General features: G+C 64.4%; 56 protein-coding genes and 1 pseudogene (2 of these 57 only partly in view). 18 read left to right on the plus strand and 39 right to left on the minus strand.

Annotated elements, in window-relative coordinates; all coding sequences use genetic code 11:
• The 13 genes and pseudogenes from QRN59_RS24645 to QRN59_RS11715 form a co-directional block, all read right to left on the minus strand.
• A pseudogene (locus tag QRN59_RS24645) lies at positions 1–168 on the minus strand (mycothiol transferase) (its annotated part extends 93 nt beyond the left edge of the window); the annotation flags it as partial.
• A gap of 124 nt (positions 169–292) precedes the next feature.
• Positions 293–1114, minus strand: coding sequence for an IclR family transcriptional regulator domain-containing protein (locus QRN59_RS11660; RefSeq protein ID WP_284982679.1), 822 nt, complete (start codon positions 1112–1114; stop codon positions 293–295).
• Between the two features lie 96 nt (positions 1115–1210).
• A complete protein-coding gene (locus QRN59_RS11665; protein ID WP_284982680.1) occupies positions 1211–1897 on the minus strand; it encodes a 3-oxoacid CoA-transferase subunit B in 687 nt (228 codons plus the stop codon).
• Position 1898: 1 nt separating this feature from the next.
• Positions 1899–2558 carry a 3-oxoacid CoA-transferase subunit A gene (locus QRN59_RS11670; protein ID WP_284982681.1) on the minus strand — a complete coding sequence of 220 codons (660 nt, stop codon included), beginning with the start codon at positions 2556–2558 and terminating at the stop codon, positions 1899–1901.
• Positions 2559–2562: 4 nt separating this feature from the next.
• Entirely contained in the window at positions 2563–3807 is a 1245-nt protein-coding gene (locus QRN59_RS11675) for a thiolase family protein (RefSeq protein WP_284982682.1), read from the minus strand.
• An 81-nt stretch (positions 3808–3888) separates the two neighbouring features.
• On the minus strand, positions 3889–4326 hold the full coding sequence (pcaC, locus tag QRN59_RS11680) for a 4-carboxymuconolactone decarboxylase (RefSeq protein ID WP_284982683.1): 438 nt from the start codon (positions 4324–4326) through the stop codon (positions 3889–3891).
• A complete protein-coding gene (locus QRN59_RS11685; RefSeq protein ID WP_284982684.1) occupies positions 4323–5138 on the minus strand; it encodes an alpha/beta fold hydrolase in 816 nt (271 codons plus the stop codon). Before QRN59_RS11685 ends, pcaC begins: the two co-directional genes overlap by 4 nt.
• A complete protein-coding gene (locus tag QRN59_RS11690) occupies positions 5131–6576 on the minus strand; it encodes a lyase family protein (RefSeq protein ID WP_284982685.1) in 1446 nt (481 codons plus the stop codon). The genes QRN59_RS11685 and QRN59_RS11690 overlap by 8 nt, the downstream gene beginning before the upstream one ends.
• Positions 6573–7148 carry a protocatechuate 3,4-dioxygenase subunit alpha gene (gene pcaG / locus QRN59_RS11695; protein WP_284982686.1) on the minus strand — a complete coding sequence of 192 codons (576 nt, stop codon included), beginning with the start codon at positions 7146–7148 and terminating at the stop codon, positions 6573–6575. The genes QRN59_RS11690 and pcaG overlap by 4 nt, the downstream gene beginning before the upstream one ends.
• 3 nt (positions 7149–7151) lie before the next feature.
• Entirely contained in the window at positions 7152–8027 is an 876-nt protein-coding gene (pcaH, locus tag QRN59_RS11700; protein WP_284982845.1) for a protocatechuate 3,4-dioxygenase subunit beta, read from the minus strand.
• A gap of 54 nt (positions 8028–8081) precedes the next feature.
• Positions 8082–10049 (minus strand): bifunctional sugar phosphate isomerase/epimerase/4-hydroxyphenylpyruvate dioxygenase family protein, encoded by a 1968-nt coding sequence (locus QRN59_RS11705; RefSeq protein WP_284982687.1) that lies wholly within the window; start codon positions 10047–10049, stop codon positions 8082–8084.
• Positions 10049–10972, minus strand: coding sequence for a shikimate dehydrogenase (locus QRN59_RS11710; protein WP_284982688.1), 924 nt, complete (start codon positions 10970–10972; stop codon positions 10049–10051). Before QRN59_RS11710 ends, QRN59_RS11705 begins: the two co-directional genes overlap by 1 nt.
• A 166-nt stretch (positions 10973–11138) precedes the next feature.
• Positions 11139–11909, minus strand: coding sequence for an IclR family transcriptional regulator (locus QRN59_RS11715; RefSeq protein WP_236813786.1), 771 nt, complete (start codon positions 11907–11909; stop codon positions 11139–11141).
• Positions 11910–12116: 207 nt separating this feature from the next.
• Here QRN59_RS11715 and QRN59_RS11720 point away from each other — a divergent pair, with 207 nt between their 5' ends.
• Entirely contained in the window at positions 12117–13433 is a 1317-nt protein-coding gene (locus QRN59_RS11720; RefSeq protein ID WP_284982689.1) for an MFS transporter, read from the plus strand.
• Positions 13434–13602: 169 nt separating this feature from the next.
• Positions 13603–13839, plus strand: coding sequence for a hypothetical protein (locus QRN59_RS11725; protein ID WP_059388807.1), 237 nt, complete (start codon positions 13603–13605; stop codon positions 13837–13839).
• A gap of 16 nt (positions 13840–13855) precedes the next feature.
• On the opposite strand, the gene QRN59_RS11730 is transcribed toward QRN59_RS11725, so the two are convergent.
• The 7 genes from QRN59_RS11730 to QRN59_RS11760 all read right to left on the minus strand — a co-directional run bounded on the left by QRN59_RS11730 (position 13856) and on the right by QRN59_RS11760 (position 20955).
• A complete protein-coding gene (locus QRN59_RS11730; protein WP_284982690.1) occupies positions 13856–14143 on the minus strand; it encodes a MoaD/ThiS family protein in 288 nt (95 codons plus the stop codon).
• An 8-nt stretch (positions 14144–14151) separates the two neighbouring features.
• On the minus strand, positions 14152–15318 hold the full coding sequence (locus tag QRN59_RS11735) for a WD40/YVTN/BNR-like repeat-containing protein (RefSeq protein WP_284982691.1): 1167 nt from the start codon (positions 15316–15318) through the stop codon (positions 14152–14154).
• A 57-nt stretch (positions 15319–15375) separates the two neighbouring features.
• Positions 15376–15576: a hypothetical protein gene (locus tag QRN59_RS11740; RefSeq protein WP_059388808.1), complete on the minus strand. Its 201-nt coding sequence runs from the start codon at positions 15574–15576 to the stop codon at positions 15376–15378.
• Between the two features lie 359 nt (positions 15577–15935).
• Positions 15936–17327 (minus strand): GntP family permease, encoded by a 1392-nt coding sequence (locus QRN59_RS11745; RefSeq protein WP_284982692.1) that lies wholly within the window; start codon positions 17325–17327, stop codon positions 15936–15938.
• Positions 17328–17349: 22 nt separating this feature from the next.
• Positions 17350–17985, minus strand: a complete 636-nt coding sequence (locus QRN59_RS11750) for a bifunctional 4-hydroxy-2-oxoglutarate aldolase/2-dehydro-3-deoxy-phosphogluconate aldolase (RefSeq protein WP_284982693.1) — start codon at positions 17983–17985, stop codon at positions 17350–17352.
• Entirely contained in the window at positions 17982–19634 is a 1653-nt protein-coding gene (locus QRN59_RS11755) for an N-acyl-D-amino-acid deacylase family protein (protein WP_284982694.1), read from the minus strand. Before QRN59_RS11755 ends, QRN59_RS11750 begins: the two co-directional genes overlap by 4 nt.
• A gap of 10 nt (positions 19635–19644) precedes the next feature.
• Positions 19645–20955 carry a type III PLP-dependent enzyme domain-containing protein gene (locus QRN59_RS11760; protein ID WP_284982695.1) on the minus strand — a complete coding sequence of 437 codons (1311 nt, stop codon included), beginning with the start codon at positions 20953–20955 and terminating at the stop codon, positions 19645–19647.
• A 240-nt stretch (positions 20956–21195) separates the two neighbouring features.
• Between QRN59_RS11760 and QRN59_RS11765 the strand changes: the two genes are divergently transcribed.
• The 4 genes from QRN59_RS11765 (at position 21196) to QRN59_RS11780 (ending at position 24904) form a co-directional block, all read left to right on the plus strand.
• On the plus strand, positions 21196–22227 hold the full coding sequence (locus QRN59_RS11765) for a sugar kinase (protein WP_284982696.1): 1032 nt from the start codon (positions 21196–21198) through the stop codon (positions 22225–22227).
• Positions 22224–22985: an IclR family transcriptional regulator gene (locus tag QRN59_RS11770; RefSeq protein WP_284982697.1), complete on the plus strand. Its 762-nt coding sequence runs from the start codon at positions 22224–22226 to the stop codon at positions 22983–22985. Before QRN59_RS11765 ends, QRN59_RS11770 begins: the two co-directional genes overlap by 4 nt.
• A complete protein-coding gene (locus tag QRN59_RS11775) occupies positions 22982–23386 on the plus strand; it encodes a RidA family protein (RefSeq protein WP_284982698.1) in 405 nt (134 codons plus the stop codon). The genes QRN59_RS11770 and QRN59_RS11775 overlap by 4 nt, the downstream gene beginning before the upstream one ends.
• A 225-nt stretch (positions 23387–23611) precedes the next feature.
• Positions 23612–24904: a sensor domain-containing phosphodiesterase gene (locus QRN59_RS11780; protein ID WP_284982699.1), complete on the plus strand. Its 1293-nt coding sequence runs from the start codon at positions 23612–23614 to the stop codon at positions 24902–24904.
• Between the two features lie 9 nt (positions 24905–24913).
• Here the strand turns inward: QRN59_RS11780 and QRN59_RS11785 are convergent, their stop codons facing one another.
• From QRN59_RS11785 to QRN59_RS11810, 6 genes are read right to left on the minus strand one after another with little or no spacing between them, the layout of a single operon-like run.
• On the minus strand, positions 24914–25342 hold the full coding sequence (locus QRN59_RS11785; protein ID WP_284982700.1) for a rhodanese-like domain-containing protein: 429 nt from the start codon (positions 25340–25342) through the stop codon (positions 24914–24916).
• 8 nt (positions 25343–25350) lie between these two features.
• Positions 25351–26166 carry an IclR family transcriptional regulator gene (locus tag QRN59_RS11790; RefSeq protein WP_284982701.1) on the minus strand — a complete coding sequence of 272 codons (816 nt, stop codon included), beginning with the start codon at positions 26164–26166 and terminating at the stop codon, positions 25351–25353.
• 6 nt (positions 26167–26172) lie between these two features.
• Positions 26173–27786 carry a beta-N-acetylhexosaminidase gene (locus QRN59_RS11795; RefSeq protein WP_284982702.1) on the minus strand — a complete coding sequence of 538 codons (1614 nt, stop codon included), beginning with the start codon at positions 27784–27786 and terminating at the stop codon, positions 26173–26175.
• Complete coding sequence (locus QRN59_RS11800) at positions 27783–28691, minus strand: carbohydrate ABC transporter permease (RefSeq protein ID WP_284982703.1); 909 nt, start codon at positions 28689–28691, stop codon at positions 27783–27785. Before QRN59_RS11800 ends, QRN59_RS11795 begins: the two co-directional genes overlap by 4 nt.
• Positions 28688–29683, minus strand: coding sequence for a carbohydrate ABC transporter permease (locus QRN59_RS11805; RefSeq protein ID WP_284982704.1), 996 nt, complete (start codon positions 29681–29683; stop codon positions 28688–28690). Before QRN59_RS11805 ends, QRN59_RS11800 begins: the two co-directional genes overlap by 4 nt.
• Before the next feature lie 43 nt (positions 29684–29726).
• Complete coding sequence (locus QRN59_RS11810) at positions 29727–31019, minus strand: extracellular solute-binding protein (RefSeq protein WP_284982705.1); 1293 nt, start codon at positions 31017–31019, stop codon at positions 29727–29729.
• Between the two features lie 214 nt (positions 31020–31233).
• Here QRN59_RS11810 and QRN59_RS11815 point away from each other — a divergent pair, with 214 nt between their 5' ends.
• From QRN59_RS11815 to QRN59_RS11825, 3 genes are read left to right on the plus strand one after another with little or no spacing between them, the layout of a single operon-like run.
• Positions 31234–31587, plus strand: a complete 354-nt coding sequence (locus QRN59_RS11815) for a metal-sensitive transcriptional regulator (RefSeq protein WP_284982706.1) — start codon at positions 31234–31236, stop codon at positions 31585–31587.
• A 49-nt stretch (positions 31588–31636) separates the two neighbouring features.
• The gene (locus QRN59_RS11820) at positions 31637–31876 is read left to right on the plus strand and encodes a heavy-metal-associated domain-containing protein (RefSeq protein ID WP_059388821.1); all 240 of its coding nucleotides are present in this window, start codon (positions 31637–31639) and stop codon (positions 31874–31876) included.
• Between the two features lie 8 nt (positions 31877–31884).
• Positions 31885–34287 (plus strand): heavy metal translocating P-type ATPase, encoded by a 2403-nt coding sequence (locus QRN59_RS11825; RefSeq protein WP_284982707.1) that lies wholly within the window; start codon positions 31885–31887, stop codon positions 34285–34287.
• Between the two features lie 79 nt (positions 34288–34366).
• On the opposite strand, the gene QRN59_RS11830 is transcribed toward QRN59_RS11825, so the two are convergent.
• Positions 34367–34639, minus strand: coding sequence for a DUF2277 domain-containing protein (locus QRN59_RS11830; protein ID WP_059388822.1), 273 nt, complete (start codon positions 34637–34639; stop codon positions 34367–34369).
• Between the two features lie 41 nt (positions 34640–34680).
• Positions 34681–35712 (minus strand): EamA family transporter, encoded by a 1032-nt coding sequence (locus QRN59_RS11835; RefSeq protein ID WP_284982708.1) that lies wholly within the window; start codon positions 35710–35712, stop codon positions 34681–34683.
• 70 nt (positions 35713–35782) lie between these two features.
• Here QRN59_RS11835 and QRN59_RS11840 point away from each other — a divergent pair, with 70 nt between their 5' ends.
• Positions 35783–36331 (plus strand): CGNR zinc finger domain-containing protein, encoded by a 549-nt coding sequence (locus QRN59_RS11840; RefSeq protein WP_284982709.1) that lies wholly within the window; start codon positions 35783–35785, stop codon positions 36329–36331.
• Positions 36332–36480: 149 nt separating this feature from the next.
• On the opposite strand, the gene QRN59_RS11845 is transcribed toward QRN59_RS11840, so the two are convergent.
• From QRN59_RS11845 to QRN59_RS11855, 3 genes are all read right to left on the minus strand, one after another.
• Complete coding sequence (locus QRN59_RS11845) at positions 36481–36831, minus strand: hypothetical protein (protein WP_284982710.1); 351 nt, start codon at positions 36829–36831, stop codon at positions 36481–36483.
• Positions 36832–36898: 67 nt separating this feature from the next.
• The gene (locus QRN59_RS11850; RefSeq protein ID WP_284982711.1) at positions 36899–37453 is read right to left on the minus strand and encodes a hypothetical protein; all 555 of its coding nucleotides are present in this window, start codon (positions 37451–37453) and stop codon (positions 36899–36901) included.
• A gap of 9 nt (positions 37454–37462) precedes the next feature.
• Complete coding sequence (locus QRN59_RS11855; RefSeq protein ID WP_284982712.1) at positions 37463–38806, minus strand: MATE family efflux transporter; 1344 nt, start codon at positions 38804–38806, stop codon at positions 37463–37465.
• A 40-nt stretch (positions 38807–38846) separates the two neighbouring features.
• Here QRN59_RS11855 and QRN59_RS11860 point away from each other — a divergent pair, with 40 nt between their 5' ends.
• From QRN59_RS11860 to QRN59_RS11870, 3 genes are all read left to right on the plus strand, one after another.
• Positions 38847–39416, plus strand: coding sequence for an antibiotic biosynthesis monooxygenase (locus QRN59_RS11860; RefSeq protein WP_284982713.1), 570 nt, complete (start codon positions 38847–38849; stop codon positions 39414–39416).
• A gap of 154 nt (positions 39417–39570) precedes the next feature.
• Positions 39571–40005 carry a DoxX family protein gene (locus tag QRN59_RS11865; RefSeq protein WP_284982714.1) on the plus strand — a complete coding sequence of 145 codons (435 nt, stop codon included), beginning with the start codon at positions 39571–39573 and terminating at the stop codon, positions 40003–40005.
• A 116-nt stretch (positions 40006–40121) separates the two neighbouring features.
• Positions 40122–41090 (plus strand): acyl-CoA thioesterase, encoded by a 969-nt coding sequence (locus QRN59_RS11870; protein ID WP_284982715.1) that lies wholly within the window; start codon positions 40122–40124, stop codon positions 41088–41090.
• Between the two features lie 63 nt (positions 41091–41153).
• On the opposite strand, the gene QRN59_RS11875 is transcribed toward QRN59_RS11870, so the two are convergent.
• Complete coding sequence (locus QRN59_RS11875) at positions 41154–42161, minus strand: formylglycine-generating enzyme family protein (protein WP_284982716.1); 1008 nt, start codon at positions 42159–42161, stop codon at positions 41154–41156.
• A 170-nt stretch (positions 42162–42331) separates the two neighbouring features.
• Here QRN59_RS11875 and QRN59_RS11880 point away from each other — a divergent pair, with 170 nt between their 5' ends.
• The 5 genes from QRN59_RS11880 to QRN59_RS11900 all read left to right on the plus strand — a co-directional run bounded on the left by QRN59_RS11880 (position 42332) and on the right by QRN59_RS11900 (position 48976).
• Complete coding sequence (locus tag QRN59_RS11880; RefSeq protein ID WP_284982717.1) at positions 42332–42946, plus strand: PadR family transcriptional regulator; 615 nt, start codon at positions 42332–42334, stop codon at positions 42944–42946.
• Positions 42947–42999: 53 nt separating this feature from the next.
• Entirely contained in the window at positions 43000–44766 is a 1767-nt protein-coding gene (locus QRN59_RS11885) for a sulfatase (protein WP_284982718.1), read from the plus strand.
• A 39-nt stretch (positions 44767–44805) separates the two neighbouring features.
• Positions 44806–46164 carry an MFS transporter gene (locus tag QRN59_RS11890; RefSeq protein ID WP_284982719.1) on the plus strand — a complete coding sequence of 453 codons (1359 nt, stop codon included), beginning with the start codon at positions 44806–44808 and terminating at the stop codon, positions 46162–46164.
• Positions 46165–46268: 104 nt separating this feature from the next.
• Positions 46269–48752: a glycoside hydrolase family 3 protein gene (locus tag QRN59_RS11895; protein ID WP_284982720.1), complete on the plus strand. Its 2484-nt coding sequence runs from the start codon at positions 46269–46271 to the stop codon at positions 48750–48752.
• Entirely contained in the window at positions 48749–48976 is a 228-nt protein-coding gene (locus QRN59_RS11900; RefSeq protein WP_284982721.1) for a hypothetical protein, read from the plus strand. Before QRN59_RS11895 ends, QRN59_RS11900 begins: the two co-directional genes overlap by 4 nt.
• A gap of 145 nt (positions 48977–49121) precedes the next feature.
• Here QRN59_RS11900 and QRN59_RS11905 read toward each other — a convergent pair whose 3' ends face one another.
• The 7 genes from QRN59_RS11905 to QRN59_RS11935 all read right to left on the minus strand — a co-directional run.
• Entirely contained in the window at positions 49122–49469 is a 348-nt protein-coding gene (locus QRN59_RS11905; protein ID WP_284982722.1) for a cupin domain-containing protein, read from the minus strand.
• A 36-nt stretch (positions 49470–49505) separates the two neighbouring features.
• Complete coding sequence (locus QRN59_RS11910) at positions 49506–50921, minus strand: NAD(P)/FAD-dependent oxidoreductase (protein WP_284982723.1); 1416 nt, start codon at positions 50919–50921, stop codon at positions 49506–49508.
• 73 nt (positions 50922–50994) lie between these two features.
• Entirely contained in the window at positions 50995–52599 is a 1605-nt protein-coding gene (nikE, locus tag QRN59_RS11915; protein ID WP_284982724.1) for a nickel ABC transporter ATP-binding protein NikE, read from the minus strand.
• Complete coding sequence (locus QRN59_RS11920; protein ID WP_284982725.1) at positions 52596–53453, minus strand: ABC transporter permease; 858 nt, start codon at positions 53451–53453, stop codon at positions 52596–52598. The genes nikE and QRN59_RS11920 overlap by 4 nt, the downstream gene beginning before the upstream one ends.
• Positions 53450–54469 (minus strand): ABC transporter permease, encoded by a 1020-nt coding sequence (locus tag QRN59_RS11925; protein ID WP_284982726.1) that lies wholly within the window; start codon positions 54467–54469, stop codon positions 53450–53452. The genes QRN59_RS11920 and QRN59_RS11925 overlap by 4 nt, the downstream gene beginning before the upstream one ends.
• A gap of 2 nt (positions 54470–54471) precedes the next feature.
• The gene (locus tag QRN59_RS11930; RefSeq protein ID WP_284982727.1) at positions 54472–56121 is read right to left on the minus strand and encodes an ABC transporter substrate-binding protein; all 1650 of its coding nucleotides are present in this window, start codon (positions 56119–56121) and stop codon (positions 54472–54474) included.
• Positions 56122–56158: 37 nt separating this feature from the next.
• Positions 56159–56462, minus strand: the 3' end of a protein-coding gene (locus QRN59_RS11935) for an amidohydrolase (RefSeq protein WP_284982728.1). Its footprint extends 1361 nt past the window's final position; only the last 304 of its 1665 coding nucleotides appear in the window; its start codon lies off the right edge, out of view; it ends in the stop codon at positions 56159–56161.

Here is a 56462-nt window from a genome sequence, read left to right on the forward strand (position 1 = left end):
CAGGCTGGGTGCCCGGCCATCAGACCAGGTGCGCAATGCCAGCCGGCCCATGCCGGCGTCGGCCATTGCCTCCGCGGTCAGCGAGCGGGAGCGGGACACCGTGTCCTGCCAGAGCGCACGGAGCTGCTCGGGTGAGTCCTCGGCGGCCGAGTGCCAGTCCCAGTCAGGGCGCTACCACGCGCCGTGGCAACCACGCCGGGATCCCGCCGTGTGGTGATTCCAAGGCCTCACCGGCGTGACGAGCTTGTGGCTCCAGGTTCGCCCTCCGGGCGCGCCGAAAATACTTGGGTGCTCAGTGCTTGGCAGCAATATCCGCCGAAATCAGCCCTGCAGTGTGCACGATTTCGTCCCGGACCGACCCGATATAGGCTCCCGGATCAGGCTGTACGGCGACGTTTTGAGCCTGGAGCGAGACGTTGACGGCAGCCACCACCTTGCCGGCAGCATTGCGGACGGGCGCTGCAACGGACATGAGCCCGAGTTCCAGCTCTTGGTCCAAAACGCACCAGTCCTGCCTGCGCACGCGGTCCAGCTCGGCCACCAGCTCTTCGCGGGACGTGACGGTCCGTGGCGTCAGGGCTTTGAACTCCACTGAGGACAGGTACTCATCCAGTTTCTGCTGCGTCAGGCCGGCCAGGAGCACCCTTCCCATGGACGTGGCGTAGGCGGGGAAGCGGGTACCCACCGAGATGCCGACCGTCATGATCCGGCGTGTGGTCACGCGCGCCACGTAGAAGATGTCCGCCCCATCCAGCACCGCGGCCGAGGTCGACTCCCCCAATTTCAGCGAGAGTTCTTCAAGGTGCGGCTGCGCGAGCTGGGGCAGTGACAACGCCGACAGGTACGAATAGCCAAGTTGCAGCACCATCGCGGTGAGCGCGAAGGTCTTGCCGTCCGTGCGGACATAGCCCAGCTCCACCAGGGTATGCAGGAACCGACGGGCCGTGGCACGCGTGAGGTTGGTGCGCGCCGCCACCTCGCTAAGCGTCATGACGGGGTTGGCCGCGTCGAAAGCACGGATCACGGACAAGCCACGTGCCAGCGATTGCACGTATTGGTCGCTGGCCTGGGGAGCACCCGCCTGCGGCGCTCCGGCTACTGCTGCGTCGGTCATGGTTACCAATCCTATTGGCGCGAACTGGCAGCAGGTGCCCCTTGGATTGCTTCCAAAGGGCATTTGCTGCCAGTTCGCGCTCGATTTGAGGCGCGTTTAGACCCCGACGACGGCGCCAGCCGCCTTCTCGTCGAACGGCACCAGCGGGACCGGCACCATCGCTTGGAGCTCTTCGAAGGTGCAGCCGAACGTCTCACGCACGGTCACACCGTCGGGCCCTATCAGGAAGACCGCTTTGTCCGTGTACACGCGGGTCACACAGCCCACTCCGGTGAGCGGGTAGCTGCAGTGCTCCACGAGCTTGGACACACCCTCGCGGGTCAGGAGCGTCATCATGACGAAAACGTCCTTCGCGCCGGTGGCCAGGTCCATCGCACCGCCGACGGCCGGAATCGCGTCCGGCGCGCCGGTGTGCCAGTTGGCGAGGTCGCCCGTGGCGGACACTTGGAAAGCGCCGAGCACGCAGATGTCCAGGTGGCCGCCGCGCATGATGGCGAAGGAATCGGCATGGTGGAAATACGAAGCGCCTGGGAGCTCGGTGACAGGGATCTTGCCGGCGTTGATGAGGTCGCCGTCAATCTCGTCGTCCTTGGCCTCCGGGCCCATCCCGAGCATCCCGTTCTCCGTGTGGAGAGTGATGTTCTGCTCTTCCGTGAGGTAGTTGGAGACGAGCGTGGGCTGCCCGATGCCGAGGTTCACGAACGAGCCGGGAACGATGTCCCGCGCGACGAGACGCGCGAGGTCGTCGCGTCCCAGGGGTGTTGTTGAGGTTTGGATGCTCATGTCAGGCCACCTTCACGATGCTGTTGACGTAGATTCCGGGGGTCACCACGTTCTCCGGGTCCAGGGCACCGGTTGGAACGATCTCGGACACCTGGACGATGGTGTGCTTGGCGGCCGCCGCCATGATCGGGCCGAAGTTCCGGGCCGTTTTCCGGTAGACCAGGTTGCCTTTGCCGTCGGCCTTGAGCGCCTTGATGAGCGCGACATCGGCGTGGATGGGCGTCTCGAACACCTGCCACTTACCGTCGAGGAAACGCGTGTGCTTCCCTTCCGCGAGCATGGTGCCGTAGCCGGTGGGCGTGAAGAACCCGCCGATGCCGGCCCCGGCAGCCCGGATGCGCTCGGCCAGGTTGCCTTGCGGCACGAGCTCCAGTTCGATTTCCCCGGCCTTGTACTTGGTGTCGAAGTGCCAGGAATCGGACTGGCGCGGGAAGGAGCAGATCATCTTGCGGACCCGTCCTTCCTTGATGAGCAGCGCAAGGCCCTGGTCCCCCTGGCCCGCGTTGTTGTTCACCACGGTGAGGTCTGTGGCGCCGGAATCGAGCAGCGCGTCGATGAGTTCGAACGGCTGGCCCGCGTTTCCGAAGCCTCCGATCATGACGGTGGAGCCGTCCTTGATGCCGGCGACTGCTTCGCCGACCGTGTCAATGAATGTCAGCATTGCCCTAGCCCTTCACCAATTGTGCCGAAATTCCGGCAGTGACGTTCTCAAGCACCACGGCCAGGCCCTGCCCGACGCCGATGCAGATCGCCGCGACACCCCAACGTTCACCGGAAGCCTGCAGGCTGCGGGCCAACGTGCCCAGGATCCGAGTGCCGGAGGCGCCCAGCGGGTGGCCCATCGCGATCGCGCCCCCGTGCCGGTTCACGATGGACGGGTCGATCCCCCACGCATCGATGCAGGCCAAGGACTGCGCGGCAAAGGCTTCGTTAAGCTCGACGGCGCCCACTTGCTCCCAGCCGATGCCCGCCTTCGCGAGTGCCTTGTTGGCCGCTTCCACCGGCGCGTAGCCGAAGAACTGGGGATCGTTTCCGTGCGCCCCGCGTCCGGCGATGCGGGCGAGCGGCTCGAGCCCGAGCAGCCCGGCGGCGCTTTCGCTGCCGATCCAGGCCGCGGAGGCGCCGTCGGACAGTGGCGAAGCGTTCCCCGCCGTGACCGTGCCACCTGTTGTCTTAGCTGCGGCAGCGCCGCTGGATTCGGGGCGGAAAACGGTTTTGAGCCCTGCGAGCTTCTCCGCCGTCGAGCCCGCCCGGATGCCTTCGTCACGTACCAATTCGGTGCCGGGAACTTGGCTCACCAACTGGTCGTAGAAGCCTTCGTCCCACGCCGCCGCGGCGAGGTTGTGCGAGGCCGCGGCGAACTCGTCTTGCCGCTCCCGGGTGATCCCGTACTTCTCGCGCAGCCGCTCGGTGGCCTCGCCCAGGGAAACGGTCCAGTCCTTGGGCATGGCCGGGTTCACCAGGCGCCAGCCCAGGGTGGTGGAGGCCAGGGTCATGTCCCCGGCCGGGTACGGCTTGGAGGTCTTGGGCAGCACCCACGGGGCCCGGGACATGGACTCGGCGCCGCCCACCAGGATCAGCTCGGCGTCGCCGGCGTTGATCTGGCGGGAGGCGATGATCGCGGCGTCCAGGGAAGAGCCGCAGAGGCGGTTGACCGTAGTGCCGGGGATCGACGTCGGGAGCCCGGCCAGGAGGGTGGCCATGCGGGCGATGTTGCGGTTCTCCTCGCCGGCGCCGTTGGCGTTGCCGAATACGACTTCGTCGATGCGCTCAACGTCCAGGTCCGGCGCGCGTTTCACGGCCTCGCGCACCACGTGGGCCGCGAGGTCATCCGGGCGCACTCCGGCAAGGCCGGAGCCGAATTTTCCGAAAGGGGTGCGTACGGCGTCGTACACATACGCCTGGTTCATGGGGTCTCCTCTAGATTCTGTAGTCCCAACTAGCTCGCAGTTAATGTCGTTATGAGGGCTCAAAACGACATCTAATGCGAGTCAGTTGGGCGGGGTGGGGCTCGTGTCGAGCTCGGCGAAAACGGCTTGCGCGGTCTTGAATGCGGTGTTGGCAGAGGGGACTCCGCAGTAGATGGCGGTCTGCAGCAGGATTTCCTTGATTTCGTCCCTGCTCAGCCCGTTGGTGATGGCCGCGCGGATGTGCATGGCCAGTTCTTCCCAGTGCCCGTGCGCCACCATTGCGGTGATGGTGACGGCGGAACGCATCTGCCGCGTCAGGCCCGGGCGGGTCCAAATGCCGCCCCAGGCGATGCGGGTGATCATGTCCTGGAAGTCACCTGTGAATTCGTCCTTCTTGGCGTTGGCACGGTCCACGTGCGCATCGCCGAGCACTTCACGGCGGACCACCATGCCGGCGTCGTAGATTTCCTGCGAGGTGGCGTCGCGCTGAACGGCACCCTGTGAAGAATCAGTGCTCATTTTCCGGCCTCCGTCATGAAGGTCCGCATGAGGTCCGCGACGACGGCGGGCGCCTCCGCGGGCGCAAGGTGCCCGACGCCGTCGAGCGCAATAGCGATAGCGGTGCCGCCGGCTGTGTTGAATCCGGCGTTGATGCCCGCCGCAATTTCTTCAGCGAACGACGGCGGCGCAACAGTGTCCTCGACGCCCGCCAGTGCCTGGGTGGGGACGGTGATGCTGCCGAGTTCGGCGCGGACGTCGAAACCGGCGAGGGCTTCGCAGCAGAAGGCGTAGCTGAAGCGGTCGGCGTCCCGCAGGGCATGCAGGAGGCGGCTGCTGACCACTGGCTGGCGATCCATGAAACCGGGAGCGAACCAACGCTGCGCGGAACCCTGGATCATCACCGCGGTGCCTTGCGCGCGGACGGTTTCAGCCCGTTCCAGCCATCCCTCCGGCGTACCGAGCTTTGCTCCGGTGCACTGCACAGACAGGGACTTGAGCCGTTCACCGTGTTTGATGCCGAGCTGCAGGCCGGTAGCGCCGCCCAGGGAGTCTCCGGCGTAGTGGAACACAGCGCCAGGCGCGATCGAGTCCACCAGCTCTACTACCGCGTCGGCCAGTTCTGCGACGCTGAACGTTTCCGAAGCCGCGGGCGAGACGCCGTGGCCGGGCAGGTCCCAGCCGATGACGTCGAAGTCGTTGCCGAGCAGAGCTGCCGTCTCGGTCCAAAGCACCGTGGACGTTCCGAGCGAGGGTCCGACCACCAGGAGCGGCTTCTCCCCGAAGGTGCGCTGCGGGGACAGCAACACCGCTTTGACGTTGGGCTTAGCCACGATCGGCTCCGTTCGGGTTGGAGTGGGAAAACTCCGGGTAGGCGGCCAGGATGCGGCGGCTGATTTCGGCAGCCTCTCCGACGTAGTTCGCAGGGTCCAGAACCGCCTGCAGTTCCTCGTCGGACAGCTTGCTGGCCGGCACGGCTTCGCGGAGGAGCTTGGTGTAGATGCGGGCCTGCTCCGCAGCGGGTGCCCGTAGGGTCTCGTCAACCACGGCTTGCAGGCGGGCCTTCCCTTCGCTCCTGTCCGCGCCGAGGAGCGGAGCAACAGAGGATGCAACGGCTTCGCTGAGCAGCAATGGCCCCGAGATTTCCAGGTTGCGGCGCATCGCCTCGGGGAAGATCCGGAGCCCTTCGGCAAGCTCGCGCAGCTGGGTGGCGGCACCCAGGCTCAAGCGGAGCAGCTGACGCAATGCCGGCCATTCGCTATGCCAGGCGCCGTCCGGACGTTCGTCGTTGAAGTTCGCCGCCGCGAGGTGCAACTGCGCGGCCAGCCCGGGAGTCTGGAGCGCCGCGCTGCGGATCAGCACGGACAACACGGGATTCTGCTTTTGCGGCATGGCTGAAGAGACGCCCCGACCCGCGGCAAGGGGCTCACCCAGCTCGGCAACCTCCGGGCGGCTAAGGAACAACAGATCCGAGGCGATCTTGCCGAAGGAGTCCGTCAGTGCCGCGAGGGCGTCGCCGAGTCCGGTGACGGCAAGGCGGTTCGTGTGCCAAGGAGCCGGAACAGGGGCGAGGCCTAGTTTCCCGGCCAAGGCATCGGCCAAGTCAAAGGGGCTCGACGACGAGCCTTCCGTGAGCACGGCACCGGCAGCCAGGGTGCCACCGGCGCCGCCGAACTGCACGGGCAACTCCACGACTTCAAGGCGACGGGCCGCAGCGGCCACTCCATGGAACCACTGCGCCGCCTTGAGCCCGAAGGTGAACGGAAGCGCATGCTGCGTCAGGCTCCTGCCCACGCACAGGGTGTCCGCATGCTGCTCCGCAAGGGCGGCGAGCGCCGTCGTCGTGCCTTTTGCCTCGGCGAGAAGCGCGGAAACCACGCGGTGCGCGAGCAGCATCAGGGCCGAATCCAGGACGTCTTGGCTGGTCAGGGAAGTGTGCACGGCGGTAAGCGCGCCGACGGCCCCGCCGGGATGCCCAGCGTCGAGCTGCCTGACCCTGCCTCGGAGATCGGCCAGCAGCGGAATGACCGGGTTCGCGCCACCTTGTGCGCGTTCGGCGATGGAAGCGGCGTCGTAAGCCCAGGATTCCGCGGCCTCGGCGACGACGCCGGCTGAACCAGCGGGCGCGAAGCCCGCCTCCTCGAGCACGGATGCCCAGGCGGCCTCGACGTCGAGGATGGCGGCGATCACCGAACGGTCACCCGTCAGCGCCACCACGGCGGGTGACGCCGAAACCGGGCTGAGCAGCCCGAAATCGCCGTCGCCACTCACTGGGAGGCGCTTTCGACGCGCTCGAAGTCGAGAAAGACGGTCTCGTTCCCGCCCTGCAGGCGCAGATCCCAGGTGAGTCCGCCATCCGCGTCGCGGCGTGCGATCAGGGTGCTGCGGCGCTCGGGATCGAGGGAGCTGAGCAGCGGATCGGCGGCGAGCGCTTCCTCGTTTTCCGGCAAGTAGATGCGGGTGAAAAGGCGGTTCATGAGGCCGCGGGCAAAAACGGCGACGGAAATGAACGGAGCCGCTCCCGCCTCGGTGGGTCCGGGGTTGACCGTCGTGAAGGTGAAGACACCAGAGTGGCCTACCGCGGCGCGACCCCAGCCGGTAAACGTGTAGCCATCCCGGACCAGGGAGCCCGTGCGCTGGACCACCTTGCCTTCGGCGTCGGGCTGCCAGATCTCCAGGATGGCATCCGGGATGGCGTCTCCGGCGCCGTCGTACACGGTGCCCTGCAGGCGGATGCTTCCGGCGCTGCCGGGGGCGAGGAGCTCGTTGTCCTTATTAAAGGGGAGGGCGTAACCGTAGAAGGGGCCAACGGTCTGGCCGGGTGTGGGGATCAACTTGCTCATGTTCTACTCCTCATCTCCGGCGTCGCCAAAGGCTTCGTTTTCGGTCCAGGTCCGCTTCGACCCGCTCAGGACAATGTCCCAGTTGTAGCCAAGGGCCCATTCGGGGCTCGTCAGCTCGTGGTCGTACTTGGCGACGAGCCGGTCGCGGGCGTCCTGGTCGACGATCGATTGGTAGATGGGGTCCAGCGGGAACAACTGGTCACCGGGGAAGTACATCTGGGTGACGATGCGCTGCGTGAAGTCCGTGCCGAACATCGAGAAGTGGATGTGCGCCGGCCGCCAGGCGTTGAGGTGGTTTTTCCACGGGTAGGCGCCGGGCTTGATGGTGGTGAAGCGGTAGGAGCCGTCCGGTCCGGTGATGCAGCGTCCGACGCCGGTGAAGTTCGGGTCGAGCGGGGCGGGGTGCTGGTCGCGCTTGTGGATGTAGCGGCCGGCGGCGTTGGCCTGCCAGATCTCGACGAGCTGGCCGGCAACCGGGCGGCCGTCGCCGTCGAGCACTTTGCCTTGCACGATGATCCGCTCACCCTGGGGTTCGCCATTGTGCTGGATCGTGAGGTCCGATTCCAGGGCGTGCACGTCCTGGTGCCCGAACGCCGGCGAGTACAGCTCGATGGTCTCCGGATCCGCGTGGTGCAGGCTCTTGGTGGGGTGGCGCAGGATGCTGCTGCGGTATGGAGCGAAATCGAGGCGGGGTTGGGTCTCCGGCGGGGCACCGTCCTTGAGCGCCCGGGCGTACGCTTCGCCGATGGCCTCGATCTCGGCGCTGAGATCCGCCTGGGTTTCGACGGCGGCGTCCGACGGCGCGTGGGCGGCATGCGGTTCGGCCGCCGGTACGAGCTCGTCGTCGTCTTGGTAGTGCCCGGCATTTGCGTCTAGCAGCACGGCCGGCTCCTTTCGGGTGGTTGCTTTCCTGGTTTCTGCTTGCGTTTCGGCTCAGCGGTGCACGTGGTGGGCGTGAAGCGAGTCGTATTGGGCTGCGTCGTATTGGACCGCGTGCCGCACGGGGGCGTTGGGGGCGCCGTAGCCGTCGTAGTTGCCGCGGCGTTCGACCATTTCGAAGAACACGCTGCCCACCGTGGCGGTGTAGAAGTGGAGGAATTCACCGTCGGCGTCCCTGTCGTAGAGGAGGTTCAATTCCTTGAGGGTGGCGAGGAAGGCAGGATCCAGGGCGAAGCGCGCATCCAGGTCCTCGTAGTAATTGGCCGGGATCTGCAGGAAGTCGAGTCCGCGTGCTTGCGCCGCCCGCGCCGTGGCCACGAGGTCGTCCACCGCGAACGCGATGTGTTCCTGGTAGCTCTTGCGGGCGCCGTTGCCTTGCTGGCCGGGTCCTTGCTGGATGACTGGAGCGAGGTTCAAAACCAGGCGCACGGCTCGGTCCGACGTCACCATGACCTGCGAGCGCACCAGGCCGCTAGGGCTTGGCACCTCGGCGAACGGCTGCGGTTCCAGCGCGAGTGCACTCGTGTAGAAGAGGACGGCTTCGTCGAAGTGCTGCCAGGGCTGGGCCAGGTTCACGTGGTCGATGACCGCTTGCGCTGCCGCTGAAGGGTGCTCGAGGCCTTCGCCGAATTCCCGGGACTGCCCGAATTCATGCGTCCATGCCGCGGTGCCGTCCGGGCTGCCTTGGCACAGGAAGATCTCAGTGGAGTCCGGGGCCGCGATACCTTGGAACACTTCCTCGTCGGCCTGGACTTTGCGCGGCACCACGGGAGCCTTGAGTTGCTGGGCCCGGGCCGAGGCAATCACGGGAGAGTCGACGTCGAACCCCAACGCGGCGATGGCGGGTTCACTGTGCGACGGCGCCTGCTCGTTGATGATGACGCGTGCCTGGCCCATGGACCACAACTGCACGTCCTTGGTCCGGTGCCGGCCATCGAATTCGAAGCCGAGCTGGCCCAGGAGCGTTTCGAGCTGCGCGGGCTCATCGGTCTTGACTTCGGCGAAGTTGAACCCGGCCGGTTCGGCCACCTTGGGCAGCGTGGCCAGTTCCATGGGATAACGACGGCGGCTGGCAGCGTTGGCGGGCGAGTCACCGCTGGTGCCTCCCGGCGCTCCTCCCCGCGTAAAGGAAGCTGCGTTCGCGTCGAGCCACTTGGCGCTTTGCTCCTCAAGCCAGATCAGCGAGCGCATCGCGTCGACGGCGGTGCGCTCCACATCGGATTGGCGGAAGACGTCGTTGAAGACCTCCAGCGAGACCGGGCCGGAGTAGCCCGCGCGGGCCACGTGGCCCATGAACTTGGCCAGCTCGAACTGTCCTTCGCCCGGGAATACGCGGTAATGGCGGCTCCAGGACAGGACATCCATGGAGAGCTTCGGGGCGTCGGCCACCTGGACGAAGAAGATCTTTTCGGGCTTGATGGCCTCGATGGGCGCGGTGTCCCAGTCGCGGGAAAGGATGTGGAAGGAGTCCAGGCACGTGCCCAGGTGGGGGTGGTCCACCGCGTCCACCAAGCGGTGCGCGTGCTCGTAGTCGTTGACGTATTTGCCCCAGGCCAGGGCCTCGTACGCTACTTTGACGCCGTGGTCCCCGGCCAATTCCGCCAGGCGGGAGAGCTGCTCGGTCCGGAGGTCGTCGTCGTCGATCGTCGCCGTTCCCACGTTGGTGCACACCAGGATGGTGTCCATGCCGAGGCGCGACATGAGCTTGAACTTGGCGTCGGCCCGGCGAAGATTTTCCTGCAGGATGTCTTCGGAGACGCTGTCGAAGTCTCGGAACGGCTGGTAGAGGTCCAGGCCGAGTCCGAGGTCCGCGGCCATCTTCCGCACATCCTCCGGGCTGAGCGGTGAGGTGACGAGGTCCTGTTCGAAGATCTCGATGCCGTCGAAGCCCGCGATGGCGCAGGCCTGCATCTTTTCCTTGAGCGTGCCTGAGAGGCAGACGGTGGCGATTCCCGTGCGCATCAGTGCCCCGCTCCGGCGAGTGCCTTGCCGGACTTCGACTCTTCGGCTGTGGACTCTTCGGCGCTCACCAGCTCCAGGAAATGTGCCCGCATCCGTTCCGGATCGGCGTCGCGGCCGGTGAAGATGCGGAAAGCGTCGGCGGCCTGGCCCACGGCCATGCGTCCGCCGTCGAGAACACGGCAGCCCTTGGCGCGGGCCTCGAGCACCAATTGGGTCTCGATCGGCCGGTAGACGATGTCAGCCACCCAGTGCCTGGGTTCCACGAGGGACATGTCCAGTGGGAGGCCTGGATGAGCGGCCATGCCCACCGGGGTGCAGTGCACCAAACCGTCGGCGAGCGGCATGAGCTGCGGCAGCTCCGCCGTCGTGCGCGCCGTGACGGTGCTGCCCGGGAACAGGGCGGCGAGTTCCGCCGCCCGTTGGGCGCAGCGCGCGGGGTCCACGTCCACAAGGTCCAGTTTCTTGACGCCGGCGGAAAGTAGGGCGTATGCGACGGCGGAGCCGGCACCCCCGGCGCCCAACTGGACGACGCGGTCCAGGCCGGCGTCGGGAAGCCCGCTGGCCAAAGCGGAACCGAAACCGGAGAAGTCTGTGTTGTGGCCGATGAAGCGGCCGTCCTGGATCAGGACGGTGTTGACAGCGCCGAGCCGCCGGGCGTCCTCGGAAACCTCGTCGAGGAACGGCAGGACCAGTTGCTTGCATGGATGCGTGATGTTGAGGCCGTTGTAGCCAAGCCGGGAAGCTGCGGTCAGCAAATCGCCGACGGCGGAGCCGGGCAAGGAGAGCTCCAGCAGGTCGATGGGCCGGTACAGATAGCGCAGCCCCTGTACATCAGCCTCCCTCTCATGCATGGGCGGCGTCAGCGAAGGCGATACGCCTTCACCGATGAGGCCCACCAGGAAGGATTCGGCTCGGTTGCTCATGCTCATTGCTCCTTTGACAACTGCACCCGCGGATTGGCTCCCTCTGGATTCCTTTGAGTCATCCAGAGTCTGTTGCCCCGCAAGGCGGTATGAATCAGACTACACAAAATGTTCATATATTGCACTAGTGTTCTTATCACGAACAAAAGTAATGGGCGCTGGGCCTCTAGCGCTGCGGCAGGCGGTCCGCGAGCTCGGACGCCGCGCTCTTCAGCAAGGGGACCACGGCCACCAGCTGCTCCACGCTCATCCGGAAAACAGGGACCGCGGTGGCAAGCGATGCGAAGGCAACGCCTTGCGAATTGAGGACGGGGACCGCGACGGCGCGCATGCCCACCTCGTTTTCCTCGTCCATGATCGCGTAGCCCTGGCGCCGGACCTTCTCGATTTCCAAGCGGAAGGCGTCGCGGTCGGTGATGGAGAACTCCGTCAACGGCTCCAACTCGAGCTCTTCCACCAGCTGCTGCCGCTCGCCGTCGTCCGCGAAGGCAACAAGCGCCTTGCCCACAGCCGTGGTGTGGAGCATTCCAAGGTGCCCCGGATCGCTCGTGACCCGGAACATTTGGGGACCATCTACTTTGTTGACCGTGAGGTGGTGGTGGCCGTCCCGGACCGAGAGGATGGTGGCCTCGCCGGTCCCCTCCGTCACGCGCTGCAGGATGGGCCGCGCAGTGCCCGCAAAGCCATGGTGGTTTGATACCCGTTGACCGAGCTGGAAGACGCGAAGTCCCAGATGGTAGCGGCGGCCGTCGGCCTCGTAGTCGACGAATCCATCGCGCGTCAGGGATCCGAGCAGCCGGTAGGTAGTACTGAACGGCAGCTCCGCCTGACGGGCGAGCTCCGAGGCGCTGGCCCCCTTCGGCTCATTGCCCAGCAATACGAGGAGGCCCAGGGCCTTGCCGATCATGTCCGTTTTTGTGTCTTCCTTCACATCCATAACTAAAGATTGCCACATCGTGAGAGCTATATCTAGATGGTGAGTAAATATCTTGACAAGTGACTGTGCTCACAGTCATCATTGCTATATCGCACAAGTAGCTCTCACAATGTGGCTACAGTGTGAGGCCGCTGCCGGACCCACATCGACGTTCCAGGTACGCAAATTTCAGCCAGATGCGACATCGCCGTCACACAAAGGAACACCATGAGTCACACGATCCCGTCTACGACGCCGGGCACTGCCACGGCGGGAACGCCGAAGAAGGCCGCCCTCGCCAGCTTCCTCGGTAGCGCCGTCGAGTACTACGACTTCTTCATTTTCGGTTCGGCCGCGGCCTTGATCTTCCCGCACGTCTTCTTCCCCAGTGCGGACGCCAACGCAGCCATCATGTCCTTCGCGACATTCGGCTTCGCCTACGTGGCAAGGCCAATCGGAGCCATCATCCTGGGGCACTTCGGCGACCGCATCGGCCGCCAACGCGTCCTGATGTTCACCCTGGTGCTCATGGGCGGTGCGACGTTCATCATCGGCTGCCTCCCCGATTTCAAGTCCATCGGATGGTGGGCCCCGGCGCTGCTGGTCTTCGCACGCCTCTGCCAGGGCCTCTCGGCCGCCGGTGAACAAGCCGGAGCTTCGTCCATGACGCTCGAACACGCACCCGACAACCGCCGCTCTTTCTTTACCTCCTGGACCCTCACAGGAACCCAGGGCGGCCAGATCCTCGCAGCATTGGTCTTCATCCCCGTTGTCGCCCTCCCCGACGAAATCAAGTACGGCATCGGCTGGCGCATCCCGTTCTGGCTCAGCGCCGTAGTGGTCCTGGTCGCGTTCTTCATCCGTCGCACCCTGCATGAGCCGCCGGCGTTCGCCGAGGCCAAGAAGAACAACCAGATTGCCAAGCTTCCCGTGGCCGACCTCCTCCGGCTGCACTGGGCCGACGTCCTGCGCGTTATCTGCTGCGCCTTCATCTCGGCCGTGAGCACCGTCTTCGGCACCTTGGCGATTGCCTATGCCAAGGACGTGGCCCACGTCAACAGCACCATCACCTTGTGGCTCGTCGTGGCGGCAAACGTCGTCGCGCTCGGCACCCAGCCGGTCTTCGGCCGGATGGCTGACCGGATTGGCCGCAAGCCCGTCTTCATCTACGGCGCCGTAGCCAGCGCCATCATGACACCGGTATTCCTCTTGACGCTCGAATCCGGAAACGTGCCGCTCATGTTCCTGGTCTCCGTGGTGTACTTCTCTCTCGGATACGCCGCAGCAAACGCGGTGTGGCCCTCCTTCTACGGCGAAATGTTCAGCACCAAGGTCCGTTTCTCCGGCTTGGCCATCGGCACGCAGATCGGCTTCCTCATGGCAGGCTTCGCCCCGACCATCGTCACCGCAATTGGCGGCACCAAGGCCGGCGGCTGGGTACAGATCAGCATCTTCACCGGGGTCATCTGCGTCATCGCAGCTGTCTCCGCGATGACCGCCCGCGAATCCTTCAAGACCCCGACGGCGGAGCTCGGCCTCAAGTAGCCCCTCGCTTGGCCCTATCCAGTGCCCCGCCGCATCCCGGCGGGGCACTGGATTTTCCTTTTCCCTGAAGTCTTACCCACGGCTAACCCGGCCGAAACCACCCCGCAACATTGGCCCGTCACACTGGAATAGCCGGCAAACGCTGGCAGCTCCAGCCAGGGAGGCCATCATGTTGAAGGAAGTATCAACCCACCCCACAAGAATCCGCGCCCTTGACCAGCTGCACCGTGGCGACCAGATCGAAGCCCGCCTATCCGTCGGACCCTCCTATGATGACGTTGTCATCCGCAGGGGCAGCGTCCAGGAAACGGCTCCGGGCATCGGCGTCGTCTGGATCATGGATCAGCTGACGGGCCTGCGCAAGGCCATCAATACCGACGAATGCACAGTCTGGCGAGTGGCCTGACCTGGCCCCGAACCGCTCAGCCGCCAGCCACGGACTGGATGATCAAGACCTCCTGGCCGGCCGCAACCTCAGTATCCAGACCCTTCAGACGCCGGACCTCCTCGCCGTTCACGTAAATATTCACGTAGCGGCGGAGCGAACCGGTTTCATCCCGGAGCCTCCGGGCCAGCACCGGGTAGTCCCCGGTCACAGCATCAAGCAAGCTTTCCACGGTCACAGCTCCGTCGGCGGGCGTAGTCAGGTAGGACTGCCCGCCGGCGAGCGGCTGGAGAACGCTAGGCAAAACCACTGTGATGTCGGGCAAGGTCCGTCCTAAGCCGGAAGACCGGATGGCGCGGAGGCAGCGGCCAATTCGGCAGCCACATCTGTGGATACAACTCCGGAGACAACGGCAGCCCGGACGCACAAAACATCGGGTAGGTGCGAGGCAACTTCGATGAAGGACTCGCCTTCGTCCGCGCTGGCGTAGACCGAACCGCCGCGTGTTCCGAAGTACACCCCGGTAGGTTCAGCAGTATCCACCGCGGCTGCGTCACGGAGCACGGCGTTGTACTCGTGGTCCGGGAGGCCCACATCCAAGCGCTTCCAGGACTCACCGGCGTCGTCCGTGCGGTGCACGGCAAGGCGGCCATCCGGCGGAATCCGCTCACTATCGGCCTTGATCGGAATCACCCAGGCCGTCCCTTCGCGGCGGGGGTGGGTGAGCATCACGAAGCCGAAATCTGCCGGGAGGCCGTCGGCGATGGAGATCCAGTTCTCACCGTTGTCATCCGTGCGGTACACGCCGTGGTGGTTCTGCGCATACAAGCGGCCTTCGACGGCGGCATCGGCGGCGATCTTATGCACGCACTGGCCGAACTCCGGATTGGGGTCAGGCATGAAGTAAGCCGAAATCCCCTTGTTGCGGGCCTCCCAGGAGGCTCCGCCGTCGAGCGATCGGTAAACGCCTCCGGTGCTCATGGCGACGTGGACGTTCTCCCCGGAAGGGTTGACCACGATCGAGTGGGCGGCAGCACCGCCGTAGCCGGCTCCCCACTCGCTGCGGTGCGGGTGGTCCCACAGGCCGCGGTTCAGCTCGAAGTGCTCGCCGCCGTCGGTGGATTTCCAGACGGAGATCGGTTCGCAACCCGCCCAGACAACCCCGGGCCGGGACGCGGAGTCCGGGTAGATCTGCCAGATCCGTTCCAGTGCTGCATCCGTGCCCTCCGGGAATTTGATGGCGCCTTGTTCGGGCTCGGTCCATGTGGCGCCCAGGTCATCGGAGTGGGCCACGGTGGGACCCCAGTGTTCGGAGCGCACCCCCACCATGATCCGGGGGTTGTCCCCGCGCGTATCGATCCCGATGCTGGGGATCTCGCTCATGAGGAAGTACGGACCGGAGAGGGACCATTCCTTGCGGTCTGTGCTGCGTGCCAGCCACAGTCCTTTTTTGGTCCCGATCGCCAAGACATAACTCTCTGCGGTAGCCATGCACCCCATGCAACCATCCCGGCGCGGGAGCCGCAACGGTTTTATGAACCGGTCTAGGAAACCGCCTCAGTCCACGAACTCGGACTGCGTCTCAATGAAGTCCCAGTCGGCGTCGCTCAGCCCGCCAGCCAGCTCCTCAAGGCGCGGGCCGCCGACATCCGCGATGCGCTGCAGAACTTCCAGTGGAAGCTCCGTGGCACGCAGGTTTTCCCGCAGCCATTCCTTGCTCTTGAGGTCTATGTCCAGCCACCACATGAAGATCTCCACATGGACCACCCCTTCCTGTGCAAAGTTAACGCTAGGCCTGCTCATGGTGCTCTACAAGGGGCCGGCGACCTGATCACACGCCGGGTTTCGCCCCGAATTCAGGGTCGGAAAAAGTAAAGTGAAAGTAGTTATTCAGATTGGTGGCGGAGTCCTGTTGGGGCACGTAAGCTAATTGTCAGCAGGAACCCAAAGAACCTGCTCCAAAGTCCGCTCCGGAGTGCGTATCCCCCAATAACGCACTCCGGAGCTCTTTGTTTAAGACCAAAGATGCGCAAAATCCCTGGCGATACCCGGATACGGGTGTCGCCAGGGATTTTCCGTGTCGCTCACCTCTTTACGAGTCGCGGCGCGGAACGAGCCTAGACGAATTGGTACAGCAGGGCAGCCATTCCGAAGCCCACGACGGAGAGCACGGTCTCCAGCACGGTCCACGTCTTCAGGGTGTCCTTGACCGACATGTTGAAGTATTTGGAGATGATCCAGAATCCGCCGTCGTTGACGTGGCTGGCGATGATGGAACCGGAGGAGATGGCCATCACGATCAAGGCCAATTGCGGCTGCGAATAGTGTCCGGCCGTGAGCGCCGGAGCCAGGATGCCGCCGGTCGTCACGATCGCTACCGTGGCCGAGCCCTGGGCAAGCCGCATGCCGCATGCAATCACGTAAGCGGACACGATCACCGGGAGCCCCGCCTTGGCCAAGCTGTCCGCCACGGCGTTGCCGACACCGGTTGCCGAGAGTACGGCACCGAAGAATGCGCCCGCTCCAACCACCAGCAGGATCATGCCGACCGGCTTGAGCGAGGCAGAGCTGAGTTCGGAGAGGTCCTTTGCGCTCATGCCCCGGCGGGTGCCCAGGAGCCACATGGACAATGCGACGGCAACGGTGAGCGCAATGGCCGGGTTACCGAAGAACACCAGCGCATCGCGGAATCCACCGGCGGGCAGGAAGACGTTGCCGAAGGTGGCGCCGAGGATCAGGAGCATCGGCAGCCCGATGGCAAGGGCAACGACGCTCATGGGCGGCTCGTGGCCCACGGCTTCCTCGGCTTCCGGGATCACGCGGTCCTCCGGAACAGCCACCTGCACGCGCTTGCCGATCCACTGGCCCCAGAGAATGCCGGAGGCGAACCAGGCAGGGATGCCACAGGCAAGGCCCATGATGATGATCCAGCCAAGTTCAACGTGGAACAGCCCGGCCGCGGCCACGGGACCCGGGTGCGGCGGCAGGAAGGCGTGGGTCACGGAGAGGCCGGCGAGGAGCGGCAAGGCGTACAAAATCAGGGATTTCCCGCCGCGCACCGCGGCAACGTAGACGAGGGGCGCGAGCACGAAAATGCCGATGTCGAAGAAGACGGGAATCCCCAGGACAAAGCCGGTGACGCCCATGGCCAGCGGCGTGCCCTTTTCGCCGAAGACCTTCACCAGCCTCCCCAGCAGGACCTCCGCGCCCCCGGAGCGTTCCAGGATGGCCCCGAGGACGGTACCCAGGCCGATGATCAGGGTGATGTGTCCCAGGATCCCGGCGAAACCCTTCTCAATGAGGGCATCGCCGCTCTTGATGGGCGAGCCGACAAGGGCGTCGATGCTGACCCCGCCCGCCAACGCCACGAGCACGCTGGTGCCCACCAGGGCAATGAACGGTTCTACCTTGACCTTGATGATCAAAAACAGCAGGAGGGCGATGCCGGCACCTGCAAGGAGAAGCAGGCCGGCCGTATCGTGGCGCAGCCAGTTCAGGAATTCATTCATGGAGGTTACTTTCTGGGTATTCCTACTTGAGGGTGGCGGTGAAAGCGGCTGCCCTGGCCGAAATGTCCGACCAGTCGCCAGACGCCACGGCGGCGGGAGGGACCACGCTGGTTCCACAGCAGACGGCGGCGGCACCGGCGTCGAGATAGCTCTTGGCGTTCGACGCATCGATCCCGCCGGAGGGCAGGAGCCGGATACCGGGGTAGGGCCCCTGGAGATCCTTCAGGTAGGCGGGGCCGAGCTGCCGGGCGGGGAAGATCTTGACTGCCGCTGAGCCGAGGTCGAGGGCCTGCGCAACCTCAGTGGGTGTCATGGCGCCCAAACTGAAGGGAACACCGGCGGCCGCAGCCACCGCCGCAACCTCAGGACGAAGGCCAGGGGTCACCAGGAACTGGGCGCCGGCGTCGATCGCTGCCCTGGCCTGTTCGGCCGTCATCACCGTGCCGATCCCGACGACGGCGCCGTGCTGCTTGGCGGTATCCGCCGCCCGCCGCACATGCTTCAGCACATCCGGGGTGGTGAACGTCAGTTCGACGCTGCGGATGCCGCCGTCGGCCAATGCCCGGCAGAGCTCGGCGGCGTCAGGGATGGACGCAGCGCGAACGACGGCGAGGGTGCGGTCTGCTTCAAGCTGTTCGACAAATTCTTCAGGAGTCATGCGATGTCGGTACTTCCTGCTCGGGTGAGTCCGTCGGGGCTGCGGCGCAGGGCACGGCCGGCACGGGCGCCGGTGGGCTTCCCGCCGTCGATCGCTGCCGTCCCGTTGACGAACACGTAATGGATGCCGGTGGCTGGCTTGCGGGGGTTTTCAAAGGTGGCTTCGTCACGGACGGTGCGCGGATCGAAGAGGACGACGTCGGCCGCGTAACCTTCGCGGACCAGCCCCCGACGATCAAGCTTGAGCCGCCCGGCCGGGCGTCCGCTCAAGTGGTGGACCATGTCTTCCAGGGTCAGCAAGCCCAAGTCACGGCTGTAATGGCCCAAGTAGCGGGGGAACGTTCCCCAGGCACGCGGGTGGGGTTTGGCACCGACCAAGAGCCCGTCGCTACCGCCGGTGTGCGTCCGGTGGACCATGATGGCCTGTACGTTTTCCTCGTGGCCAACGTGCTGCAGGATCCCGGTACCCAGGCGGTCTTCCTGGAGGATTTGCGCGAACACATCGAATGGCTCTGCGTTGGTTTCCTCGGCGATCCGGGCGATGGTCTTGCCCACATGGCCGGCGAGCGCCGGGTTCTGGACGCCGCTGATCTCCAGGGTGTGCCATTCGGCAACCACTCCATGGCAGCCGTCGGAGCCGTAGATCTCAACGCTTTCGCGGATTTTCGCCAGCGTAGCCGGGTCGGCCAGCCGCGCGAGTGTGGCCTCGGTACCGCCGGAGGATGACCAGCTTGGCAGGATGGCCGCAAGCGTGGTGGCGCCGGGGAGGTAGGGGTAAGTGTCGAGCGTGATGTCGGCGCCGTCGTCGAGGGCTGCATCGATGAGCTCAAGCAGTTCGCCTGCCCGGCCCTTGTTTTCGGCGAAGTTCATGGTGGCGTGGGAAAGGTGCAGCGCGCAGCCCGTGTCGCGGCTCAGCCCGATCATCTCCGCATAGGCGCCGAGCGCGCCCTTCCCGTAGGAGCGGTGGTGCGGGGCGTAGAAACCGCCGAGTTCTCCCACGGTCCGGCAAAGTCCTGCCAGTTCCTCAGTCCGGGCATACATGCCGGGAGTGTAGGTCAGCCCGGAGGACATGCCCACGGCACCTTCCTGCATGGCGGTGCGGACTACGTGCTGCATCCGCTTCTGCTGCTCGGGCGTCGGGTCCCCTTCGGCGAAGCCCATCACCATCGCGCGGACGGTTCCTTGCGGTACGAGGTAAGCGGCGTTGGTGGCGATGCGGCCTGCTTTGTCTTCATCGTCGAGGCGGTCCAGGTACTCGCCCACGGTTCGCCAATTCCAGTCGAAGTCCTGCGGGTTGTCATTCCAACCGGCGATCTTTTCGCGGACCCCGGTAAGCGTGGCGTCGTCCACCGGCGCGTAGGACAGGCCGTCCTGGCCCAGCAGTTCGGTGGTGACGCCTTGGCTGAGCTTGGCGTGGTGGTCCTTGTTGACCAAGAGCTGCAGGTCCGAATGGGCGTGCATGTCGATGAAGCCGGGGCTCAGGACGAGGCCGGTGGCATCGATGGTCCGCTCGGCGCCCGTTCCGCTGGCGGTGAGGGATCCGGCGTCGGCGACGACGGCGATCACCTCGCCGTCCAGCAGGACGTCCGCGGGACGACGGTCCGCCCCGGTTCCGTCCACCAAAGCGGCGTTGCTGATGAGGGTCTTCATGGCTTGTGTCCTAGAAGAAGGTATGGATGAGGTCGACGACGGTTTGGTCACCGTCGGTGTCCGCGAGCACGGGGATGAGCGTCCACTTGTCGAAGGCTGTGCACGGATGCGAAAGTCCCAGGCGCACGACGTCGCCCGGCCGCAACGTGGTGGTGCCGGCATCGAACGTCATAAAGCAGTGCTGGTCGTTGACGGCGGTGATCTCGGCACCGACGAGCGGCTGCATGGAACCACCGAGGGCGGGCCCGACCAACTGAGGACGGGGCAGTCCTTCGTCCACGGGCAAATCGCGTTTGCCGGCGTCGAGGATGGCAAGGCCCGGCTCGGGCTGGGACACGACGCGCGCCCAGCCGTGCATTCCTGCCTTGAACGGCCGGCCGCCGTCACGGGAAAACGGCGAGATGCCCCGGTAGAAACCGTCGTCGTGGATGATGTAGGCGCCGCTGCGGATCATGAGTTCCACCCGGGGGCCTGCCTCGGAGCCAGCGGCGACGCACGGCGAAAGGACCTCGACGACGTCGTCGAAGTAGGCGCTGCCGCCTGCGGTGAGGATAACGGCGTCGGATCCGTAGAGACCTTCCTCGAGGAGCCGCTGATGCAGCCCACCCATCCGGCCCAAGTATCCGCGGACGGTGGCGAGGCTGTCCGCGTCGGCCGTGTGGGCCAAGGATCCTTCGTAGCCGCTCACCCCCACCAGCCGCAGGTTCGAGGAGGCAGAGATGGCGCGGGCCACGTCGAGTGCGGCCTCCACGCCCCGTGCTCCGGTGCGGCCACCGATTCCGCCGAGTTCAACGAGGACATCCAGGACGGCGTTGCTTCCTGCGGCTTCCAGCGTGCGGCCGATGACATCGACGGTGACTGTGGAGTCCACCCAGGACAGGATCGGCATCTCCGGCGTCGCGGTGGCGGCAACCCATTCGATGGCATGCGGATCGGTCAGGCTATTGGCCAATTGCAGGCGCCGCACGCCGAATTCGCGGGCAACGCGGAGCTGGGTGAAGTTCGCCACAGTGATCCCCCAGGCGCCGCGGCTCAGCTGTTCGGCCCAAAGCTGCGGTGCCATGGTGGTCTTTCCGTGCGGGGCCAGCAAGACGCCGCGCTCAGCACACCACAAGGCCAGCCGATCCGCGTTATGGCGGAGGGCGCGGGCGTCGAGCGTCAGCAGCGGGGTCTGGAGATCGGCCAGCGCGTGCTTTTCGGCGAGGAAATCGGTGTGGGTGGTCCCATTTGCGGCAGCGGGCACGGCCTTGTGCCGCCAGTCCAGGCGGCGATCTGCCAAGGCGGCCACGGCGGATGCCGAAATGGCTTCGGAAGTGTTCACGCGTTGATTCCCTTCGCGGTGCTGCGTTTTTGAAGCTGCGGGGCTGTTGGGTGGAGTTTTCGCTTGCGTTGCGTATTTTGCAATGCTGGTTGCAATACTGTTGGTGATATGTCTAACATGGTGCAGGATTGGGAGTCAAGGCCGCGGCGCGCCCGGAGGCCTCGGTTCCAGCCACGGAAATCCCTTCTTCATGGGGGTGTCGAGTGCCGCTAAAAGCGGCAGAGGGAGTGCGGGAGTTTCATGCTTTCAGCTGTATGTGTGGGCGAGACGATGGCCATGCTCACCCCGGTGAAGGCTGTCCCGTTGCACCAAGCCACTGAGCTGCATTGCGGCATCGGCGGCGCCGAATCGAACGTTGCGATCGGCCTGGCTGCCATGGGCCTGGACTCGCACTGGGTAGGCCGGGTGGGCCGGGATGGCTTCGGCACGCGGATCCTGGACGAGCTCAGCAGCCACGGCGTGGGGATTTCCGGCGTCGAGGTTGATTCCGGACGGCCCACCGGGCTTTACGTCAAGGTCCCCGCCCAGGAATCAGATCCCGATGGCGGCAGTTCAGTTTTGTACTACCGGCAGGGTTCCGCGGCGTCGGCCATGGGCCCGGGCACCCTGGCGAGTCCAGCCGTCGCGCGCCTGTTGGAAAAAGCCGCGCTCATCCACCTGAGCGGCATCACGGCAGCCCTCTCGGCCGACTGCCTGGAGCTGATGGAAACGATCCTGGCCGCACCGAGGCAGGGCCGCGTCATCAGTTTCGACGTCAATTGGCGCGCCGCGCTCTGGGCAGGGCAGGACCGCTCGGTGCTGCGCCGCCTGGCCAATCTCGCCGACGTCGTGCTGGTGGGCAAGGACGAGGCCGAGCACGCCTTCGGCACCACAGACGAAGCTGAACTCCGGCGCCTCATGCCGGATCCCGCCGTCGTCGTCATCAAGAACGAAGCGATCAGCGCCATTGCCCTGGAACGGGACGGTACGCGATCGGAAGTGCCTGCGTTGTCCGTGGACGTGCTCGAGCCAGTGGGGGCGGGCGATTCTTTTGCTGCCGGCTACCTGAGCGGCGTGCTGTTCGGCCTCGACCAGAAGGCGAGCCTCCGCCGGGGACATGTCGCAGCCGCCTGCACCCTCACCGTCCACGGCGATCGCGGCCCCCTGCCGGGGGCCGAACAGCTCGGGGCCATCCTTGACTCCGCTGACGCCGAATGGACTGCGATCCATGTTGCCGGGGGACACTTCACCAGCCAAAACCGGAGCCTTCAAGATCGGAGTACAGCGCCATGAGCCAAAGCCTGATGCGGGCCATCGACCTGCTTGCCGAACTCGCGGCCAAACCGGCCACCCTGGATGAGCTCGCCTCCAAGGCTTCGGTGCACAAGACCACAGTGATGCGCCTCCTGCATGCCATGGAGGAAAAGCGCTTCGTGGTCCGGGATGAGGACCAGCGATTCATGCTTGGCTCGAAGCTGTTCGAGCTGTCCTCGCTCGCCCTGGAGCAGCGGGATATCCGCAAAGTGGCGCACCCGCACCTGGCCGAGCTGAACGGAAAGACGGGGCACACCGTGCACCTTGCCGCATTCGAGGGCAACGACGTGGTGTACATCGACAAGTTCGAGTCGCACCATCCCGTGCGGATGTACTCCAGGATCGGCCTGACCGCGTCCCTGCATTCCGCCGCCGTCGCAAAAGTCCTCCTGGCCGACATGCCGCGCAGCCGACAGGAACGGATCGCCGCAGGACTGGACTACACAAGAATTACCGACACCACCCTGACCTCACCGGAGGCCCTGCTGGCCGAACTGGAGCAGGTCAGGATCCAGGGCTGGGCCCACGACAATGCCGAGCATGAAGCCTTCGTGCACTGCATCGCGACCCCCATTCGCGACGCGAGCGGCGCCGTCGTGGCCGCAGCCTCTTGTTCGGTACCGGTAGTGATGCTCAGCTATGAAGGACTGCTTGAGCTACTGCCCGACCTCAAAGCCAGCACCGAGGCCATCTCCCGCGACCTCGGCTGGATCAGCCACGAAAGGAACTCAGCATGAGTGAAAAGACGATCGTACGGACCGACAACGCCCCTGCACCGGCGCACACCTTCTCGCAGGGCGTCCGCAAGGGCGGCTTGTTCCAGGTGTCCGGCCAAGGCCCCATGGACCCGGACACCAACCAGTACATCGGCGAGGGCGACGTCCGCGTCCAGACCCGCCGCACCCTGGAGAACGTCAAGGCGATCCTCGAGGCCGGCGGATCCTCCGTGGAGGACGTCATCATGTTCCGCGTCTACCTCACCACCCGCGACGACTTCGCAGCCATGAATGATGTCTACGGCGAATTCATCACCGAAAACGTCGCCAGCGGCCAACTGCCAAGCCGCACCACGGTGTTCGTCGACCTCCCGCATGAAGTGATGCTGGTGGAAATCGACGCGCTGGCGGTTACGGCGTAGGTTCACAGACGGGAAGGGTCGACGGCGGCACTCGGGTGAGTGCCGCCGTCGAACCTTATGGGGGACGCGAGTGCTTCCGGGCCGACGGCGCCCCTTGCCTAATGGCACTATTAGGGGATCGCTTCGATTGCGGCAGGAGGCCCCATGGTTAGAGTTTCGGGGGAACCACGATGGACCCGCCCGTTCAGGAACCGACTAGCTTCAGCCTCGACCGGATGGTGGCTGATGATTGTCGTGTTCGTCGAGGCCGCGGTCGCCTTGTCCATTCGCCTGCCAATGGCTTTCGGATATCCGCCGTGGGGCGGCATCGATGATTCCACCACATTCCCCGGGCTCCTATCGCTGTTGGTTGTGCCCTTGGTGGTGCTGGCAGCATGGCGCCTGATGCGGCAGCAGCAGCGGGAGCGAAGGCAGGCATTCCGGACCTCCCGTTTGATGGACACAGTGCTGCACGCAAGCCCGGACTGGTTGTGGGCCACCGGCCCGGATGGGCGATTCACTTTCTCCAGCCCGGCCTGCAAGGACATCACCGGATACGAACCTTCCGAGCTGCTGGGAAGACATATCACCTACGTCATCGACCCCGCGGATTTGGCGGAGGCACGGGAAGACTGGAAGGCAAGGGAAAGCGGAGACTCCTCGTGGTCCCGGGTGGTGACCGTTTGCCGCCACCGGAATGGCGGCCGCGTCTTGGTTGACGTGTCCGGAAGGCCAATGCGTGATCGGGAAGGCAAGGACTGCGGCTTCGAGGGTACCTGTCGCGTCCTCGACGCAGAGATGGCACGTTCGCGCGCTGAAGTCACTGCCCGCACCCAGGAATTGCTCACCGGCGGCTCGCTCACAACAGCTTTCCAACCGATCAAACTGTTGGAAACTGGCAGCGTCATCGGAGCAGAAGCCCTGACAAGATTCGGCGGGCCGGACGGCGGGTCCCCCGAAGTGCGTTTTGTTGAGGCAGCTTCCGTAGGGCTCGATATCGAGCTTGAAATCCTTGCGCTCCGGGCCGCGCTGACCGCCGCAACAGCGCTCCCGGCGGAACTGTACGTGGGGGCGAATCTCTCGCCCCGCGCATGCCTTGACCCGCGGCTGTCAGCCACGATTGAGGGGTCTGACATCCCTGCACGGCGCATCGTGCTTGAACTGACCGAACGCCACGAAGTTGCCAACTACGGACCGCTCGCTGAAGCACTGGCGCCGCTGCGTCGCGCCGGGCTGCGGATCGCCGTCGACGACGCAGGAGCGGGCTTTGCTTCAATGCGCCACATCCTGCAGCTCAAGCCAGACCTGATCAAACTCGATCGCGAGATCATAGCCGGCATCGATGCAGATCCTGGGCAGCGGGCCCTGGGAGCCGCGATGGTTGGTTTTTCCTCGGAAATCGGAGCAACGCTGGTGGCCGAAGGGATCGAGACCGAAGCTGAATTGGCTGCGGTCACCAAGCTCGGCATGACGTCAGCCCAGGGTTACTTGATCGGCCGTCCCTCGCTCAACCGGGAGGACTGGGCGGGATGGGGGTAGCAGGGGCCGCTACACCTGCGGCTGGTGCGCCGTCACCAGCGCGTCGGGATCACGAACAACAATTCCACCAGCCGTCTCCACTGGAAGCCCGTTCCGCGCCCAATACTCAATGCCGCCGATCATTTCGCGCACCGGGTATCCGAGCTCGGCGAACGCCAGTGCCGCGAAGGTACTGCCGTTGCAGCCCGGCCCCCAGGAATAGACCACCACTGAGCTCCCGGCCGGGATCAGGGCACCAACGCGGGCCTGGATCTCGGCGGTAGGCAAGTGAACGGCACCGGGGATATGTCCGTGGTCCCAGGAAGACTGCCTGCGTGTGTCCACGAGCACAAAACTGCCGGGAGCCGCATCCGCAACGTCCATGACGTCGATCTCGAACTGCAGCTTCGCGCGTAAGTACGCGGCCGCTACATCGGCGTCGTTCATTGGCTTTTCCATCTGCCCTCCTAGGCCAGCTTCGCGAGTTTGGCGTTCGCCCGCCGCGATCCCAGCTTGGCCGAAATGCGCAGGCTGGTTTCGGCGGCCATAGGGCCCACTTCGCGGACGCGCTTGGCGGTCATCCGGGACGACAACGAGGAGACGCTGAGGGCGGCCACGACGTGGTCATCGTGGCCGAAGATCGGAGCGGCGACGCACCGGACCTCGGGTTCGTTCTCGCGGTCGTCGATCGCGTAGCCACGACGGCGGATCGCCGCGAACTCGGCCCGCAACTGCCCCGGATCGGTGATGGTCCGTTCCGTCAGCGGCACCAGTTCGTCAGCCAGGATCGGCGCCACCACTTCCTCCGGACTGAACGCGAGCATGGCCTTGCCTACCGCGGTGCAGTACGCAGGCATGGTCGCGCCAACCCGTGATGCCATGCGAACCGTTGCCTCGTCCTCCACCTTGTCGAGATAGACGACGTCGTGGCCGGACAGAACCACCAGGTGGCACGTGCTTTCCGTGGCCCTCATCAGCAGTCTGAGCTCGGCGTTGGCGACGCTGCGCAAATCGAGCCGATCCAGGTAGGCCTGCCCCAAACGTAGGCACCCATGGCCCAGCCGGAAGCGGCCGCTCTCAGCATCCCGTTCCAGCAGGTTTTCCTCCAACAAGGGCGCGGCCAAGCGCAGCACCGTGCTCTTGTTGAGCCCGGAGACCTTGGTCAGCTCCACCAGCGCGAGTCCGTCCGCGCTCACCGGATGCTCCGCCACGACGGCCAGCAATGCCAGCGCTTTCCGCAACGAGGCCGAGGAGTTCCGGGCCTCCGTACCTTCAGTACCCACGTGTTCCTATCCAGCGACGCTGCGCTGCTCGGCGTCGTAATCGCGTTTCCAGCCAACCACGCCCGGCCTCAACTGCCAGGGATGGGGTCCGGACAGCGGCCGGTATTCCACTCCCATGGCCTCCAGGCGTTCCAGATGTGCTCCTTCGAGCCTGGCCAGGAAACCATCGTAGTCCCGGTTTTCGGGCTGGGACCAGAGCACCTCCGCCACGGCGCTCAGCCGCGGAAACGCGGCGAAGTGGACCCGTCGCGCGGAATCGAGGTGTTCCGTCCAGATGTTGGCCTGCGCCCCGAGGAGCCGGCCGGAGAACGCCTCATCCGCACCCACGGGCAGCGGTTCGAAGCCGTAGACATCCCGCAGGGTGGTGACAAAACCCACGGGCACGGGTTCATTGTCGCCGTCGGCCTGCCGGTGGTCCAGGTACAGCCTGTGCTCGGGGCACATGACCACGTCATAACCGCTTGTGAGCGCGCTCAGACCGCCTTCATAGCCTCGCCAGGAGGCTACCAACGCGCCGTCCGGCAGTTCGCCGTCGCCGATTTCGTCCCACACGGAGGTCGCGCGTCCGTGCCCTTGAAGGTGCTTTGCCAACTGCCCGACAAACCAGCTGTGCAATCCGGAAACGTCCGGCAAGCCGAGTTCGGCGGCTTTGGCCTGTGCCTCCACACTGGACTGCCACTGGGCCAGAGGGACTTCGTCCCCACCCAGGCTGATCCAGCGGGACGAGAAGATCTCCACCACTTCATCGAGTACGTTTCGGTAGAACTCGAGCGAGGCTTCCGAGACTTCCAGGACCGTCTCGTTGATTCCCCAACGGGTCCACACCTCGGGGGCCGGGCCGGTGCCCAGTTCGGGGTAGGCGGCGATGGCGGCCTGGCTGTGCCCGGGGACATCGATTTCGGGGATGACTGTGATGTGCCGCTCGGCAGCGAACGCGACCACTTCGCGGAGATCGTCCTGGCTGTAGAAACCGCCGTGCGGAAGCCCGTCGAAGACCCCTGCCCGCCACGAACCCAGCGAGGACTCACGCCGCCACGCACCGGTATCAGTGAGTTTCGGGTAGCGGTTGATCTGGATCCGCCAGCCTTGGTCGTCCGTGAGGTGCAGGTGCAGGACGTTGAGCTTGTGCATGGCCATCACCTCGATGAACCGCAGCAGGTTGTCCTTGGGCATGAAGTGCCGGGCCACGTCCAACATGGCGCCCCGGTACCCGAAGCGCGGCTGGTCCTGGATGGCTACCTTGGGAACCGGCCACACGCCGTCCGTTTCCGGAACTGGCGCTTGCCGCAGTGCGGCCGGCCCCATCAGCTGCAGGAGCGTCTGCGCGGCATAGAAGGCTCCGGCCGGACCGCCTGCTTGAATCACGACGGCGGCGCCCACCTCCAGGCGGTACGCCTCGGCGTCGAGCTCCGGGTCAAGCCAAAGGCTGATGCGCGCCTCGGCCACGTCGGCCGGGGACAGGTCCCAGCCAGTGGCCGCGCCGAGGGTCCGGGCCAGCCAGCGGCGCGCGCTGTTGAGCTCCGGATCGGCGGCCAAGGTGGTGGCTGCGTCCAGTTCCAGGAAACCGCCGCCGGACTCCACCGAGCACGGAACGGGAACCAGCAGATCTGCGGCGCTCATCCCTTCACCGCCCCGGCCAGGCCGGACACGAGCTTTCGCTGGACGGCAATGAAGAAGATCAGCACCGGAATGGTCATGATCACGGAACCGGCCATGATGGCACCCCAATCGTTCTGGTCGGGCTTGAAGAAAGTCAACAATGCCATGGGCAGAGTCTGGTTCTCCTGGGCGGAAATGATGAACGTCTTGGCGAAGAGGAAGTCATTCCAGGTGGAGATGAACGAGAATACCGAGCACGCCACCACGCCGGGAGCCACCAGCGGGAAGAGCACAGAGCGGACAAAACGGAAGCCGCTTGCCCCGTCCAGGCGCGCTGCTTCCTCGATCTCAACCGGCACGGCCGCCACAAATCCACGGAGCATCCAGATCGCGAACGGAATGCTGAAGCCCACATGGACCAACACCAGGGAGCCGAGCTGGTTCAGGCCGACTATCGGTACCGCCTCCCCTGCATTGCGAAGCAGGAAGAACAGCGGAATCGTCAGCGCCTCCACCGGCACCATCTGGGAGACCAAGACCACGATCAGCAGCTTGGTGCGCATCTTGAATTCGTAACGGGTCAGCGCCACGGACGCCAGGAAAGCCAGCACGGTCGAGATGATGACGACGACGAGCGCCACGATCACGCTGTTGAGGAAGTACCGGCCGAAGTTGTTCACCGACAGGACCCGCATGAAGGAATCGAGGGATGGTTCCAGTGTGAACGGCGCGGCATCGCCGGCGTCGAGCGCTGTCTTCGGCTTGAGGGCCGAAAGGACCATCCAGAACAATGGGAACGCGACGAGAAGCGCGATGGCGAGTGCCGCCGCATCTGCTCCGAACCGGCGTCGTCCGCCTTTGCGGAGCTTTTGCGGCGCGTCCGGCGCGCGCCGGTTCTTGCGGAGTGAAACGTCGACGGCGGTCACAGGACTTCTCCCGTTCTCTTGAGGATGCGGAGGTAGACCAGGGTGACGATCATCAGCAGCGCGGTCATGATGACACCGAGGGCCGAGCCGAGGCCGTAAAGGCTGGCCGCGAAGGCCTGCTGGTAGCCGTAGACGTTCAGCACGAGGTTCTGCCCGGCGATACCGCCACCGTTGGTCATGATGTAGATCTGCGAGAAGATCTTGAAATTCCAGATGATCGACTGGATGGTCACCACCATCACTATGGGACGCAGCATGGGAAGCATGATGCTGCGCGCGATCCGGGGCATCGACGCACCGTCGAGCCGCGCCGCCTCAATCACTTCGGTGGAGATCGCCTGGATCCCGGCGTAGACCGTGACCAGCACGAACGGGAACGAACACCACACCACTTCGCTGGCTACCAGGCCAAAAGCGGACCATTTGTCGTAGGTCCAGGAGTAGCCGTTGAATTGGGTCAGACCGATGGAGACAAGGGCCTTGTTGACCAGCCCCAATGTGGGATCGAAGAGGAACAACCACACCGCGCTGCCGGTGACGGCCGGGGTAGCCCATGCGCCCAGCGAGACCACGAACAGTGCGGTCCGGACCCAAGGCCGGAGCCGCGTGGCCAGCACGGCCAGCGACGTTCCCACCAGCAGGGTCAGGACAACGCAGGCGCCCGCAAACAGCACGGTGTTGCCCAAGACAGACCAGAACTCAGGGTCGGCCACCAGCTTCTGGTAGTTCTCCAGGCCGGTGAACTGCAGGGGTGCCTTGCCGCTGACCTGGGCCTGGCGGTAGTCGTACAACGAAACGTTGATCAGTTGGAAGATCGGGTACCCCAGCAGCGCAATCAAGACAATGAACGCCGGAGCCAGGTAGAACCAAGGTTCCAGGCCGCGCTTGCCTAGCGCACGACGGCGGGACGCGCCCGCCGTCGTCGGCTTGCGGCTCTGCTTGGGGCTCTGCGTTCCGCTTACGTCCGCCTTCGCGGACGTAAGCGCCGTCATGACGCACCGCCCGGCGCGGATCTACCTTGAGTCACGAGCCCGATCATTTGGATCCGAAGACCTTGTTCATGGCGGCTGCCGCGTCCCCAGTAGCCGTGTTGACGTCAGCCTTGCCGGTGACAATCTTCTGGTACATGCCGGTGAAGATGCCTTGGGCGTCGATCGTGGACCAGGTTTCCGTCACCGGGACAAAGTTGGTGCCGGCGGCGAGGGTTTTGATGAAGGGGTCAAGCTGCGGGTTGGAGGCTGCAACGGATTTCTGGACGTCGCTGAACGTCGGCAGGTTGCCCATGGCATCGAACATCTTTTGCTGGTACTTCTTGCCTGCCAGCAGCTCGACGAACTCAGCCGCCAGGGTGTGGTGCTTGCTGCTGTTGAAGACGCCCAGGTTGTTGCCGCCGGCAAATGCGGGGGCGATCGATCCAGCTGTATTGCCGGGAACCGGAACCACTGCGAACTTGTCCTTGACGGCGCTGGCTGCCACGGCCTTGTAGTTGAAGTCGCCACCGATGGTCATGGCCGACTTTCCGGCGATGAACTGCTGCACGCTGGCGTTTCCGCCGAATTCGGCGCACGTCTGGGGTGGGCAGATGTCGTTCTTGAGCAACCGGGCATAAGCGGAGATGCCGTCCCGGGATCCGGCCGAATCCAAGCCCGAGACAAAGGTGCCACCCTTCTTCGTGGCGATGGTGCCGCCGTTGGCCCAGAGGTAGGGCATGGCGGAGAACTGCGCAGCTCCACCGACGGAAATGCCGAGCATGTCCGGGTTGGCTGCGCGGACGGCACGGGCCACGGTTTCGACGTCCGCGAGGGTCTTCGGAGCCTCCAGTCCAAGCTTCTGCAGCAGATCCGTGCGGTAGTAGAGGGCCCGGACGCCCACGTACCACGGCACGCCGTAGTTCTTGCCTCCGACGTCCGTGGTGGCCAGGATTTTGCTGTCCAGGTCCTTTGACTCGTCCCAGGCCTTGATGTCGGCGGTCATGTCGGACAATCCGCCCGACGCGACGTAGCTGGCGAGGTCGGTGTTGCCGAATTCGGCGACGTCGGGAGCGCTCGAGGGGTCGTTGAACGCGGCCTTGAATCGTTCCGCCCGGCTGTCGACGGGAATGTACTGGACGTCGACCTTGACGCCGTTGTGGCTGGCTTCGAAATCCGAAACCGCGGCCTTGACGACCGCGGATTTAGGGTCTTGGTTGACTTCCGAGAACAGCCACACGCGGATGGTGCCGGACTTCTCATCCGAGGATGACGCGGCGTTGTTCGACGTGGGCGGGGCGCAGGCCGTTAGCGCCAGGGCGGCGAGGGCAAAGGCAGCCGCAGAGCGTGCGATTTTCAATGGATCCTCCATGGAGAAAAGGGTTCGGTGCCCGGCGGACCTCCGCTTCGGGTATGGAAGGAAACTTTACAAACATACTTTTGTGAGCGGAAGCACAAGCGGCAAAAGGTTTGCATTGCAAAACGAGAATTTGTAAATAGACCACCCTTCATGAAGGGTGGCATACCCCCAGGGGGTACTTGATTTATACCCCTAGGGGGTATACGTTTGCTACATGAGCACGATCGATGTGAACCCCACTCATGTGGAATCCGCAGATTCGAAGCCGGATTCCCAACACGGCTACTCTTCCAACAAGGACGCATACTTGCTGCGCCTTAAGCGGATCGAGGGCCAAGTGCGCGGTATTGCGCGCATGGTGGAAGAGGACAAATACTGCATCGACATCCTCACGCAAGTCTCGGCAGTCACGAAGGCGCTGCATGCGGTGAGCCTCGGGCTCGTGGAGGAACACATCGGGCACTGCGTTGTCGGCGCAGCATCCGAGTCCGATCCGGTCGTGCGCGCCGAGCAAATCGACATCAAGGTCAAGGAGGCAGCCGATGCCATCGGGCGCCTGCTGCGGTAACCCCGCAAGCACTCACCACACCATTCAACTCACCACCAAGGAGCACGCCATGGGCCACACCGCTACCATCCAGACGAACGTCAGCGTTTCCGGCATGACCTGCGGGCACTGCGTTTCAGCAGTCAGCGAGGAAATTGAGTCCCTGGCGGGAGTGGAGAATGTCGAGATCGACCTGAATGCCGGCGGAATCTCCACCGTCACCATCACCTCCACCCAGGAATTGTCGCCATCAGAAATCGGCGAAGCCGTCGCCGAAGCCGGCTACCTGGTAGTAGCCAACGAGGCCTAGGGGCCAATGTGAGCAATCACGACATCCTCCACCAAACGGGCACGCGCATCATCGAACTCGACATCGAGGGCATGACGTGCGCATCCTGCGTGGCCCGCGTAGAGCGGAAACTGGGCAAGCTGGACGGCGTGGAGGCTTCAGTCAACCTCCCCCTCGAATCAGCCCAGGTAACAGTTCCGGACAATGTCACCGACCAACAAATCGTGGACACAGTGAACGCAACGGGTTACAAAGCCTGGATCCGCGAATCCACGCGGTCCCACTCCGTCGCCCAGGCCCCCGATCGCGAAACCAGCATGCTCGGCGCGCTCGAGACCGACGCCGTGCACCTTGGCGAGCACAGTGCCGCCACCGAGGCTTCAGGCGACCACGGTGCCGCAGCGCAAGTCGCCCACGAAGACCACATGCACCACGGCCCTGCGTCCCGCCAGCTAAAGCCGAGACTGATCGCCGCTGCCATTCTGACGGTCCCGGTCTTCGTCATCTCGATGATTCCGGCTCTGCAGTTCCCGCAATGGGGCTGGGTGGCCGCAGCACTTGCACTTCCCGCGGTGACGTGGGCTGCCTGGCCCTTCCACCGCGCCGCCGCCATCAACGCGCGCCATCTCGCCTCGACAATGGACACCCTCGTCTCCATTGGCGTCCTCGCCGCATACCTCTACTCTGCGTGGCAGCTCTTTGCCAACCCCATGATGACCGAACACCCCGGCATGGAGACCATGGGAGGCGTGAGCGGTGGGCTGTACTTCGAAGTTGCGGCCGTGGTCACCACCTTCCTGCTTCTGGGCCGTTTCCTTGAGGCCAACGCCAAAGCGAAGGCCGGCGATGCCCTCAAGGCCCTGCTGAATCTGGGAGCCAAGGACGCAACGGTGCTGCGCGACGGCGTCGAGCACAAGATCCCGGCCGAGCAACTCGTGGCAGGGGACATCTTCGTGGTTCGACCGGGAGAGAAGATCGCCACGGACGGCTTGGTGACGAGCGGTTCGTCTGCCGTGGATGCCTCATTGGTGACAGGTGAATCCGTGCCCGTGGAGGTCGGACCGGGAAGCCAGGTCACGGGCGCCACCATCAATACTTCGGGCCGCTTGCTGGTCTGCGCGACCCGCGTGGGTTCCGACACTACGCTGGCACAAATGGGGCGGTTGGTGAGCCAGGCGCAGACGGGCAAGGCCCCGATTGCGCGGCTCGCCGATCGCATCAGCGCCGTCTTCGTTCCGGTTGTGCTGGTCATCGCCGTCGTTACCTTCGTCTTCTGGCTCGCCCTGAGCGGGGACCTCAATGCCTCGTTCACGGCTGCTGTGGCGGTGCTCGTGATTGCCTGCCCGTGTGCGCTTGGGCTCGCGACTCCCGTTGGCCTCCTGACCGGGACCGGTCGGGGCGCGCAGCTCGGCATCCTCATCAAGGGTCCACAGGTGCTTGAAGATACGCGCACTGTGGACGCCATCCTGCTGGACAAGACCGGAACCGTCACCAGCGGCAAACTCGCCGTTGGACACACCCTGGCCTTGAACGGCCACTCCCCCGCCGACGTCTTGTCTCTCGCCGGCGCCGTCGAGGCAGCGTCGGAGCACCCCATCGCCCACGCCATTGCCGCTGCCGCCAAGTCCGCAATGCCCGACGCCGGCCCACTCCCGGCTGTGAAGGACTTCAGTTCCGCCCCGGGCGGCGGAGTCCGGGGGATGGTTGCGCTGAACGGAGCCGGAAATGACGCCGAGCGAACCGTCGTGGCCGGCAGGACTGGCTGGTTGGAACACAACGGAATCTTCCCTGACGATGCACAGCGCCAGGCCCTCGCCTCTGAGGAAGCAGGTGGCGCTACCGCCATCTGGGTTGCTGTGGACGGGATGCCCGCTGGAATAGTCACGCTAAGGGACACCGTCAAACCCGGTTCGGCGGCCGCCATCGCGAAGCTCAAGGAACTCGGGATCCGCCCTCTGCTGCTGACCGGAGACAACGCAGCCGTCGCCGCCCAAGTGGCCACCGCCGTCGGGATCGCCCCGGAAGACGTATTCGCTGGGGTCCTGCCGGAAGGCAAAGTGGATGCGGTACGGAAACTCCAGGCCCAGGGCTCCACTGTGGCCATGGCCGGGGATGGAGTCAACGACGCCGCAGCACTGGCGCAAGCCGACCTTGGCATCGCCATGGGTTCGGGCACGGATGTGGCCATAGAGGCCTCGGATCTGACCGTGATGGGCAGCGACCTCGGCCAGCTGGTGCAAGCCATCGAGCTGTCCCGGAAGACGCTCTCAACCATCAAGACAAACCTGTTCTGGGCGTTCTTCTACAACGCCATCGGTATCCCCGTGGCCGCCCTTGGTTTGCTCAACCCGATGATCGCCGGCGCGGCCATGGCTGCGAGCTCGGTCCTGGTGGTCGCAAATTCGCTACGGTTGCGCTCGTTTGCAAAGTAGCTGTGGCGCCCAACTAGCTAGCAGTTGTTGTCGTTATCCGGCGTGAGAACGGCAACAACTGCCAGTCAGTTTGCGGAGGCTAGGCCGTTCCGAAACGAACGGCCGCGCGGGCCCTGGCTTTGGCCGCTTCCTCGTCGCGGTTGCGGGCTGGCGCATGGGTCACCAGGGAATCGAGCAGATGCTGGGTGATATGCGCGATCTCGTGGACAGCCTCGGCGAAGGCCTCCTCATTGGCCTTGGACGGCTTGGTGGTGCCACTGATCTTGCGCACGTATTGCAGGGCTGCGGCTTCCACCTCCGCGGAGGTGGCTCGTGGCTCGAAATTGTGGAGGGTGTGGATGTTCCGGCACATATCAACATGCTAGGCCCAGGTCCCCCATGAAGGGTCGGTTTTTAGAGCGCCCTCTCGGATGGAACCGGCTCGACGTCGTTCGCGTGGTCAAGCTGCAGGGCTGCGTACTCTTTACAGGGCTCCGCAGCATCACGCTTGTCCGCGCGGAGCTCGTCGATTCGCACCAGGACCACTCCGCACACGATGAGTGCCCCTCCCACAAGCTGGATGGCTCGCGGCAACTCGGCCAGCAACAGCCAGGCCCACACCACGGCAAACAGTACTTCCGTGAGCGAGACAAAGGACGCCACCTTGGAGCCAAGGCTGCGTGCCGCCATGATCCCAGTGACGTAGGACAGCACGGTGGACAGGATGACCAGACCGGCGATGGAAACCCACCACGGCGTGGTCCACGGTCCGAGATGTGTGTCTGCAGTTGCGAAAGTCATGGACACCAGGCCGGTCCCACCGGCAATCCAGATGAGGACTGAGCCTGCCGTAAGACCGCCGGCGGCCAGCACAATGGGCGGCAACGTGTCGTTCTGCTTGGCTGTGATGAAGAAGTAGATGACCAGGCAGACGGCCGCGGCCATGCCCCAGAGGACGCCGACGAAGTCCACCTTCACGGAGCCGGTGAGATCAAGCACCAGGGCGAGTCCGCCGAGGGAAAGCAGCGTTCCAATGGCGGTGAGGGCCCTCGGACGGCGTCGGCTGGCTGCCCACAGCCACAGGACGATCATGGTTGGCGCGAGGTATTCGAGCAGAAGCGCGACCCCCACGGACAGCCTGGACACCGCGTTGAAGTAGAAAAGCTGGCACGCTGCAACGCCAATCACACCGAATAGCAGGATGGTGAGCCAGTTGTCCCTGAGCTGGTGCCAACGGCCCCGGAGAGCGACGACGGCCGGGATCACCAGGATGAGCGAGGCGCCGCTGAGCCGGATCGCAACTGCGGCACCGGGGGTCCACCCGGTTTCCAGGAGGGACTTGGCAAACGAGCCGGACAAGCCGAAGACCGCTGAGGAAAAGAGCGCGAGCCCCAGGCCCGACGCCATGAAGCCCGCAGCACCAGCCCGGTTCGTTGCAGCTGACACAGCAGCCTCCTGTCAGGAGTAAAATGGGTTACGCTGCTGACACTACTCCCGAGAGATGTAAGGAGTCAAAGTGCTTTTTGCACCTGACACTGAAGTGGCGCTTCGAAGCGTGGTCAATTTGATCAATACGGCCGCCAACGGGACCGAATCCCTTGCGGGTCTCGCCGAGCTCCACGCCTTCCTCGATGCGGAAGAATTCACGGGGACCAGGGAGGGAACCGAGGCCGAATTGGCCAACGTGAAGCGACTGCGGAGCCAGCTGGCTTCACTGTGGACAGGCGATGAGGACGCGGCCGCAAAGACCGTCAACCAGCTCCTCACCGACGCACGCGCGCTCCCCCAGCTGGTCAAGCACGACCACTGGGATTGGCACCTGCACGCCACTACCCCTGAAGCTCCCCTCGCGGAACGCATGGGCACGGAGGCTGCCATGGCACTCGTGGACGTCATCCGCAGCAAGGAAATGGACCGCTTGCGGGTGTGCGCGGCGGACGATTGCGACGCCGTCGTGTTGGACCTGAGCCGCAACCGATCCAAGCTCTATTGCGATACCGGCAACTGCGCAAACCGAACACACGTGGCAGCCTACCGGGCCCGGAAGGCCTCAGGTACGGAGTAGGCGGGCGCGGGCGTCACGCCGTGCAACTTTTCAGGGCGCACGACGGCGGTCTGCCGCGGGTTTCCGCGGTTGCTGCGTCGGCCAGCCGGCAAAAAGTTGCGTGGCGTGACACAAAACAAGACCGTGACACGAAACAAGACTAAGACGGCCTAGTCTGCGTCGGGGGTTTCCGTCTCACTGCCCGTGTGGGGGGCCGCGGAACCGTGGCCCTGGCCCGGCTTCCTGGAGCTCAGGTTGACGCCCGAGCCTTTGCCGAGGTGTTCGGCGTTTTCCTTGTGGCTCATGGAAAGCATCGCAGCGAGGACCAGGCTCACAATGAAGGCGATGCCGGCACCGGTAAAGGCGAGGTCAAAGCGCGGAGTGCGGGCGCTGCCGCCGGAGGCGAAGATCAGCACGGCGAAGAAGATCAGGATGCCCCAGAACGCGGAGAACATCAGCGGTCCCTTCACCGAGGTCCGCATCTTGCGCGGCTCTCCTGGTTTCTGGTCAGCCAAGGTCATTCCTCCAATGTGGGTGCTGGCGCCGTGCGCGCCTTGAGAGTTCTACGCAGGGTAGAACGTACGACTACTAGTTTACGGCCTCAGCGGAGGGGGTTCGCCCATCGTGCCGCAGGCTCAGCCCGGACAGCACCCACAAGACTCCCGAGATAATGGCGCCGCCGCCGGCAACACCGAGAAGCGCGTGCGCTCCAAGGCTGATGAAGAACGGCAATGCAACGGCGGTGCCGATGCCCACCACACCGGAAATGATCCAGTCGCGGGCAAGCACGTGCCGTCCGCGCCGCCGGAATCCCTGGACCAGCTCAAACGCTCCGAGCACCAGCAATCCTACGAGCGCGGAAACGCCGGCACCTGTGTCGGACTGCGTCATCAAGGCACCCACCCCTGCCAGGCCAACGACGACGGCCGCGGCCGCCGGAACACTCGCGGCCAGGAACGCGGCGCCCGCGGTTGCGAGCAGGTAGAGCCCGGTAGCCCAGGCCAGAACGTAAACGGATGGCGAGCCCCAGAAGACGGTCACGGCGCCAAACACCAGCGCAGTACCGGCGCGGAGAAGAACAGGCTTCCAGAGACCAGCTGCTGTAGGCGTGGATGAAGTCGCTGAAGAGGCGGGGAGAGTCACCAGTCCAGTTTAGTGCGAACCAAGGACCATCCATTTGTCAGAGCGGGCCCGCACCCCGAGAGTGACCCCGCGGGCCGTCATGTACCCCAGCGCGAACGCGACCCAGAGCCACACGAGCCCCGCCGCGCCGTCGGGCCTGGTCAGGTGGACTGCCGCCAAAAGGGGCAGATACACCGCGAGGTTCACGACGCCGGCAATCGCCAGGTAGCGGGCATCCCCCGCGCCGATCAGCACGCCGTCCAGGACGAAGACGTACCCCGCGAGGGGCTGCCCGACGGCGAGCACCCAGAGTGCCGCTGTGAGCGCGGACTGAACGCCGGCGTCGGAGGTAAAGAGGAAGCCTGCCCACGGAGCGGCCACCGCGAGGAGCACGCCGGTCACCACACCGAAGCCCACGCCCCAGCGGATCATGGTGCGGGTGAGTTCCCGCGCCCGGGCCGGATGGGAGGCTCCGAGTTCCTTGCCGATGAGGGCCTGCGCAGCAATCGCCAAGGCGTCCAGGGCGAAGGCGAGGAAGGAGAAAATGGTCATTGCGAGCTGGTGCGCGGCGAGGTTCACGGACCCTTGGGAAGTGACCACCAGGACGGTGGCGAGGATAGCCAGCCGCAGGCTGAGAGTGCGGAGCATGAGCCATGAACCCACGCTGGTCATCGTGCGGATTCCATGCCAGTCCGGGCGCAGCGAAACGCCGTGCCGCCGGGCATTCCGTCCCACCATCACCAGATAGACGGCAGCCATGGCCCACTGGGCAATGCTGGTGCCGATGGCTGACCCCGCAACGGACAAATGCAGCCCGTAGACCAGGACGACGTTGAGGCCGATGTTCACGGCGAACCCCGCCGTCGCGACCACCAACGGCGTGCGCGTGTCCTGTAGTCCGCGCAAGACGCCGGTGCCAGCGAAGATCAGCAGCATGGCGACGAGTCCCGGCATGGACCAGCGCAGATAGTCGACGGCGTAGGCCCGCACCTCGCCGTTGGCTCCAAGCAGCCCGACCAGCGGCCCGGCCGCGAAGAAGCCGGCCACGGCCAGGACTGTGCCCAGCAGCAAGGCCAGCCAGACGCCGTCGCGCCCTGCGGCCAGCGCTTTGCCGAGCTTTCCGTCCCCGATGGCCCGGGCCACAGCGGGAGTCGTCGAATATGCCAAAAAGACCATAAGTCCTACGGCGGTGTACAGCAGGGTGGAGGCCAGCCCCACTCCCGCGAGCTGAGGGACGCCAAGGTGCCCCACAATGGCGGAGTCGGCCAAGAGGAAGAGGGGTTCTGCGATGAGCGCCCCAAAGGCGGGGACAGCAAGGCGCAGGATCTCGCGGGCAGTGGAGGGCGCGGTGGGACGGGTCACTGTTTGGGGCACTTTCCCAGCCTAGCCGGACACCGGCGGGTAGATTGTTGAGGTGTCGCTCGAGCATCCCATCACCGTTTCCGTCGCCCGCACCATCACTCCCGGTTACACCCGCCAAGCCAACGCATGGGCCCACGCGGGCCAGGAACTTGCACGGGAATGGCCCGGCTACTTGGGTTCAGGGTGGGTGCGCACGGCGGCCGATTCCGATGAATGGCACATGCTCTACCGCTTCGCGGACGCTGAAACCCTGCAGGCCTGGGAGGAATCCGGAGAGCGCCGATGGTGGATCGAAAGCGCCACCGAGCTCATGGAGGTCACACGGGTGGAGCGCCGTTCCGGCATCGAAGGATGGTTCTCCCAACCCGGCGACGTGAACCTCGTGGTCCCGGAGACGGTGGTGCCGCCACGATGGAAGCAGGCTGTCAGCATCTTCCTGCCGTTCTTTCCCTTGAGCCTGCTCGCCAATTTCCTGCTGCACCCCCTGGTTCTGAGCTGGCCTCTGGTTCTCCAGGTTCTGTTGAACATCTGCATCCTGACGCCCCTCATGGTCTACGTTTTCCTGCCGGTCACCACCCGGCTCCTGAAGCCCTGGCTGGAAGCAAAGCGGAAGGGCCAATAGCATCCGCCGGGACCGCGGAGGCGGCCCCGCCGTGTCGGTCTTGTTTGACAGTTCAAGCAAAGTTCGAAAGGCTTGAGTTGAAGCTTCAACAAATTGGGCCTCGGCCCCGGGAGCTTCACGACAGCCAACCGCTACCCGGAAACGGTGCAAACACATGAACCAGTCCACCCTGACCAACACAGCCCTTACCGTCCTGCGCGTCATCGTCGGCTTCATCTTCGCCGCGCATGGCTGGCAGAAATTCACCGAGTTCACCATCGCCGGCACCCAGACCGCCTTCGGCAAGATGGGCGTACCCGCCCCCGACGTCGTGGCCCCAATCGTCGCGACCATCGAACTTGTCGGAGGCATTGCCCTCATCGCGGGCGTGCTTACCCGCGTCTTCGCCGCCCTCCTTGCACTGGACATGCTCGGCGCCCTGGTCCTGGTCCACGCCCCGGCCGGCCTGTTTGCCGACAAGGGCGGGTACGAACTCGTCCTGGCCCTTGCTGCCGGCGCGGCAGCCGTGGCCCTGGCCGGCGCCGGTCGGATCTCCATCGACGCCGCCCTCTTCGGCCGGAAGGGCTCCAAGCTGGGCATCCTCGCCTAGTATCGCGTTCGCTTCCACACTGGCGGCACCTGAACGGGCTGGCGACTCCCGAAATCCGGGCGTCGCCAGCCCGTCATACAGCGCATCAGTATCCACGCCGTCGATACACTCACGTCATGAGCGAGCTCCCCTCCCACTCCGTCACGCTGCGGTTCCTTGCTTCCCCCACCGACGTCGGACACAGCGGGTCCGTCGACGCCGGCACTGTCCTTGAGTGGGTGGACAAGGCGGCGTACGCGGCAGCGGTTGGCTGGGCGAAGTCCTATTGCGTCACGGCATATGTGGGCAACATCTATTTCGCCGACCCTGTGAACAGCGGAGACATGGTCGAGGTCGAAGCGACCATCGTCTACACGGGCCGCTCCTCCATGCACATCCGGACCATCGTGTCCTCCGGCGACCCCAAGGGCGGCCCGGCCACGATGCGCAGCCAGTGCCTGGTGATCTTCGTTGCGGTCGGTCCCGACGGCCGCCCGGTGCCAGTCCCCCAGTTCGAGCCCTCGACGCCGGAGGAAATCGAGCAGCGCGACAACGCCCTCGCGCGGATCGCCGTCCGGGAAAAGATCGTCGAAGCCATGAATGCACAGGAATATACCGACGCCGGCACTGCCGAGCGCGTTGTTCTCCGCTTCATGGCGGCCCCCACTGATGTGAACTGGGGCGGAAAGGTCCACGGCGGCATCGTCATGAAGTGGATTGATGAGGCCGCCTACGTCTGCGCTTCCCGGTACTGCGGCAAGGACACCGTGGCGGTGTTCTCCGGGGGCGTGCGCTTCTACCGCCCGCTCTTGATCGGCGACGTGGTGGAAGTAGAAGCCCGTCTCGTCTACACAGGCCACAAAGGAATGCATATTGCCGTCCATGTGCGCTCCGGAAACCCCAAGAGCCGTGAGATGAACCTGACCACGTACTGCCTCACGGTCATGGTGGCCAGGGACGAAACCGGCACGTCCGTTCCGATCCCTCCCTGGGTGCCGGAAACCGACGAGGACCGCCGCCTTCACGCCCACGCCCGCGAACTGCTGGAGATCCGAGGACGGGCTCCCGGAAACCGGATGCCGGATCATTTGCTCAACGGCGGGTGACATTTCGTCTATCGATGCGACCCACGTCTGCTACACGGGCTGGATTGTCTGCATCAGCTCAACTCAGCCCCGCGCCTCGATACCGGACCGAAGAGCGACCGTGCGGAAGCCGCAGTTGCCGGACGAGGATTCCGGGGTGTTGGAGGTGCGGGCAGCAACCCGGTAGCGGTTGCAGTAGGAGTCGTGGCAGAGGTAGGAGCCTCCGCGCATGACGCGCCCGGCGCCGATCGTGGGTCCTTGCGGGTTGTCGGCGGGTGAGTTGCGGTAGTACCTGGGCAGGAACCAGTCTGCGCACCATTCCCACACGTTGCCGGCCATTTCGTAGAGCCCGTACCCGTTGGGCTTGAAGGTGCGCACGGGGGCGGTGCCCAGATGCCCGTCCTCAAGCGTGTTGGTCCTGGGGAAGGTGCCTTGCCAGATGTTGCAGCGGTGCTCACCGCCGGGAGTCAGCTCGTTGCCCCAGGCGTAGCGCATACCGTCCAGGCCTCCGCGGGCGGCGTACTCCCATTCTGCCTCGCTCGGCAGGCGACGTCCTGCCCAGTCACAGTACGCCAGAGCGTCGTTGTGCGAAACGTGCACCACGGGATGGTCCGGGATTTGTTGCCAGTTCGACGACGGTCCAGTCGGGTGCGCCCAGTCGGCCCCGCTGACGTTCAACCACCACGGCGCGCCGGCGGCAGCACCGAGGATAGCGTCGGCAAGGGCGGTGGAGAGCAGGTGGAACACGGCCGAGGAGCCGTACTGTTCGGCCTCCGTCTTGTATCCGGTGTCTTGGACGAATGCGGCGAACATTTCATTCGTTACTGCCGTGGCGTCTATCCCGAAACCGTCCAGGCGCACCTCGTGCACGGGGGTTTCACCGTCCGTCGGATAGCCTTCCCCGAAAGCGTCCCCCATGGCGAAGCGACCACCGGGAACCGGGAGATCGTCATGCGTGTTCCCCGGGATCTGGGGCCGGCTTGTGAGCTGCAGCCGCTCGATCCCGAACTGAGTGATGCCGGGGCCGTCTCTGTCGCTGCTGCTGGGACGAGAAGTGGCGCAGCAACTCCCAGCCGAGTCCAATGAGGACATGCTCTTTCCTTTCGGCGGTCGGATGCTTCATCAGAATACTGCCATTATTCCACTTGTGTCATCAACAGAGTATTCCAATTGTCTCATTGACGAACCATTCCACTTGTGGCATCCTAATTTTCAGCAGGGTGACCCGGATCACTACGCAACACCACCAAATGGAGATAAGCATGAAACTCGAACATATTCTGCTCGGAGTCCTGCTGGAACACCCGAGCACGGGGTATGAACTCAAGAAATTCCTCGACTCGTATGGTCGATTCCTCCGCTCGAACACGCAAATGAGCCAGGTCTACCGATCGCTGGGAACCATGGAGAAGCAGGCCTTGGTGGCACACAGCGTGGACCCACGTCCAGGAGCCCAGGACGCGAAGACCTACCGTGTCACCGACGAGGGGGCGACTGTGTTTCTTGACTGGTTGACCGGCCCGTACCACCCGGCCAGCCGCTTTCAGGACCCTGAACTCGGTGCCCGGTTGGCCTTTGCCGGCTTCATGAGCGCCGAACAGCTCCTCAGGATTCTCGACGTTGAAATCCAGACCCGCCAGGACGAAATCGCACGATACCGGTACCGCGACCGCCGCGAGACTTGGGCACCCACCATCCCCTTCGACGCCGAATTGGCCGAATCGGTCGGAGAACGGATGCACACCAAGGGCGCGAATGCGATGGACGCCCACGTCGCCTTTCTGGTTGAGCTGCGGCGCGAACTGCTGGACGGCAAGCTCTCCTCCCGCTCCCTGACGGCGGTCCCCGGCGACATGTCTGCCGACAATACCCGCTGAGTTCAGCAATCGACTCCTCGGCGTTGCGCCGGCGGCCATTAGGAAGGACCCCGATGCGGGCCATCAATCTCATGTTTGACAGCCTCAACAGGCACATGCTCTCCCCTTATGCGGCGGACACTTTCGTCAACGCCCCCAACTTCGCCCGCCTTGCGGCTAAGACGGCGACCTTCGAAAACTTCTACGCCGGCTCCATGCCATGCATGCCCGCCCGCCGTGAAATGCACACAGGCCGCTACAACTTCCTCCACCGCAGCTGGGGTCCGCTGGAGCCCTTTGATGACTCCATGCCCGAAATGCTCAGCAAAGCCGGCGTGCACACGCACCTCGTCTCCGACCACCCCCATTACTGGGAAGACGGCGGCGCAACCTACCACCCCCGTTACACCACGTGGGAGTTCTTCCGGGGCCAGGAGGGGGACCCCTGGAAGGGGGTGGTTGGACCCACGTGCAGCTCACACGACCGCTACGCCGGAATGAAGCGCCAGGACCTGATCAACCGCAGTTACATGGCCACCGAGGCGGATCACTCCCAGACCAAGACGGTGGACGCCGGCCTGCATTTCATCGATACCAACCACGACGCAGACAAGTGGATGCTGCAGATCGAGCTTTTCGACCCCCATGAGCCCTTCTTCACACACAACGCTTACAAGGCAATGTACGAACACGACTACGACGGCCCGGAGTTTGATTGGCCCGGCTATCAGAAGGTCACCGAGCCGCAAGAGCAGGTAGAACACGCCCGCTTCGAATACGCGGCCCTGGTTTCCATGTGCGACAAGTCCCTCGGACGGGTACTGGATGCCATGGACCGCCACAACATGTGGGAGGACACCCTCCTGCTGGTCAACACCGATCACGGATTCCTGCTCGGCGAACACGGCTGGTGGGCGAAATCCGTCCAACCCTGGTTCAATGAACTCGTCCATCTACCCATGTTCCTGTGGGACCCGCGCACGGGCGGCAAGGACACCAGCCGCGGAGCACTCGCCCAGACCATTGACATCGCACCCACCATGCTGCGCTTCTTCGGCCTTGAACCTACCCCCGACATGCAAGGCCAGGACCTCGCCCTCGTCCTCGAAAGCGACGCGCAGGTCCGCGAAGCCGCCCTGTTCGGCATCCACGGCGGTCACGTCAACGTCACCGATGGCCGCTACGTCTACATGCGCGCCGCCATCGACTCCTCCAATACGCCCCTGGAGGAGTTCACGCTCATGCCGACCCACATGCGCTCACGGTTCGGCGTTGACGAACTCGCCCAATGGCAACCTGCAGAACCCTTTGCCTTCACCAAAGGACTGCGGACCCTTCAGGTCCGTGCGTCGTCGATGATGAACTCCTGGGGCCACGGGACCCTGCTGTTCGACCTCGAAACCGACCCCCAGCAAGAGCACCCCGTAGTTGACGACGAGCTGGAGCTACGCATGCTGAGGCTTCTAGCGGGTCTCATGCACGCAAACGACGCACCCCAAAGCCAGTTCCAACGACTCGGCATCCCCTTCGACCTTGAACCGGACAATCAGCACCTGCTCGCCGGCAAGCAAGCAGACAGGTCCCGGCAAGCCCTGGAGCCGCTTCCCCCCCTGGCCAACTTCCCGGACGGAGGATTGGCGCTAACGGTCCCCGTCCTTGAGCTCCTCCAGGATGACCGAAGCCGCCAAGCCCTGGAGAAGCATCTCCCCGACCTTGTCCACACTGAGCTCGTTAACGTCCCCGCCCAGCTCAGCCTCTATCGGCTGGCAGCCGTCATCCCGCTGTCCACGAGCGCCCTCCACGCCATCTCCAAAGAACTGACCGCCGTCCCTATGGCGTGACCCCAGCACAGCCTGACAATGTAGACAGGACAAAAGCCCATGAGCACCCAACCCAGCCCCGCACTCACCGCAGACACTCCCTCTGAAGGAGCCGACCAAGCCAGGAAGGTTCCCTACCGCTGGAGGAATCTTACAGTCCTCACCGGTGTCACGGTGGTGGACAACACCGAAGTCGGTCTCAGCGCCACCCTCTTTCCCACCATCGCAGATGCCCTGAAATTGCAGAGCAGCCACCTGGGCCTGCTTGCCGCCCTCGGAAAACTTGTTTCGGTTCCGGCCGGCCCTGCCTGGACATGGCTTGCGGGGAAGATCGGGCGCCGCAACGCGCTCCTTGCCACGACCCTCACCGGCGGCGTCTTCGGTATTGCCGCAGGTTTCTCCCACGACTTCATCCAACTATTGATATTCAACACGCTCATGTCTGCGGCGATAATCGGTGGAAGCCCCATCGCGAACGCAATCATCGCCGATTCCTTTGACGACAGCCAGCGCGCAAAGGCGGCCGGCTACTTCTATGGATTCATGAGCCTCATCGGCTCTTTCATTGCCCCTCTGGTCGCACTGTTCACAGGCATTACTGATGGCTGGCGGTTCGGCATGTGGACCATCGGCGCGATATGCATCCTGGCCGGCCTGGTGGTGGCCCTGTTCCTGAAAGACCCGGGCGTAGGCGCGTCAGAGAAGCAACTCGCCGATCTGGGAAGCCGCGAGGACTTGGCCCCCAAAGTCACAGTGCGCTCCGTCCTCTCGCTGTTCCGCGTTCCCAGCTTCTCCGTCATGATGCTCTCCAGGCTTCTCTCCGGACACCTGCTCATCATGATCTTCGGCATACAGTTCCTCGTCGCCGAGCGGGGATTTACCAACGCGGTCGCTGCCATAGTCTTCGTACCGTTCGGCCTCGGCTACTTCGCCGGCACCGCTGGAGGAGGTTGGCTCGTGGCCCTGCTGGACCGGATCTCACCGGCCCGCGGCCGGGTAGCCTACCTGCAGGGAGCCCAGATCCTCTTCGCCGCCGTGGCGTTCTTCGCAACGCAATTCCACTATGACAACATCGGCATCTATGGCACCCTTTGGGCGCTGATGGGCTTCGCCCAAGGCGCCAACCCGCCCGTTAACCGACCCGTCGTCGCCGCGGTGGTACTCCCCGAACTGCGTGGACAGGCTTTTGCCATCTTCCTGACCGTGTTCGAGACGATCGGCTGGGCCGTCTTTTCGCTCGCGGCGGGAGCGCTGGCCGCGACGCTCGGCATTCAGTTGGTATTCCTCTGGACCTTGGTCATCCTCATGCTGGTCAACGCAACCGTTCTCACGGCCCTCTACTTCAGCTACCCGCGGGACGTCGCTCGTGTCCGGGACACGCTCGAGAAGCGCCGCCAGGAAGCCCTCCTTAAGGAATGACAAGGGTGACTGGGCCCACCCCTTGAAACAAGCTACTTCCCCCAATCACGCAACTGACCGAGCATGTTCCATTCGGGACCAGCACGGCAGACAAGAAAGCAGCCATGGAAACCCTTACCTCAAAAATGCCCCCCGAGGCCACCACTGATCAGCGCCTCGAAGCACTGCTGGCCAAACTCACGCTCGAGGAGAAGGTCCGGCTCCTGACCGGCCGGGATTTCTGGACCACCTGGCCGATGGAGAAGATCGGGCTGCGCCGGATGCTGTTCTCGGACGGGCCTACGGGGGTGCGTGGTGAGGTGTGGGATGAGCGGCAGCCGTCAATGAACTTCCCGTCCGCGACGGCGATCAGTTCGTCCTGGGATCCTGCCATGGCGGACCGTTTGGGGGCTGCTTCGGCGGTCGAGGCCCGGCGCAAGGGTGTCGACGTCGTTCTCGGCCCGACGATCAACCTGCACCGTTCCCCGCTGGGTGGCCGGCATTTCGAGGCGTTCAGCGAGGACCCGGTCCTGACCGCCGAACTTGCGGCGGCGTATGTGGCCGGGGTCCAGCGCAACGGCGTGGGCGCCACCCCCAAGCACTACGTGGCCAACGACTCGGAGACGGACCGGTTCACCGTGGACGTGCTCGTCGACGAGCGACCCCTCCGCGAGCTGTACCTACTGGCCTTCGAGAAAGCCATCGTTGAATCCCGCGCCTGGCTGGTGATGAGCGCATACAACTCGGTCAACGGTGCCACGGCCACGGAAAACGAGTTGCTGGAATCACCCTTGAACAGTGAGTGGGGTTTCGACGGCGTCGTGATCAGCGACTGGACCGCCGTGCGCAGCGTCGACTCCGCCAACGCTTCCCAGGATCTGGTCATGCCCGGCCCTGACGGGCCGTGGGGCGCGGAGCTTGTGCTGGCGGTCAAGTGCGGCAAGGTCCCGGAGGCCAGCATTGACCGGAAAGTCCTGCGGATCCTGCAGCTGGCCGCCCGGGTGGGCGCCTTGGAGGGCTTCGAACCCGCGGCCGCGGAGCCGGTGGACCACGAGGACCCGCTCGCGTTCGCGAGGGAAGCGTCCGCGGCCGGCACCGTGATGGTGAAGAACGACGGCGTGCTGCCGCTCGACCCTGCCTCCGTTGCCAAGATCGCCGTGATCGGGCACAACGCCTTGCAGGCCCGGACCCAAGGTGGCGGATCGGCCACTGTGCTGCCCGAGAAGATCGTGACACCGCTGGACGGGATCCGTACGGCCTTCGGCAGGGAGAACGTCAGTTACAGTGTCGGCGCAGTAGTGCAGGAAGGCGTCGCCGAACTGCCGTTGGAGCAGCTGACCAACCCGGTCACGGGCGGCCCGGGGCTGCGGGTGCGGTTCTTTGCCTCCACCGACACCGAGCTCTTCGCGGAGGACCGCCGTTCCACTGCATTGGTTTGGTTCGGCGGGGACGCGCCGATCGCGGAGTCATCCCTGGTGCAGTTCCACACCCTCTACACCCCGGAGGAGACCGGCACCATCCGGTTGGGCTTCTCGACAGTGGCTCACGGGCGGATCTTCGTGGACGGGCAACTCCGGCACGAAGCCACCATCGTCCCCGTTGGCACCGACCTGGGTGCGGCGTTCCTCGCCCCGCCCTCGGAAACCATCCCGGTCCAGGTCACCGCCGGCACACCCATCGACGTCCGGGTCGAACTGGACATCCCCAACGGCGCCGGTACGCTCTCCAACACGCTCAGCGTCACAATCGGCACGGAGACCGACAACTCCGACCCCGAAAAGCTCATCATCGAAGCGGCGAAGGCCGCCCGGGAAGCGGACATCGCCGTCGTCGTGGTCGGCACCAACTCCCACGTGGAATCGGAAGGCTACGACCGCACAACCCTGGACCTGCCCGGCATGCAGGACCGCCTGGTCCACGCCGTCGCCGCCGCCAACCCGCGCACCATCGTGATCGTCAACTCCGGATCCCCCGTCATCATGCCCTGGCGTCACGAGGTCGCGGCCACCCTGATCGGCTACTTCGGCGGGCAGGAGTTCGGCAACGCCCTCGCGGACATCCTCACGGGCGCCGCCGAGCCCGGCGGCCGGCTTCCGACCACGTGGCCCGCTACCCAGGGCAGCGTACCCGTCCTCAACACCACCCCCGACGCTGCCGGCAAACTCCGCTACGACGAAGGCATCCACCTCGGCTACCGGGCCTGGCTCAAAACCGGTGCCACCCCCGCCTACGATTTCGGGTACGGCCTGGGCTACACCACCTGGACACTCGACTCCCTTGAAGCGCCAGTCAACCTTGCCGCGGCCGCCGGGGTCCTGCCGCTCGCCGTGAGCTTGACCAACACGGGCAAACGCGCAGGCAAGCAAGTTGTGCAGATCTATGCAGAAAAGCCCGGCTCCGTCGTGGACCGCCCGGTCCGCTGGCTCGTTGCCTCCACCCCTGTGTGGGCCGAACCCGGCGAAACCGTATCGACGGTCCTCAACGTTCCCGTTCGGCTCCTGGCCTATTGGGACAACGGCTGGAACTACGAACCCGGCAAGTACCAACTCCGGGCCGGATTCTCCGTGACAGACCTGCCAGCCGCTGCAACGGTGGTGCTCACGCCATGATGACAGCAGCAGTCCCAATGGCTCCGGTCCCGGACCTGGTCGAAGTCAGCGTCCAAGACTCCGCACAGCTCGACCAGGCCCTCAAAGACGGGATCGCGGGGGTCATGGCCGCAGCCACCCTGCACCACACAGGCGTTATGGTCATCCGCACCGGTCCGGGCCGTTACGTTGTGAGGGTGCATCCGGAAGTTCCATACGGACTTATCCGCCAGCAATATCAATAAGGCGGGCCCGTAAAACCCCGACGGCGGCACTCAAGAAATGAGCGCCGCCGTCGGGGGCTTGCGGTGCGATGGAGTCGGTTGCCGAGCGCGCCACCCCGGTCAAGCCTGAGGTTATTCGAGTTTGTCGATGCACGCCTGAGGCCGGCTATTCGCCCGTGAAATAGACTTTGCGAAGGGTCTCTGTGACGGTCCATACTGTTCGTTGACCGGCTCGTAGCCACACAATGTCTCCCTTTCCGACGTTGAGGGTGTAGTTCTCATCGAGAAATGCGATGCTCGCGCTGCCGCTCAAGACGACAAAAACTTCCTCCGTCTCGGTGTCGACTGCTTTGCCGGGAGTCATTTCCCAGACGCCGACGCTGCATCCGGCCACGTCTTCAAGCTCATGGGTCGCGGTGCTTGGATTGCCCAGGAGAACTTGTTCGGCAGGAAGCGGCTCGTGCTTCAGGTCAAGGCTGAGTGCCGCGACGTGCTCGGCTGATCGCGCCGTCACGGTTCGGGCCTCTTTGTTCGGGTCGGATCAATGTCTCTAGGAGTCAAAACCCAGCCCCACGGCGTCGAGCGTCTTGAGGATAAGGTTCCGTTTGCCCGAATTGTGGTCGGCCCTGTCCATCGACCAGCGAGTGAGGTTGATCCCAATCGAAGCGAAAGGCTCGGGCGGGAAGGGCAGGGGGCGTTTTCGCACCATTTCAAGGCGGGTCCGCTCCGTATCTTGTCCGGCCAGCAGATCGAGCATGACATCCGCGGCAAAGCGAGTGGAGCCTACGCCCAGGCCTGTGAAGCCTGCGGCGTAGGCCACCCGTCCTTTTCGTGCCGTACCGAAAAAGGTACAGAACTGCGTGCTGGAGTCGATCGCGCCTCCCCATTTGTGTGTGAACTTCAAGCCCTCCAGCTGCGGGAAAGTGGTGAAGAAATGGCTGGCCAGCGTCCTGAAAGTCTCCTCTCGGTCCTCGTATGCTTCCTTCACTTGACGCCCCGCATAGTAGATTGCGTCGTAGCCGCCGAAGAGAATGCGGTTGTCCTTGCTCAGGCGGTAGTAGTGGAATTGGTTGGCCATGTCGCCGATGCCCTGACGTTCCTTCCAGCCAATGGCGGCGAGTTGTTTGTCAGTGAGCGGTTCCGTCATGAGTGCGTAGTCGTAGACCGGAACGGTCATCAGGCTGTTCCGCTTCAGGAGCGACGGAAAGACGTTAGTGGCAAGGGCTGCTTGCTTGGCGCGCACGCCACCGGCTCCTGTGGACACCCGGACGCCGTCGGGCAGCTCTTCCAGCCCACTCACCCGGGATTCTTCAAAGATCCGCACACCCAGCCTTGTAAGTACCTGCGCCAGGCCCGCGGCGAGCTTGGCGGGATGGATCATGGCGGCCGCGTCCTTGTGCCAACGGCCCGCGAGGTAGGTGGGGGAATTCACATGCGCGCGCATCGCACGAGTGTCGAGGAAAGTTCCGTCGGCGCATTCCTCCCTAAGCCATTCGACCTGGTGCGGTTCGACGGCGACGCTGAGCTCGCCGGTGCGCTCGAAATCGCAATCGATCCGATAGCGCTCAACGGTCTCTTGGATCCCATCCAGGTTTTCCATTCCCAGACGCTCCAGCTGCTCCAGTTCCTGGGGCCAGCGGTTCTTGCCGTTCTCATAGCCGTGCGTCAGGCTCGCAACGCAGAACCCGCCATTGCGGCCTGACGCGGCCCACCCGACGTGTCGTGCCTCGATCACGATCACGTCGAGTTCGGGATCGCGTTCCTTGGCCCGAAGGGCAGTCCAAAGTCCGGTGTACCCCGCGCCCACTACCACCAGATCGGCCCGAAGCTCAGCGTCAAGCTGAGGGTAGCGGACCGCATCTTTGCCCATATCGTCGATCCAGAATGGGCGGTGCACGGTATCCGCTAACGACTGCTCGACGATTGCCGAGTCGGGGCGGATCCGTTCAAAAACGGTCGTATGCACTGGAATATCTCCTATTTGTGAGGGCCTGAGGCACCTTGGTTTGGTGGCGCGCGGGCGGGCGTGGATGCCGGACCTAAGCGAGTTGTTCTTCCCAGAGCGCCCGCGGCCTCGAGTCGATGAGCATCCGGGTGTAGGCATTGGCGGGTGCGGACAAGATCTTCGCGGTGGACCCCTGCTCCACGATCTCGCCGTGCTGCAGCACAAGGAGTTCCGCACACAGCCTCGAAACCACCGCAAGATCGTGGGTCACGAAGAGGAGAGTCAGGCCCAACTGCTCACGCAGCTCCTCCACCAGCTCCAGCACTTGCGCCTGGACCGAGACATCCAGGGCACTCGTGGCCTCGTCCAGGACCAACAGTTTGGGCCGCGCAGCGAGGGCCTTGGCAATCGCTACACGCTGCCGCTGTCCGCCCGAAAGGGCCCGCGGTTTAGAGTCGAAACGCTCAGGGCCGATGCCCACCCGTTCGAGAAGCTTCTCGGCACTCTTCACGGCCTCCGCCCGCCCCTGTCCCTGGTGCAGGCGGAAAACGTCCGCCACAGCCTTGCCCACGACGATCCGAGGGTCCAGGGACAGGTAGGGATCCTGGAAGACGATCTGGACGTCCTTGGCCAGGAGCTTGCGCTCAGCCGCCCGGAGAGGACGTGGCGCGCGGACGCGGCCGTTGATCGCGAGTTCGCCCTCATCTGCCGTCTCTAGCGCAACAATCATCCGCGCTAAAGTCGATTTTCCTGAACCTGACTCCCCCACCACCCCTAGCGAGCCGCCAGGGGCAAGGCTAAACGTGGCGTCGTTCAGGGCAGTCAGTTCTTCCCCGCTGGGCAACTCGTATCGCTTGCACAGCCTCTTTACCGCGAGCAGCGGTACGGTGCCATCGGCGGCGGGCGCCGCCGGGACCTTGTCAATTTCGATGCGCGGCGTCGCGCCGACCAGCTGGCGCGTGTAGTCCGCGTGGGGACTCATGAAGACCTCGCGTGCGCCGCCATGCTCTACGACTTCGCCCTTGCGCAACACGTAGACCCGGTCGCAGAGTGAGGCAGCGAGGTTCAGGTCGTGCGTGATGAACAGCATGCCCATACCCCGTGCCTGTTGCTGCTCGCGTAGCAATTCGACGATCCCGGCCTGGGTGGTGACATCCAAGGCCGTGGTTGGCTCGTCGCACAAAAGCAATTCGGGCGAATCGAGCAGTGCGCCCGCAATCATGACACGTTGCAGCATGCCGCCGGACAGCTGGTGGGGGTACTGCCGCATCAGGTCCTTGGTCCGCCGCAGGCCCACCTGGTCCAGCTGCGTGACGGCCCGAGCGTATGCTTCTTCGCGGCTCAAGCCACGCCATCTCACCAGCGTCTCGGTGAGGAAATCGCCCACCGTGCGTACCGGGTTGATGCCGGCGCGCGGGTCTTGGAAGATCATCGAAGCGTGGTTGCGGCGCAGTTCCAGTAACTTGGCTGCAGGTGCACTCGTCGTGTCCAGGCCTCGTACCTTCACCGAACCGGAGAGCCGGGAGAATTCGGGGAAAAGGCCCAACGCCGCCCTGGTGGTGAGCGACTTTCCGGAACCGGACTCTCCCACCAGGGCGACGGCCTCGCCGTCGTCCACGTGCAGCGAAACGTCGCTCAAGAGCGCCCCGCGGCCTGGGAAGTGCAGCGAGAACTGTTCAATTTCAAGGAGCTTGCTCATGAAAGCTTGCCTCCAATCCGGTCGGAGAGTTCCTCACCGATGACGTTGATGGACACCACAATAAGAACGACGACGAGCGCAGGAAGCAGGCCCGGGAGCACGTGGCCGCCGAGCAGCGCACCCCGTGCCTCCTCGATCATGGCGCCCCAGTCCGAGGTGGGCGGCTGGATGCCGAGGCCGATGAAGGACAGTGCCGCAAGGTCGGCGAGCACATAGCCGAAGTTGAGCGTGGACTGGGCGCCAATGGTGGGGACCAGGTTTGGCATGACGCGCCCCAGCACGACCCAAGGAGTTCGGAAGCCCAGGACCCGGTAGGCCTGGACATAGGGCCGGGCCCGTTCGGCGACCACTAGCTGCTGCGTCAAACGCGCCACGTACGGTACATAACTAATGGTCATGGCCAGAATCGGCGCCATGAGGCCTTTGCCGAAAATTGCAATGGCCAGCATGGAGAGCAGCAGCGCGGGGAAAGCGAAGAGCAAGTCGAAAATGCGGTTCAGGATCCGGCTCATCCAGCCGTCGGTCCATCCGGTTGCCAGGCCCAGGAGCATGCCCAGGACCGTAGACGCCGCCACCACAATCAACGGGCCCATAAGCGAAGTGCGCCCCCCGTACATGAGGCGGCTGAACAGGTCCCGGCCCAAGGCGTCGGTGCCGAGCCAGTGAGCGCCGCTCGGTCCGCCCAGCACGCTGGAGAGATCAACGAAGTCCGGATCGTATGGGGCTAGGACCGGGGCGAGGACGGAAAGCAGTACGACGACGAGCGTCACCACCGCTGCAAACCAACCCGTCCCCGACAGGAGGCTTCCATAGCTCCGGGTCCTCAGAAGGGGGATCGTTCCTGTGAGAGTCATCGGGACTCCGTTCCTGCGGCGATGCGCGGATCAATGAGGGGTTGAATGAGGTCAACGATCGTATTGGCCAGGACAAATGCCGTGACAACGATCATGACGATCGCCTGAACCACCGCGAAGTCGAGCCGGTCGATTGACTGGACAAGGAGCTGGCCGATCCCGGTCAGTCCGAACGTCTGCTCCACGATGGCGCTCGAGACCAGAAGGCCGGCGATCAGGACACCACTCACGGTCAGAATGGGGCCGAGGGCGTTGCGGAGCACGTGCCGGAACACCACGGAACTGCGTTTAAGGCCCCGGCTGGTAGCCACCTCGACGTGTTCACGGGTGAGCTGTTCGTTCATCGAGGAACGCGTCACCCGCGCCATGAACGCAATGAATGTCAATCCCAGGGCCAGGGCCGGGAGCGTCAAGTGCCAGAGCCGGCCCAGTCCTTCATCACCACTGCCGAAGGACGGGAACCACCCCAACTGGACCGCGAAGAGGGCGGTGAGGGCAATCGCGGCCACGAACGGCGGTATGGCGCCGGCGGCCGTGACCGTGATGAGGATGAAGCGGTCCCACCCGCCCTTGTTCAAGCTCGCGAGAATGCCGGCAGCGAGGCCTAGGACTGTGATGAAGACGGCGGCCAGGGCCGCGAGTTCCAAGGTCACCGGCAGGCGATTGAGGAGCACATCGCTCACGCTCTGGCGGTAGGTCAGGGAGCGGCCCCAGTCGCCGTGCAGGATGCCCCCGACCCACGTGAGGTACTGCTCAATGGGAGGTTTGTCCAGGCCGAACTGCTTTGTGATTTCCACGAGTGCTTCGGGCTTCGGGCTCCGGCCGCGCAGGAGGAAACGCGCAGGGTCGCCCGGTAGGACAAAACGCGAGAAGAACACGACCAATGAGGCGAAGAACAGCGTGATCAGCAGGGTTCCCACCTTGCGGAGCGCCAAAACTATCAGGGACGTTGCCGGGCTTTTCTTTCTTCCGGGCGTCGGGCGGGCGGGCGGTGCCGCCAGTTCGGTCACGGCCATGGCTACCGGCCTCCAATCGTTGCTGCCCACGGGTAGTACATGTAGTTGATCGACGGAGCCGCGCCTGTGATGCGCTTGCCGAGCCACAGCGAGGTGACATTCTCATAGAGCGGAGACCAAACCACATCCTGGCTGGCGATCTTCGCAGCCTGGGCGGTGAGCCGGTCCCGCTCGTCTACGTTCTTGGTGCTGATCGCACTGTTCACGAGCTGGTCGAAGTCCGCGTTGGACCAGCCACCGTAATTGCTGAAATCGCCGGTGCGCAGCACTGAGTACATTTCAGTCGGATCCGCGCTGGAGAGGTACCAAGACGTCTCAAAGAGATCGATCCCCTTGCGGGCCGCCGGGTCGGAGAAGAGCGTCGTGTACTTGTCATTGGACATGGTCTGAATCTCCGGCACCAGGCCGATTTGCTCGGCAGCCGAAGCGACGGCACGGGACGTAACGTCCGAGGACGCGCTTATGGACGCCGTGGCATAGACGAACTTCTTGCCGGCAGCACCTGCTTCCTTGATGAGGCGCCTGGCTTCGTCAAGGTTGTAGTCCTGCTTCTCAAGGGATTCAAAGGCCGAATTGACCGTGGAAGGCTGTGCATCCACCCACACGTTCCGGGTGGTGAGCGCATCGGTCTTCTTGCCGTAGCCCTGCGCCGCCGCCTGAACGAGCGCGTCACGGTTGATGGCCATCATGAGGGCTTTACGAACCCGGACATCGCCGAAGACGCCGTTGAAATTCGATGTGATGAGGCTCGTCACCGAGGTGCTGTTGCCAAAGTAGACGTTTCCGGCGTCGGTGTTGGCTTTGAGGATATCCAGCGCATTGGAGGGAACCCCCCAACTGCCATCGATCTCACCGGTCTGCAAAGCGTTCACGCGGGCGTTGGCGTCGGGGAGGATCTTAAAGGTCATCTCCTTCGCCTTGGCCTTGAGGTTCGGATCCCAGTAGTCGTCGAAGCGCTTGAGCGTGATGCTCTCCCCGGCGTCCCAATGGTCAAATTGGAAAGGGCCCGTGCAATTCACCCCCGTGGCGGCGTTTCCGTAGTCCTTTCCGTCCTTGGCGAGCGTCTTGGCCGATTCCACCACGCCGGGAGCCCCCACGAGGGCCGAGTTCAAGCTGTAATCCGGGACGCTGGTGGTGATGGTGACCTCGTAGTCCCCGGTCTTCCGGATGCCTGCCACCCGTTGAAAGGCTGACGCCCAGAACGATCCGACCTTCTCATCGACATGCCGCTTGAGTGAGGCCACGACGTCGTCGGCCGTCATGAGGCTGCCGTCGTGGAAATGGACGCCCTGCCGGATCGTGTAAACCCAGGTCAAGTCATCCGGGTGTTCAAATTTGGTCGCCAATCCCGGGGAAGAACTCAGGTCCGGGTTCCAGCGGAAGAGCGAATCACACATGTTTGCCAGGACCTGGTTGTCCGGGTAGTCGAACGCGTACGCGTAATCGAGCGAAAACGGCTCGGCGTAGAGCGCCCAGCTGAACGTGTCAATTTCCTTGCTCGGTTTGGGCGTTGAAGCGCTTAGGGTGAATTTGGCGGCGCCGGCGTCGTTGCCGCCCGGCGTCGCGCCGCAACCGCTAAGCACGAGGCCAATCGCCGAGCAACCAGCCACGACGGCGACCAGCCGTCGAAGCCGTGTGCGTGTGTGGGTCATGCGCTTCCCTCCTCGGATCATGAAAGTCATCTCGGACTTAGGAATCTGCCCGGGCAAAGACCCGCTCGCCGGCAATCCAGGTTTCGTCTACGCGAGCCGTGTGCAGTTCCTCCACAGGGATGTCGAAGAGGTTACGGTCAAGGATCGCCAGGTCAGCGAGGGCGCCAGGGCGGATGATGCCGGTGTCCGTGTCCAGGTGGTTGATCCATGCTGTGCCCTGGGTATAGGCATCCAGGATCTGCTTGAGCGTGAGTTTGTGTTGTTCGGGGCCGAGCGGTGGCAGCGCGCCGCCTGGCTCCACCCTGTTCACAGCAACATGGATGGCCAGGACGGGGTTGGGC

It is taken from the genome of Arthrobacter sp. efr-133-TYG-118 (assembly GCF_030209755.1).
In the GTDB taxonomy this organism is placed as follows: domain Bacteria; phylum Actinomycetota; class Actinomycetes; order Actinomycetales; family Micrococcaceae; genus Arthrobacter.

Excerpts from the sequence above, each read along its gene's own strand:
- QRN59_RS11765 (WP_284982696.1), top strand. The coding sequence starts at position 21,196 with ATGCTTTCAGCTGTATGTGTGGGCGAGACGATGGCCATGCTCACCCCG.
- QRN59_RS11660 (WP_284982679.1), bottom strand. The coding sequence starts at position 1,114 with ATGACCGACGCAGCAGTAGCCGGAGCGCCGCAGGCGGGTGCTCCCCAG.
- QRN59_RS11815 (WP_284982706.1), top strand. The coding sequence starts at position 31,234 with ATGAGCACGATCGATGTGAACCCCACTCATGTGGAATCCGCAGATTCG.
- QRN59_RS11750 (WP_284982693.1), bottom strand. The coding sequence starts at position 17,985 with ATGACTCCTGAAGAATTTGTCGAACAGCTTGAAGCAGACCGCACCCTC.
- pcaC (WP_284982683.1), bottom strand. The coding sequence starts at position 4,326 with ATGAGCACTGATTCTTCACAGGGTGCCGTTCAGCGCGACGCCACCTCG.
- pcaG (WP_284982686.1), bottom strand. The coding sequence starts at position 7,148 with ATGAGCAAGTTGATCCCCACACCCGGCCAGACCGTTGGCCCCTTCTAC.
- QRN59_RS11900 (WP_284982721.1), top strand. The coding sequence starts at position 48,749 with ATGATGACAGCAGCAGTCCCAATGGCTCCGGTCCCGGACCTGGTCGAA.
- QRN59_RS11775 (WP_284982698.1), top strand. The coding sequence starts at position 22,982 with ATGAGTGAAAAGACGATCGTACGGACCGACAACGCCCCTGCACCGGCG.
- QRN59_RS11865 (WP_284982714.1), top strand. The coding sequence starts at position 39,571 with ATGAACCAGTCCACCCTGACCAACACAGCCCTTACCGTCCTGCGCGTC.
- QRN59_RS11930 (WP_284982727.1), bottom strand. The coding sequence starts at position 56,121 with ATGACCCACACACGCACACGGCTTCGACGGCTGGTCGCCGTCGTGGCT.
- QRN59_RS11880 (WP_284982717.1), top strand. The coding sequence starts at position 42,332 with ATGAAACTCGAACATATTCTGCTCGGAGTCCTGCTGGAACACCCGAGC.
- QRN59_RS11795 (WP_284982702.1), bottom strand. The coding sequence starts at position 27,786 with ATGAGCGCCGCAGATCTGCTGGTTCCCGTTCCGTGCTCGGTGGAGTCC.
- QRN59_RS11805 (WP_284982704.1), bottom strand. The coding sequence starts at position 29,683 with ATGACGGCGCTTACGTCCGCGAAGGCGGACGTAAGCGGAACGCAGAGC.
- QRN59_RS11920 (WP_284982725.1), bottom strand. The coding sequence starts at position 53,453 with ATGACTCTCACAGGAACGATCCCCCTTCTGAGGACCCGGAGCTATGGA.
- nikE (WP_284982724.1), bottom strand. The coding sequence starts at position 52,599 with ATGAGCAAGCTCCTTGAAATTGAACAGTTCTCGCTGCACTTCCCAGGC.
- QRN59_RS11755 (WP_284982694.1), bottom strand. The coding sequence starts at position 19,634 with ATGAAGACCCTCATCAGCAACGCCGCTTTGGTGGACGGAACCGGGGCG.
- QRN59_RS11780 (WP_284982699.1), top strand. The coding sequence starts at position 23,612 with ATGATTGTCGTGTTCGTCGAGGCCGCGGTCGCCTTGTCCATTCGCCTG.
- QRN59_RS11820 (WP_059388821.1), top strand. The coding sequence starts at position 31,637 with ATGGGCCACACCGCTACCATCCAGACGAACGTCAGCGTTTCCGGCATG.
- QRN59_RS11925 (WP_284982726.1), bottom strand. The coding sequence starts at position 54,469 with ATGGCCGTGACCGAACTGGCGGCACCGCCCGCCCGCCCGACGCCCGGA.
- QRN59_RS11890 (WP_284982719.1), top strand. The coding sequence starts at position 44,806 with ATGAGCACCCAACCCAGCCCCGCACTCACCGCAGACACTCCCTCTGAA.
- QRN59_RS11675 (WP_284982682.1), bottom strand. The coding sequence starts at position 3,807 with ATGAACCAGGCGTATGTGTACGACGCCGTACGCACCCCTTTCGGAAAA.
- QRN59_RS11875 (WP_284982716.1), bottom strand. The coding sequence starts at position 42,161 with ATGTCCTCATTGGACTCGGCTGGGAGTTGCTGCGCCACTTCTCGTCCC.
- QRN59_RS11710 (WP_284982688.1), bottom strand. The coding sequence starts at position 10,972 with ATGAGCAACCGAGCCGAATCCTTCCTGGTGGGCCTCATCGGTGAAGGC.
- QRN59_RS11715 (WP_236813786.1), bottom strand. The coding sequence starts at position 11,909 with ATGGATGTGAAGGAAGACACAAAAACGGACATGATCGGCAAGGCCCTG.
- QRN59_RS11670 (WP_284982681.1), bottom strand. The coding sequence starts at position 2,558 with ATGCTGACATTCATTGACACGGTCGGCGAAGCAGTCGCCGGCATCAAG.
- QRN59_RS11745 (WP_284982692.1), bottom strand. The coding sequence starts at position 17,327 with ATGAATGAATTCCTGAACTGGCTGCGCCACGATACGGCCGGCCTGCTT.
- QRN59_RS11845 (WP_284982710.1), bottom strand. The coding sequence starts at position 36,831 with ATGACCTTGGCTGACCAGAAACCAGGAGAGCCGCGCAAGATGCGGACC.
- QRN59_RS11770 (WP_284982697.1), top strand. The coding sequence starts at position 22,224 with ATGAGCCAAAGCCTGATGCGGGCCATCGACCTGCTTGCCGAACTCGCG.
- QRN59_RS11735 (WP_284982691.1), bottom strand. The coding sequence starts at position 15,318 with ATGGGGTGCATGGCTACCGCAGAGAGTTATGTCTTGGCGATCGGGACC.
- QRN59_RS11895 (WP_284982720.1), top strand. The coding sequence starts at position 46,269 with ATGGAAACCCTTACCTCAAAAATGCCCCCCGAGGCCACCACTGATCAG.
- QRN59_RS11705 (WP_284982687.1), bottom strand. The coding sequence starts at position 10,049 with ATGCGCACGGGAATCGCCACCGTCTGCCTCTCAGGCACGCTCAAGGAA.
- QRN59_RS11885 (WP_284982718.1), top strand. The coding sequence starts at position 43,000 with ATGCGGGCCATCAATCTCATGTTTGACAGCCTCAACAGGCACATGCTC.
- QRN59_RS11665 (WP_284982680.1), bottom strand. The coding sequence starts at position 1,897 with ATGAGCATCCAAACCTCAACAACACCCCTGGGACGCGACGACCTCGCG.
- QRN59_RS11870 (WP_284982715.1), top strand. The coding sequence starts at position 40,122 with ATGAGCGAGCTCCCCTCCCACTCCGTCACGCTGCGGTTCCTTGCTTCC.
- QRN59_RS11785 (WP_284982700.1), bottom strand. The coding sequence starts at position 25,342 with ATGGAAAAGCCAATGAACGACGCCGATGTAGCGGCCGCGTACTTACGC.
- QRN59_RS11830 (WP_059388822.1), bottom strand. The coding sequence starts at position 34,639 with ATGTGCCGGAACATCCACACCCTCCACAATTTCGAGCCACGAGCCACC.
- QRN59_RS11720 (WP_284982689.1), top strand. The coding sequence starts at position 12,117 with ATGAGTCACACGATCCCGTCTACGACGCCGGGCACTGCCACGGCGGGA.
- QRN59_RS11725 (WP_059388807.1), top strand. The coding sequence starts at position 13,603 with ATGTTGAAGGAAGTATCAACCCACCCCACAAGAATCCGCGCCCTTGAC.